This is a genomic window from Massilia sp. GCM10023247, from assembly GCF_042653325.1.
Lineage (GTDB): Bacteria > Pseudomonadota > Gammaproteobacteria > Burkholderiales > Burkholderiaceae_D > Telluria.
Genome location: NZ_JBHSIB010000011.1, coordinates 509,760 through 566,063, shown reverse-complemented (window position 1 = coordinate 566,063; position 56,304 = coordinate 509,760). Strand labels below are relative to the sequence as shown.

The window sequence follows — 56,304 nt, the reverse complement described above, 5'->3', positions numbered from 1 at the left end:
TGTAGAACAGGCCCGTCGAACCGATATACGCGCCCGCCGTCAGCAGCAGGCACACCACGACCGCCATCCATTTGCTCTTGTCCATCAGTTCACCTCGCTCTTGTAGTTGACATTGCGTGCGTTGCCTTGCTCGAGGATGCGGCCCCCGACGATGGGCTTGTAGGCGCGTTCGCCGTCCCACAGCCAGAGCGGCTCGAGCTTCGGTTTCAGGACGGCCACCATCCAGCCGCTGTAGGCCAGCAGCAGCGCGCCGTTCAGGAACAGTTCCTGGGGACCGGTGAACAGCTGGCGCGGGGTGGCGACGATGAAGGTGTTGAGCCAGAAGATGTTGACGGTTGCCGGGAATTCGAGGATCAGGCCCAGCAGCGTGAAGCGATTCGTCAGGATCATGGCCCCGGTGACGATTTCCAGGTACTTGATCGCCTGGTACAGGTAGATGTCGGCATTGGCCTGGACCCAGGCGCCGCCGACGCCGGGAATTTCCGGAACGTAGCCGGTGGCCGCATAGCGGATGCCGGAAAAGAGCAGGTGCGCGCCGAAGTACAGGCGCAACCAGTGGACGATGTAATACCAGGCTGAGTTCTTGGACATTTTTATACTCCCCTCTATTGGACTAGCTTGGAGCGGGCGCCCTGCGGCGCCCGCGCTTGCACTGCGAAATCGCTCGACGCTCAGAAGCGCCAGGTCAGGCCGGTGGTGACGGCGTCGACCGACTCGCCGGCGCCCGGTCGCGGGCTCTGGAACACGCCGTAGCGCGCCGCGCCGTCCTGCGACAGGTGGGTAAAGGCGGCCATCAGCATCAGGCGCGGGTTGACCGCGTAGGTGTAGGCGGCGCCATAGTTGGTGGCGTCGCTGTTGGCCGTGCCGCTCGAGTAGCGGCCATAGGTCATGCGCACCGTGCCGCGTTGCGAGACCGGAATCGCGACCCCGAACAGGCGCACGGTTTCGTCGTTGCCGTTCAGGATGCCGCCGCCCGCGGCCCGGGTCGGGTCGGTCGACTTGCGCCGGATGTAGCTGAAGTAAGGCTGGACCGGGCCGGCCTCGTATTTGGCGCCGAAGGCGATCTCGGAATTGGCCTCGGTCGCGCGGATCGCGCCGGCGCCGTCGGTGGCACCGGCGCGCACGTACAGCACGCCCAGCTGGAGCGGTCCGGCCACGTAGTCGGCCCCCGCTTCGAGCAGGTCCGGCTGGGTCGCCGATCCTTCGGACGGGCTATAGGCGAGCGTGCCCTGGACACCGGCCACGCGCGGCGCGATATAGGCGAGCGTGTTTTCGGTGCGGCCGGTCGGGTTGATCAGGAAGCCGGTCGAGGTGCCGTTGCCGGAGGCGACACCCGGCGCCGGGAAGGCCAGGGTCGTCACCACGCCCCAGGCGTCCATCGCCGGCAGCAGCATCGGGTCGTAGGACGGGAAGAAGTTGTAGGTCGGGCCTTGCTGGCGGCCCAGGCGCAGGGTGCCGAGTTCCCGGTTCGCCAGTTCGACATAGGCCTGGCGGCCGAACACCCGGCTCGGGTTGCCGTTGGTCGAGCTCGACGTGCCGGTATCGAGGTTGATCCCGGCCTCGAGGCGGGCGCCGACCGTCCAGCCGTTACCCAGGCTTTCGCTGGCCAGGAAGCCCAGGCGCGAGCCGGAGCCGCCGGCGTGCAGCGCCGTCTTCGATTCGTTCGGGGTGCGGTAGCGCGCGATCGAGATGTCGGCCACGCCGTAGATCTTGAGGCTGCTCGCCGGTGCTTCAGGGGCTTTTGCCGGAGCCTGGGCCATCGTTGCGGCCGATGCGCACAGGGCGCCCATACCGGCTAAAAACTTCTTCATGCTGTCTCCATTCTTGTCATATGCAGGGCGGGGACGCCCTCCTGCCAGCCTGCGCTGGTACTTCGAACGCCGCCGCCCTTCTTGCGCGGGCTGGCCGGGCGGCTAATTTGTCAACACGTCCACGGCCGTCGATGCGGTTCGGCGCGTGGGTTCAATCTGCGGGGATTCAGTGCGCGCCGCTGCGGTCGGGAATATGCGGGTGGCATGGAACCGGGAAAGCGCGCAGCATGGGCCGGATAAGGCTGGCTGCTCGTTTCCCGCTGCGGCGGGTCGGCGCATGGGGCATGAAGGTCTCCGTTTTCTCTTTACCAGATTTTATACTCTGGAAGTTATGTTCTAGAATTCTCGTCATCTTGCCGGTGCGGTGCAACCCGAAAGCCGGCATTGCTGCTATACGTTTTTTGCATCGCTCGTAGGGTGCTCGGCTCCACCCTTGCGGCGGCGGCGCTGCGTATGCGCCGCGCACGCGTTCAAACCGTGCTTGCATCTTCGCGGCTGTGCACCTGCCGGTTGAACGCGTGGGCGGCGCCGACGCCGGCGTGATGCTTATGTCAGGGTGGAGCCGACCACCCTACCCGGCGCCTGTCAGGCAGCCGCGCGCCCCTTCAGCATGTCGAGCGCGACATCGACGATCATGTCTTCCTGGCCGCCGACCATGCGCCGCTTGCCCAGCTCGACCAGGATGTCGAAGGCGGGGATGCCGTAGCGGGCCGACGCCGCTTCCGCGTGGCGCAGGAAGCTCGAATACACGCCGGCATAGCCGAGCGCCAGGGTTTCGCGGTCGACCCGCACCGGGCGCTCCTGCATCGGCCGGACGATGTCCTCGGCGGCGTCGATCAGGCGCTTGACGTCGCAGCCATGGGCGAGGCCCATGCGGTCGGCGGCGGCGATGAACACCTCGAGCGGCGCATTGCCGGCGCCCGCGCCCATCCCGGTCAGGCTGGCGTCGATGCGGTCGCAGCCGTGTTCGAGGGCGACCAGCGAATTGGCCACGCCCAGGCTCAGGTTGTGGTGGGCGTGCATGCCGGTCTCGGTCTCCGGCTTCAGGACCTCCTTGAAGGCCTTGAAGCGCGCGGCGATGTCGTACATGTTCATCGCCCCGCCCGAATCGACCACGTAGACGCACTGGGCGCCATAGCTTTCCATCAGCCTGGCCTGCTCGGCCAATTTCTCGGGCGTGCTCATGTGGCTCATCATGAGAAAGCCCACCGTGTCCATGCCCAGCTCGCGCGCGTATTCGATGTGCTGGCGCGAGATGTCCGCTTCGGTGCAATGGGTGGCCACGCGCACGATGCGTGCGCCGGCGTCATAGGCGTTCTTCAGGTCGTGGATGGTGCCGATCCCGGGCAGCAGCAGGGTGGCGACCCTGGCATGCTGGATGTTGGCGGCCACGGCTTCGATCCATTCGAGGTCGGTGTGGGCGCCGAAACCGTAGTTGAAGCTCGCGCCGCGCAGGCCGTCGCCGTGCGCCACTTCGATCGAGTCGACCCCGGCGGCGTCGAGCGCGCGCGCGATCGCCACCGCCTGTTCGATCGAGTACTGGTGGCGCACCGCGTGCATGCCGTCGCGCAGGGTGACGTCGGAGATGGTGATTTTCTTGTCGTGCTTGAACATGGCTTGTCTCCGTCGGAACCTTATGCGGCCAGCGCCGCGGCCTGCATGCCGGCCGCGATGCGTTCGGCCGTCGCCAGCGCCGCGCTGGTCATGATGTCGAGATTGCCCGCATACGCAGGCAGGTAATGGGCGGCGCCCTCCACTTCGAGGAACACCGATACCTTCAGGCCGGCCTGGCGCCCGATGCCGGGCACGTTCGGCGCAGCCTCCGGCCCGAAGCGCTCGAACTGCACGTCCTGCTTCAGGCGGTAGCCCGGCACATAGGCCGCCACCTCGGCCGCCATCTCGCGCACCGAGGCGCGGATCGCGTCCTGGTCGGCGTCCAGCGCGGCCAGGCAGTACACGGTATCGCGCATGATCAGCGGCGGCTCGGCCGGATTGAGCACGATGATCGCCTTGCCGTGGCGCGCCCCGCCGACTTCGACGATGGCGCGCGAGGTGGTTTCGGTGAATTCGTCGATGTTGGCGCGGGTGCCGGGGCCGGCCGACTTGCTGGCGATCGAGGCGACGATCTCGGCGTAATAGACCTCGGCCACGCGCGAGACGGCCGCCACCATCGGGATCGTGGCCTGGCCGCCGCAGGTGACCATGTTGACGTTCGGCGCGTCGGCGTGCAGGTCGCCGTTGACCACCGGGATGCAGTAGGGACCGATCGCGGCCGGGGTCAGGTCGACCATCCGCAGCGCCGGCTTCAGGGCGCGCAAATAAGCGTCGTTCCTGACGTGGGCCGCGGCCGAGGTGGCGTCGAACACGATGTCGATCTGGTCGAAGCCGGGCATGCGCGCCAGCCCTTCCACGCCTTCATGGGTGGTGGGCACGCCCATGCGCGCCGCGCGCGCCAGGCCGTCCGAGGCGGCGTCGATGCCGACCATGGCGCCCATCTCGACGTGCCGGCCGTGCCTGAGGATCTTGATCATCAGGTCGGTGCCGATGTTGCCGGAGCCGATGATGGCGACCCGCTGTTTTCGCTGGTTCGTTGCTTGGTTCATGGTGACTCCCTGGTTAGTTGCCGAAGACTGCGCGCACGTCGCCCAGTCCCTCGATGCGGGCGGTGAACTGGTCGCCCGGTGCCACCGCCGCCATCGGCCCCACCGCGCCGCTGAGCAGCACGTCGCCGGCGCGCAGCGGCGTGCCGACGCGCACCATCATGTCGGCCAGCCAGACCGCGGCGTTGAGCGGGTTGCCGAGGCAGGCGGCGCCGCTGCCGCGCGAGACCTCCTCGCCGCGCCGCTCCATCGTCATCGCGCAGTGCACGAGGTCCAGCTTGCCGAGCCGGACCGGGCGCGAGCCGAGCACGAACACGCCGGACGAGGCGTTGTCGGCCACCGTGTCGAGCAGCTTGATGTTCCAGTGTTCGATGCGGCTGCCGACCACTTCGATCGCCGGCAGCGCATACGCCGTGGCCGAGACCAGGTCGGCGAAGGTGTGGCGCTCGTGGGTCAGGTCGCGCTCGAGCACCAGCGCGATCTCCGCCTCGACCTTCGGCTGCAGGGTCCGCGCCAGGGGAATCGGCTCGCCGTCGCCGAAGGCCATGTCGGCGAACAGCACGCCGAAGTCGGGCGAATCGACACCCAGTTGCTGCTGGACGGCGGTCGAGGTCAGGCCGATCTTGCGTCCGACCAGGCGTGCACCGGCCTCGGTGCGGCGGCGGGCATTGTGTTGCTGGATGGCGTAGGCGCAGGCGACCGGATCGCCGCCGGCGGCCGCTTCCAGGATGCGCTCGCGCAGCGGCGCGCAGGGCTGGCGCAGGGTTTCCGCTTCCCAGAGGGCGTCGGCGATTGCGCCGACCAGTTGCTGGTTCATGATGGGACCTCGAATGGTGTTGTTAAGTGGCGGCGCGCGGGGCGAGCCCGAACTCCTGCCGGATGGCGTCGCTGTGCTCGCCCAGGATGGGCGCCGCGCGCGTGAGCGGCCCACGCTCGCCGTCGAGCAGCACCGGGCGCTGGATGCCGACCATGCTGCCGTGCTCCGGATGCTCGAACGCATAAAAGGTGTCCGACTGCCGCACCTGCGGGTCCTGCATTACCTCCGGCACCGTGTAGACCGGCGCCGAGGGCACGTCGTGGGCGGCGAGCCGCTCGCACCAGTAGCCGCGCTCGCGGGTGCGGAAGGTCTTGGCCGCCTCCTCGTACAGCGCGCCGTAATGGCGGGTGCGCAGTTCCGGGCTCGCAAAGCGTTCGTCGGCCAGCAGCTCCGGGCGCCCGATCACGGCAACGAAGGCCTGCCAGAATTTCTCGACCGAGGACAGGTGCACCGTCAACAGGCGCCCGTCCGCGCACGGGAAGGCATACGATTGCGAGATCGCGACCCGGGTTTGCGGCCGCGGCGTCACGCCCAGGCGCGTGTACTGCGCAAATCCCTCGGGCGAAAAGGCGATCGAGGCTTCCAGCATGTTGACTTCGACCCGCGCGCCCGCGCCGCTGCGCTCGCGCCGCATCAGCGCGCCCAGCATGCCGTAGGCGGCGTACATGCCGGTGATGTTGTCCGAAATCGTCGGGCCGTTCATGGACGGCTGCTCCGGGTCGAGCATCAGGCCGGCCAGCCCGGACAGGCCGAGGGCGACGGCGTCGTAGCAGGGCCGGTCGCGGTAAGGGCCTTCGCTGCCGAAGCCGGTGATCGAACACCAGACCAGGCGCGGGTTGAGCGCCTTCAGGCTGGCCTCGGTCAGTCCGAGGCGCGCCATCACGCCGGGCCGGTAGTTTTCCAGCAGCACGTCGGCGCGCGCCAGCAGCGCCAGCAGGTCCGCCTTGCCGGCCGCGTCCTGCAGGTCGAGCTGGATGCTTTCCTTGTTGCGGTTGTAGGAGGCGAAATGCGGGCTGTAGAGCTTGCCGGCATGGCGGCGGAACGGGTCGCCGCCGTTCGGGTGCTCGACCTTGATGACGCGGGCGCCGAGGTCGGCCAGCATCATGCCCGCCAGCGGCGCGGTCAGCACCGTGCCCAGTTCGATGACGAGGATCCCGTCGAGGGCATTCTTCATGTGCGGCTCCATCAGCTGTAGTGTTTCAGGATCTGGCGCGCGAGCGTGGTGCGCAGCACCTCGGTCGGGCCCTCGGTGATGCGGTAGCTGCGCAGGTCGCGCCAGAAGCGCTCGATCGGCGTGTCCTGGGTCAGGCCCATGCCGCCGTGCAGCTGCATGCAGGTGTCGGTGATGCGGAACCCCGCTTCGACCCCGAAGGTCTTGATCATGAAGGTTTCCATTTTCGCGTCGACACCGGCATCGTTCTTGCGCGCCGCGTCGTAGACCAGCAGGCGGGTGCAGTACAGGTCGGTGAAGGCGTCGGCGATCATCCACTGCACGCCCTGGCGGTTGGCGAGCGTGTCGCCGAAGGTGGAGCGCTGGTGCACGTATTCGGCGGTGAGCGCCAGGCAGCGCTCGGCGGCGCCCAGCGCATGCGCGCCCTGGCGCACCCGCCCGTAATTGATATAGCCCTGGGCCAGCGCGAAGCCGCGCCCTTCCTCGCCGACCAGGTTCGCCAGCGGCACCTCGACGTCCTCGAAGCTGATCTCGCAGGGCGCGTCGCCCATCAGGGTCTTTTCGGAGGTGGCCAGCTGCACGCCGGGCGCGTCCATGTCGACGATGAAGCAGGAGACGCCGCCGCGGGTGCCCTTTTCCGGATCGGTGATCGCCATCACGATGGCAAAATCGGCAACCGCGGCGCGCGTGATGTAGCGTTTCACCCCGGTCAGGCGGTAGCCGGTCTCGGTGCGCACGGCCCGCATGCGCATCATCGACGGGTCGGAGCCGGCGTCCGGCTCGGTCTGGGCGAAGCAGGAGCGCTTGGTCCCGTCGAGCACCGGCTGCAGGTAGCGCGCGCGCTGCTCTTCGTTCAGGCCGAGCAGGATCGGGCCGACCATCGGGCCGAACAGGCCGTGGTCGCGCACCCAGGAAGCGACGGTGCTGCGCCCGACCTCTTCCCAGAAGACGGCGAGCGCCAGCAGCGGCAGGCCCTGGCCGCCGAATTCTTCGGGCACGTCCATCAGCCAGAAGCCGGCTTTTTTCGCGCGCTCGCGCACTTCGGCCGCCAGTTCGGCCGGCAGCATGCCGTTCGCGCCGAGCTTGTGTTCGTGGGGGATCAGTTCGCGTTCGACGAATCGGCGGATCGAATCGCGAAACTGCAGCAGCTCCTCGGGGAGCGAATCATAGGGGGTCAGGTCGAGCATGAGAATAGGTCGCGAATGGGTGGGTCGGCTCAGGCCGCGGCTTCCTGGCCCGGCTGCTTGGGCAAGGCGGTGGCTTCGCGCAGCGAGCGCCAGGCCTTGGTCGGCTGGCCGGCCTCGATCAGCTCCAGCTCGCGGAAGAAGAGTTTACGCAGGGTGACGATGCCGAGGTCGGAGCGGCCGAGGATCTCGTCCTCGCGCGCGGTGATGCGCGCCTGGCCGCGAATCGACAGGTAGTCCTGGGCGGCGGTCAGGCCGACGAAGGTGTCTTCCGGATTGTTCCACTCGCGCGAGGCGAACAGTTCGTCGTGGTGCTCGGCCGGGTCGTACTTGCCGTATTTGGCGAAGTAGTCGGTGAAGCGCTGGCGCGCTTCTTCGCTGGCGCCAGGCTGCTGGCCGTAGATCATGAAGCGAGTCGTGTTCTGCTCGTCGTTCGGGATCATCCACACGAAGACGTCGATCCACGGATCGTCCGGGGTCAAGCCGGGCACCGTCACATGGTTATTGTTGGGGAAGGTCCAGTCGCTCACGCGCACGTTGGTCTCCGAGCGCTTCGCGGTCTGGCGGATGCCGGCCGCGGTTTCCTCGTAGGACAGCTCGGGGATGGCGCCGGTCACGGCCGCTCCGAAAGGGCCGACGGTGAGCGCCATGTGGACGAAGCTCACGTGCACGGCGTCGAGCGAGTTTTCGACCTGCTGGAACCAGTTGTTGTCCCAGCGTTCGCGGCCATTCGCGACCAGGGTGCCTTCGCGCTCCAACTGGAGTTTACGCGGCAGGTCGAATTCCGGCGCCTCGCCTTCGCCCATGTAGGCGAAGACCAGGCCCATGTACTCGCGCACCGGATAGGCCGGGATCTGCGTGCGCGGCATGCCGGTGTTGGCTTCGGCCGGACGCTTGACGCAGGCGCCCTTGCCGTCGAACTGCCAGCCGTGATAGATGCAGCGGATCTCTTCGCCGACCACCCATCCCGTATGCAGCAGCGTGCGGCGGTGGGCGCAGCGCCCGCCGACCAGGTGCAGCGCGCCGCTCTCGCCGCGGTACAGGGTCAGTTCCTCGCCCATGATCAAGAGCGGAATCGCGCCGCCGGCCTTGACGCTGTCGGCGAGGGCCACCGGCTGCCAGAATTTGCGCAGCAGGCGTCCCATCGGTTTGCAGCGGCTGCACTCGGTCAGTTGTTTGAATTGCTGGGCGCGCTCTTCGCGCCGCTGGTCCTGGATCGTGTTCATGTTTGTCTCCGTGTTCATGTCAGCTGCGGTCGATCGGTTCGCCGAGCAGCTCGGTCAGCAGTTCCTGCTCTTCGCCATAGCGGGTCACCCTGGTGGCGCGCGCGTAGTCCTTGATGTCGCGCGGATCGTGCTTGCCCGGGGTCCAGGTCGGGTATTTGTGGCGCAGGCCGGCGTCGACCGCGAGGTCGGCACCGGTCATGCAGATCGACTCGTCGGACGCGAGGAAGACCGTGGCCCAGGCCATGTCGGCCGCGCGCGGGAAGCGCCGCAGCGGCAGCTGGTCCAGGTATTCCTGGCGCGAGTAGAAGCCGCGGCGCTCCGGCTGGACCCAGTCCGGATCGAACATCTCGTCCTTCATCGTGGTCCACAGCTGGTGCTCCATCGAGCAGGGCGTGACGGTGTTGACGCGGATGCCGTGGTGCGCTAGGTCCATCGCCGCCGAACGGGCAAAATTGAGCAGGCCGGCCTTCGCCGCGCAGTAGGAAGCGCCGTCGGCCTCGCCGAAATGGGCGGCGGTCGAGAGCAGGTGGATGATGCTGCCGCGCGCGCCGCAGGCGAGCATGGCGCGCGCCCCGTGCTGGGTGGTCAGGAGGCCCGCGGTGGCAAAGCTGGCGACCGAATCGTTCCAGTCCTCGTGCTGCATGCCGAGCACGTCGTCCCAGTGCACGCGGCCGGCCATGTTCACCACGATGTCGAGGCGGCCGTAGTGTTCGACGGTGGCCGCGACGATGCGCGCCACGTCGGCATCGCTGCGGGCGTCGCCCGCCTGGGCCATCGCTTCCCAGCCGCGCTCGCGGATGAAGGCGACGGTCTCGTCGGCGGCGGCTTGCCTGATGTCGCTGACGCAAACCCGGGCGCCTTCGCGGGCCAGGAAATGGGCGATGGTGCCGCCGATGTTCGGCCCCGCGCCGAATACGATCGCTACTTTGTTCTTGAGTCTGTCCATGGTGTTCAGTTCGTCTCCGGTTCTTCGGGCAGCAGTTCCCTGCTGTCAACGTAGAGCATTGTTAGCCCTCGCCTGAAGCGATACAAGACGAATACCTTCAAAGCTAATATGCAAAAACCGCATGAATTGGGTAGACCGCCGGCGGCCGGCGCTACACGCCGAAAGCTGCTTAAAGTTCTTGAATTGTGATTCTAGAGCGGTTAATCTAAACCGCAACAGCCGCCGCCACGAACGCGGCGCGACCCTCTTCATGACGAGACAGTGAGACCTTATGCAAGCCCCTACCCCAGCAAGGCAAATCGACGGCACCCGTTTTCGCGAGGTGCTCGGCAGCTACCCGACCGGCGTCGCCATCGTCACCTGCATCGACGAGCACGGCGTGCCGGCCGCGATGGTGATCGGCTCCTTCACCTCGGTCTCGCTCGAGCCGCCGCTGATCGCCTACCTGCCGATGAAGACCTCGCGCACCTTTGCCCGGATGCGCGGCGCCGCCAGCTTCTGCGTGAACATCCTGGCCGCCGACCAGGAAGCCGTGTGCCAGCACTTCGCCTCCCCGCTCGAGGACAAGTTCGCCGGCCTGGCCTGGCACCCCAGCCCGGCCGGCAACCCGGTGCTCGACGGGGTCGTGGCCTGGATCGACTGCGACTACGCGAGCGTCACCGAGGCGGGCGACCACTACATCGTGCTGGGCGGGGTGCTCGACATGCAGCTCGAGCGCGATACCGCGCCGCTGCTGTTCTTCCAGCGGGGATACGGGCGCTTTTCGCCGGGTTCGCTGGTGGCCGCGGCCGAGCGTGAAACCATCGAGGCGGTACGCCTGGCCGAGATCGGCCGCACCGAGATGGAGGCCGTGGCGCACGAGCTGAACGCCGAGTGCAGCCTGGTGGCGGCGGTCGGTGGCGATGTCGTGTATGTGGCGGTGGAGAACAGCTCGCCGCACTGGCGCCTGCGCAGCCGGCTCGGTTTCCGCGTGCCCTGCGCCCCGCCGCTGGGCCCCCTGTTCGTCGGCCATCCGGGCGCGCCGCCCGAGTCCGAATGGCTCAAGCGCCTCGGCCGCGCCGACCAGGAGACCCTGGACCGCTCGCTGGCCCAGCTCGAACGGGTGCGCCGCCGCGGCTGGTCGATCTCTCTGCGCGGCAAGGACGACGGCGAGGCCATGGACGAGCTGGTCGCCCTGTATTCGAACCCGCACCGCACCCCGGGCCAGGAGCGCCGCCTGCTGGCGGCCGCCAAGGAGCGCGCCGAACTGCACGAGCCGGAGGACCTGCAGGACGACCAGAGCTACGATGTGCTGCATCTGTCGGTCCCGGTGCGCAATGCGGCGGGCGAGGTGCTGCTGGTGCTGCGCCTGAGCGCCCTGCCCTGCGGGACGCGCCTGCCCGAGATCTGCCGCTGGCTGGCGCGCCTGCAGCAGGCCGCGGCCAGCCTGGAAGAACGCTTCGCCGGCCGCCAGCTGCTGCGCGCCTGAGCCCGACGGCATGGCATGGCGGGCGCGGATGTACACTGGCGCCTTTGTGCGTGCCACCAACCACGATTGCTGAACCAGTATGGAAATTAGCCAGATCCGCCATTTCGTGCGCATCGCCGAAACCGGCAGTTATATCAAGGCAGCGGACCTGCTCAACATCGGCCAGTCGACCCTGAGCCGCCAGGTGCGCGCGCTCGAGGTCGAGCTGCGCGCCAGCCTGTTCTACCGCCACGGCCGCGGCGTGCTGCTGACCGAGGCCGGCAAGAAGTTCCTCGAATACGCGCGCGGCGTGCTGCACCTGATGGACGCGGCCGCGATCGCGGTGCGCGATTCCGAGTCGTCCTACTCGGGCCAGCTGGCGATCGGCATGGCGCCGAGCATCGGGCGCGCCTGCATCCCGGTGCTGCTGCCGCAGCTGACCCAACTCTTTCCGCGGGCCGCGATCAGCGTCGTCGAAGGCCTGTCCGGCACCCTGTACGACGCGGTCCTGCTCGGCCAGCTGGACCTGGCCCTGCTGTACAACCCGGCCGCCTCGCCCAACATCAAGATCACCCCGATCGTGTCGGAACCCCTGTACCTGATCGGCCCCGCGCCGGTCGGCCTTGATCCGGACTGCGTCACCCTGGCCGAAGTGGCGGCCCTGCCGCTGATCCTGCCGCACGGGAACCACTCGGTGCGGGTCGCGGTCGAATCGGCCGCCGCCCGCCTCGGCCTGGGCGTCAACGTGCGCCTGCAGGTCGACGCCTCCCACTCGACCATGGAACTGGTGGCCCAGGGCATGGGGTATTCGATCATGCCGCGCCTGGTCGAGCGCGAGGCGCACCTGCCGCCCCTGTGCTGGCAGAAGATCGCATCGCCCGCCCTGGAAACCACGCTCAGCATGGTGCTGCCGGCCCAGCAGCCGAGCAACCCCCTGGTGGTGGCCGCGGCCGAGGTGGTGCGGACCGGCCTGGGCAGCCTGCTGGGCGGCGCCCCGGCGCCGGCGCCGCTCAGCTGACCCGTAACTCGGCCGCCGGCGCCGCCCGGCAGGCCGGCCCCGGAGCGGCGCGCAGCGCGTCCAGGTGCAGGCTCACCACGTGCTCGCCCATGGCAACCAGGTCGAACGAGGCCGGCGCCAGCAGCCAGGCCCGCACCAGCCCGTCGATGATCGCCCACAGGCCGAAAGCGGCGGCGCGCGGCTCGACATCCGGCCGCGCCTGGCCGCCGGCGGCGGCCAGCCTGATGCGGCTCTCGGCGGCGGCCATCCAGCGCTCCGCCACCTGGGCACAGCGCATGCGCACCGAGCTCATTTCGTCGACGAATTCGATTTTCAGGGTCGCGATCTCGAACACGGCGCGCGCTTGCGGGTCGTCCTGGGTCAGCCGGAACACCTGGCCGGCATAGCCGGCCAGGGTGCCGAGCGGGTCGCGCCCGCAGGGTTCTTCCAGCAGGCGCATGGCCGACTCGAGCGGCGTCGCGGCGCGCTGCATCATGGCGTCGAACAGCGCCGCCTTGTCCTCGAAATGCCAGTACACGGCGCCGCGCGTCACCCCTGCGCGTTCGGCGATATGGTAGAGCGTCGTGCGCGACACGCCCTGGCTCAGGAACAGCAGCGCGGCGCTGTCGAGGATGGCGTCGCGCGTCGCCTGCGCTTCAGCCTTGGTGCGGCGCGCCATCGTCCCCTCCACGATCAAGCCGCTCAGCCATGGCGGATCCCCTGGCGCGCCGGCGCCTGCCGTGCCGCTGCCGGGCGGCGCAGGCCCGCGGATCCGGGCCGCGCGCCGACGTCGAGCCAGCAGGCCAGGGCCGGCAGCAGGAACACGGCGCCGAGCAGGTTCACGAGGAACATGAAGGCCAGCAGGATGCCCATGTCGGCCTGGAATTTCAGGGCCGAGAAGGCCCAGGTGCCGACCCCGAGCGACATCGTGATCCCGGTGAACACGGCGGCCGTCCCGCGCTGGCGCATGGCTTCGTAGAAGGCCAGGCGCAACGAGGCGTTGCGGTGCGCGATCTCGTGCTGCATGCGTTCGTACAGGTAGATGCCGTAGTCGACCCCGACGCCGACGCCCAGCGCGATCACAGGCAGCGTCGACACCTTGAGGCCGATCCCGAGCAGCGCCATCAGCGCGTTGCACAAGATCGAGACCAGCATCAGCGGCACGATGATGCAGACCACGGCCTTCCAGGAGCGGAAGCTGAGCCAGCACAGCAAGGCGATGGCGCCGAAGATCGCGCCCAGCATCTGGACTTCGGCGCGCTCGACGGCCTCGTTGGTGGCGATCGCGATGCCGGCATTGCCGCCGGCCAGGCGGAAACGTACCTGCGGGGTGCGGTCGGCGGCGATGAACTTGCGGATTTCGCCGACCACGTGCTTGAGGGTCGCGTCCTGGTGGTCCTTCAGGTAGACCGTCAGGTGGATCGAGCCGCAGCCTTCGGTGTTGAGCCCGAGCTCGGGGTTGGCGACGCGGGCGCCGGTGCGCAGGGCGGCCTCGCTGCGCTGCAGCGTGGCCCAGCGCGGATTGGCCTCGTTGTTGGCGGCAATCGCCAGCTTGGCCAGGCCCGCCACGGTCGTCACCGAGCGCACGCCCTCGATGCCGCGCACGAAGAAGTCGAAGCGGTCGACCGCGTTCATGACCGGCCAGCGCAGGCAGGCCTCCTCCATGCCCTGCGTTTCGAGGTAGACCGAGAGCGTGTCCATCCCGATCGAGTAATTGCGCACGATCTGCTCGTTGTCCCGGTTGTAGCGCGAGTCGGCGCGCAGTTCCGGCACGCCGGCCCCGATGTCGCCGGTCTGCAGGTGGCGCGAATACACGGTGCCGGCGGCGAGCAGCAGCAGCGACCCGGCCAGGGTCCAGAGGGCGACGCGCGGCTCGGCGCAGGCGGAGACCGCCCACCAGCCGCGGTGGCGCGCGCCCTGTGCCGCCTGTGCCGCCGCCGTGGCCAGCCTGGCCGGCGCCGGACGCAGCCAGGACAGCACGATCGGCAGCAGCATCTTGTTGGTGGCGATCATCAGGAGCACGCCCAGGCAGGCGGTAACCCCCAGCTCGTGCACGATCGGGATATCGATCAGCATGATCACCATGAAGCCCAGCGCATTCGTCAGCAGGGCCAACGAGCCCGGGATGGCCAGCTTGCGGAAGGCGTACTCGGCGGCGCGCTCCGGCGCCTGGCCGGCCAGCACTTCCTGCTTCCAGGCGTTGGTCATCTGCACCGCGTGCGAGACGCCGATCGAGAAGATCAGGAAGGGCACCAGGATCGACATCGGGTCGATCCCGAGGCCGATCAGGGGCAACAGGCCGAGCAGCCACACCACCGGCAGCAGCGCCACCAGCAAGGCCACCACGGTGAGGCTCTTCGAGCGGGCGTACAGCCACAGCAGCAAGGCGGTGACGGCAAAGGCGATGGCGAAGAAGGAGACCACCGTCACCAGGCCGTCCATCACGTCGCCGACCACCTTGGAAAAGCCGATGATCTGGATGTCGACCTGCTCGCCCGAATACTTGGCGCGGATCTGCTCGAGCTTGCGCGCCACTTCGCGGTAGTCGAGCTTCTCGCCGGTCTGGGGATCGGTCTCGAGCAGGTCGGCCTGGACCAGCGCCGACTTCAGGTCGTTGGCGACCAGGCGCCCGACCACGCCCGACTTGGCGATGTTCGAGCGCACCTGGCGCAGTCCCTCGGCATCGGCGACGAAATGCGAGGGCACCACGACCTCGCCGACGAAGCCGTCCTCGGTGACCTCGATGTAGCGCACGTTCGCGGTGAACAGCGAGAACACGTGGCCGCGGCTCACGCCGGGCGTGAAGAACACGTCGTCGGTGACGCCCTGCAGGGTCTTGAGGAAGGCCGGGTTATAGATGTCGCCCTGGCCCTTCCAGCGCACGCTCACAAGCACCCGGTTGGCGCCGGAATACACGTTGGCGTACTGCTGGAAGGCGGCCATGTACTCGTGCTTGTGCGGAATCAGCTTGTTGAAGCCGGGGTCGAGATGGGTGCGCGTGGCCGACAGCCCGAGGCCGATCGTGACCAGCACGAACAGGAAGGCCAGCGGCTTGCGCCAGCGGATCAGGGCCGAGGCGATGCGCGCGACCGTGGTATCGAGACGGGAAACGGGGGGCAGCGTGCTCATTTCGACCTTCCTGGAGTGGATTGCGCGACCAGGGCCGCGGTGCCGGCACTGGCCGGCGGATGGCTGCGCATGCCCGCGTCGCTGGCAAGCATCCAGCGTCCGTCGGGCAGCAGGGCGATGTCGGTGAACGTCGCGCGCCCGCCGGACACGGCGACCCGGAAGCTGCGTCCGTCGTCGCGGCTTTCGAGCACGGTCCCGCCCTGCCCTGCCAGCAGCAGGCGGCCGTCCGGCGCCACCGCATGGCCGAAAGTCGAGACCGGCGCCGGGACGCTGGCCTGCGCCCAGGTGCGGCCGTCGTCGGCGCTCCTGAACACGTTGCCGCGCATGCCGTACACGACCCAGGTCGACTGCCCGAGGCGCGCCGCGCCATAGAACGAGCCCTTGTAGAACGGCGCCACGGCCTCCCAGCCGGCGCCGCCGTCGGCCGAGCGCAGCACCAGGCCGCGTTCGCCCACGATCAGCCAGTGGCGGCCGTCGGCGGATCCGGCGATCCGGTTCAGGTGGCGGTCCTCCACGCCCTCGAGGGCCAGGCGGCGCCAGCTCTTGCCGTCGTCGTCCGAGGCGAGCGCGCGGCCGAAGGCGCCGACCGCGATCCAGCGTCCGGGCGCGAGGCTGGCCACGCCCATCAGCGGCTCGCCGTTTTCCTGGTCGAAGGCCTGCTCGCGCCAGCGCTGTCCGCCGTCCTCGCTGCGCAGGATCCAGCCCTCGTGGCCGACCGCGATGCCGGTCGGGCTGCCGGCCGGGTTGCCGCTCGTGCCTGCAGAGAAGGCGATCTGGGTGATCATGGCCTGGCGCTGGGCCGAGAGCGCGGCCGGGCGCCAGTGGCGGCCCCGGTCGGCGCTGAGCATGAGCTGGCCGAACTCGCCGCCGGCGACGTGGCCGGCGCGCGCGGCGGCGATGCTGTTCACGTGCATGCGGTCGATCGGTCTTGCCGTATCGGTGGTGGGGCGCACGGCGCGCGGCGAAAAGGCGTAGGCCGCAGCAGCCATGACGACTGCCGCAACGGCGACCCCAACTGGCGTTCGCATGGTTTGTCTCCTTTTTTATTGCCGCGGCTTCAAATGGCGCGGCTTGATGCGATTCTTGACTTTTGGGGGGAAATAACATCGTCCGAAAGGGTTAAGCGTGCGCCGGCATCGAGCTTCGCTTAATCCTTTTGGACGATGGCGCGGCTTGGCCGGCTGGCAAAATGGAATGGCTGAAAAGGCGATGCGTTCCCGTTTCCGGGGAAATCCACGATACGGACAGTGAAGGAAGCAGATGGGACTCAAAGGACAGGCAGCCGTCGTCGGCGCCGCACAATACAAACCAGAAAAATACGCCACCGCGCCGCGCATGTTCCACCTCGAACAGGTCGCCGACCTGGCCGGACAGGCGCTGCAGGACGCCGGCCTCGAGCTGCAGGACATCGACGGCCTGGTGGTGCAAGGGCCGCAGTTCCACGAGGCCAGCATGTTCGTGCCCGCGATGGTCGGGGAGTACCTCGGGCTCCAGCTCGACTTCGCCGAGGTGATCGACCTGGGCGGCGCCAGCGGCGTCGGCATGCTCTGGCGCGCCGCCGCGGCGATCGAGCTTGGCATGTGCAACACGGTGCTGTGCGTGATTCCGGCGCGCCTGGCGCCGGTCGGCACCCAGGACGACCACGCGCTGCAGGTGATGAAGGCCTCGCGCTTCGGCGGCCACAGCACCCACTTCGGGGCGCCCGAGGCGGAGATGGATCTCCCCTACGGCCACATGGCGCAAAACACCGGCTACGCGATGATCGCCCAGCGCTACGCGGCCGTCCACGGCTATGACGCCGCCGCGCTGGCGCGCATCGCCGTCGACCAGCGCTTCAACGCCTGCCACAACCCGCAAGCCCTGTTCCACGGCCAGCCGATCACGGTCGAGGACGTGCTGGCTTCGCGGATGGTGGCCGAACCGCTGCGCATGCTCGAGATCGTCATGCCGGTGGCCGGCGGCGCCGCCGTCATCGTCACCCGCGACGACATCGCGCGCCGCTGCCGGCACCGTCCGGTGCACATCGTCGGCTGCGGCGAGCACGTGCAGTCGAAATCCCCGACCTATGCGCGCGACATGCTGGCCACACCGATCGGCCCGGCTTCGCGCAAGGCCTTCGCGATGGCCGGCGTGCGCCCGGCGGACGTTCACATGGCCCAGGTCTACGACTGCTACACGATCACCGTGATGCTCACGCTCGAAGACGCCGGCTTCTGCGAAAAGGGCCGCGGCATACAGTTCCTGCGCGAGCACGACTTCACTTTCAAGGGAGACTTCCCAATGAACACCCATGGCGGACAACTCAGCTTCGGCCAGACCGGCACCGCCGGCGGCATGACCCAGGTGATCGAGGCCCTGCACCAGGTGCAGGGCCGCGCGGGCGCGCGCCAATTGGCACGCCACGACCTGGCCTACGTCTCGGGCACCGGCGGCGTGATGAGCGAACAGGGCGCCTTGATCCTGCGCGGAGCGTGAACATGGACTGGAACAAACCCTTGCCCCAGCCGACGCCGATGTCGGCACCCTTCTGGGACGGCCTCAAGGAGCACCAGGTGCGCCTGCAGCAGTGCGGCGCCTGTTCGCACTGGATCTTCTTCCCGCGCGCGCACTGCCCGCGCTGCGCCTCGACCGACTTGAGCTGGCGCCCGATCGACGGCACCGGCGTGGTCTATACCTATACCGTGGCGCGCGTGCCGACCCTGCCCGAGTTCGCCGACGAGATGCCGCAGATCCTGGCCGTCGTCGAGTTCGACGAAGGTCCGCGCCTGAACACCACCCTGGTCGGCGTCGCCGAGACCGAGCTGCGGGTCGGGATGCGCGTACGTCCCGTGTTCGACGAGCGTCCGGGTACGGCAACCCTGCTGCGCTTCACGCCCGAAGGCTCGGCGCACCCGGGCGTGATCGCGGCCGGCGCGGCGAGCCAGGATGCAGAACCCGCGCCGCAGCCGGACGCCACTCCGCGGCGCCAGGTCTCGTGCAAGGACCTCGATGCGATGGCAGCGCTGGTCTCGACCGAGTTCTCGGCGTGGTCGAATACCTTCACCGTCACCCAGGAGCTGATCGACCAGTTCGCGGCACTGTCGGGCGACGACTACTGGATCCACACCGACCCGGTCAAGGCGCGCGCGCAAAGCCCCTTCGGCGGCACCATCGCCCACGGCGCCCTGGTCCAGGTCCTGATCAGCCGCCTGGTGCTGCCGATGGACTTCGAGATCACCGGTTTCAACAACATGGTGAACTATGGGTCCGACCGCCTGCGCTTCGCCACCCCGGTGCCGGCCGGCGCGCGCATCCACGCGCGCTACCGCGTCAAGTCCGTGGAACGGGTCAAGAGCGGGGTCCAGCTGACGATGGAGATCAACATCCACGTGGTCGGCCAGGACCGCCCCTCGGTCGTCAACGACCTCGTCATCCTCTACATGTAAGCAGCCGGCCCGGATCGCCCGCCCAAGGCGATCCTGGCTGACCCCTCGTCCAGCCACCCTCTTTATCGACAGGAACGCGCACCGTGACCCAGCCTACTCCACCCGATGCACCCGACGCACCCGACCACCAACGCCGCCGCCTGCTCGCGGGCGGCACCCTGGCCGCCGGCGCGGCCCTGCTGCCCGCGTTCGCGCGTGCGGCGAAGTCAGCCCCTGGCGGCGCCATCAGCGCCGCCGACTACTTGGCGCTCGACGCCAGCGCCATGGCCGAGGCGGTACGGCGGCGCCAGCTCAGCGCTTCGGAGCTGATGGCGGCCGCGATCGCGCGCTGCGATGCGGTCAACCCCGCCGTGAATGCCGTCGTCATGCGTCACGACGAGCGCGCGCGTGCCCGGCTGGCGGCGGGCGCCGGCAGCAAAGGCGCCCTGGCCGGCGTGCCGATGCTGATCAAGGACCTGCAAACCCACGTGGCCGGCACCGTCACGACGAACGGCAGCCGGCTGTTCCGCGATGCCCCGCCCTCGAAACGCAGCAGCACCATCGTCGAACGCTACGAAGCGGCCGGCTCCGTCGTGTTCGGCAAGACCGCGTCGCCCGAATTCGGCATGACCACCACCACGGAATCGCGCCAGTGGGGCCAGACCCGCAACCCGTGGAACCTGAAATACAGCGTCGGCGGCTCGTCCGGCGGCGCGGCCGCCGCGGTGGCGGCCGGCATCGTTCCGGCCGCCCACGCCACCGACGGCGGCGGCTCGATCCGGATCCCCGCCTCGTACTGCGGCCTGTTCGGCCTGAAGCCGAGCCGTTACCGCACCCCGGCAGGGCCGCATCGCTTCGAGGGCTGGTTCGGCGCCAGCGTCGGCCACGTGGTATCGCGCAGCGTGCGCGATTCGGCGCTGCTGCTCGACGTCAGCCAGGGCCATGAAGCGGGCAGTCCGTACTGGAGCGCGCCGCTCGAACGGCCCTTCGTCGCCGAACTCAAGCGCGCGCCCGGCAAGCTGCGGGTCGCCCTGGTAGACCAGTCGCTGACCGGCACGCCGCTCGATCCGCAGATCCGCCGCACCCTCGACGACACCGTGCGCCTGCTCCTCGGGCTGGGCCACGACATCGAAGCCGAGCGCTTCGGCCTCGATGCCGGCCAGTTGTTCGGCGCGCACGGCGCGGCGGTGAGCGCGGCCCTGGTCACCACCGTCCGCGACCGCGAAAAAGAGCTCGGCCGCGCCTTCGTTGCCGACGAACTGGAGATGGTCACGCAGCACGTGCTGCGCAACGGAACCGGCGTCACCGGCGAAGCGCTGTACCGCGCCCGCCAGGGCTTCGAGAACGTCACGATGGGGATGGAGAGCCTGCTGGCGAAATACGATGTGATCCTGTCGCCGGTCACCGCCACCCTCACCCCGGTCCTGGGCGCACTGTCGCTCGACCAGCCCTACGAAACCTACGCGCGCGCCGCGATGGGCAGCGCGGCCTTCACCATCCCGGCCAATGTCGGCGGCCAGCCGTCGATGTCGGTGCCGCTCGGCTGGAGCGACGAAGGCCTGCCGATCGGCATGATGTTCACCGCACGGCTGGGCGCCGAAGGCCTGTTGTTCCGCCTTGCCGCCCAGCTCGAGCGCGAGCGTCCATGGGAGCGCCGGCGCGCCCCGCTGGCCTGACAGCGCAGTTGCGGCGCTTCCTCCGGAGGCGCCGCGCCTTCCTCGCTTACGTCCCCATCGTCCCCGCCCCGCTTCGCCTGCCGCCCCCTGAAAACGTCCAGGCCCGCCCGATCTGCATCGGGCGGGCCTGGAGTCCTTGCGGGAGGGTGTGCCTCAGAACGCGTACTTCACCACCATCGAAAGCTGGTCGCGGTCCGTCAGCAGGCGGTTGCTGACCAGGTTCAGGTCCGGCTTGCCGAAGAAGCCGAGGTAGGTGAGGTTGACCTGCAGGTTGCTGTTGTAGGTGAAGGTGGCGCCCAGGCTGGCGCGCTTGTCGCCCTCCCCGCCCACGCCGCCGAGCAGGGTGCGGCCCTGGATCTGCTGCGAGTAGCTCACCGGCACCGTCAAGTCCCAGCCGTTGAAGATGCCCGGATAGCCCAGCACCAGCTGGGCCGTCGCGGCCAGGCCGAAACGCGTGAAGCTGAGCGCGTCGGTGGCCGGGAAGGCGGCCGCGGCAGCCCCGAGCGCCTCGACGCCGGGCGCCTTGCGCGGCTCGACGTTCGACACCCGCACCGCGGCCACCTCGCCCAGCAGCTGCATCGAATCGGCGAAGGAGGTGCGGCCGATGTTCGCGAAGCTGCTGATGTTGAGCTGGGTGGTGTCCGAGCGGGTCGGGTTCACCAGGGTCGCGCGCGTGGCCGGGTTGACCACCGTGTTCACCAGCGCCGGCGCGCCACGCTTGTGCGACAGCTCGGCGGCCAGGGTCGCGCTGCCGAAGGTGGTCGACAGGGTCGCGCCGAGCAGCTTGATGTCGTCGAAATAATGGATCCGGTACGAGCTGGTGAAGGGATTGATCTCGGTGATCGGGCTGCGGTCGTGGTAGTTCAGGTAATACAGGCCGACTTCGGTCTGGTCGGTCGCCCGGAAGCGCGAGCCGACGCCCCACTGGCCCCGCTTGTCCGGCAGGATGTCCGGGCCGCGCAGGCCGAAGCTGCAGCGGTCGTTGACGTAGATGCTCAGGCAGGTCGCGCCGGGGCCGACGCCGTCCGAGGTGCTCAGGTAGGAGCCGGTGGCCGGCGCCAGCGTCGGATGGAAGCTGTACTGCGCATGGGCCAGCAGGGTCCAGCGCGGCGTCACCTCGACCGAGGCCGAGACCTGGTCTTCCGGCAGCAGCTGGTCCTTGGTTTCGGTGCCCGGGATCCCGGTCTTGGTGCCGTCGGCCGGCCCCTGGGCCAGCGAAATACTCGGGAAGAACAGGGCTTCGCCCCAGGAGACGACGTGGCGGCCGGCACGCACCGTGGCGCGGCTGCCCTCGCCGAACTCGAAGGCGGTGTAGGCGTAGGCGTCGAGCACCCGGCTGTAGCCGCCGTGGTAGCGCCGGGTGGCCTCGGTGAAGCGGTTGACCGGCCCCGGCTTGTTGACCGGGCCCGTGTTGTCGTTCTCGGTGCGGTAGACGCGGTCATAGAAGGTGCTGCCGGAGAGGACGAAGCCGCTCTCGCCGTACGACAGCGTCGACTCGAGCAGCAGCGCGGCGCGGTTGGCGGTGAGCGCATGCTTCTTGAAGTTGTTGTCGCCGTCGTTGCTGCCGGCGGACGCTGCCAGCACCGGGTCTGGATCGTGGAGCCGGGCCGCCAGCGTGTAGGAGGTGTTGGCGCGCCAGTCCAGCTTGAGGCCATTGGGGAACTGGATCGCCTCGCCGGCGACGGCGGAGCCGCCGGCGCACAGGGCGAGGACCGCGGCCGCGACCGGACCGGGCTGCTTACGGATGTTCATGGGCGTCTCTTTTCTTGTCGTCATGGGATCAGTTGCCGGCCGAGCGCGCCGCTTCCGGCGTGAACATCGACGGTTTCAGGTCGCCGCGGTTCAGGATCGGGCCCAGCTTGGCTTCCTGGAACAGGTTGTAGCCGACATAGCCGCCCGAATTCAGGTCATGGTAGAAGCTGGTGCCGGCATGCCAGGCCTGCATGTCGTAGGCGTAGTAGTAATTGATCAGCGCGTGCTGCCACAGCTTGCCGCGGCCGTCGTAGTAGTCGGCCATGACCGCATGCCAGGTGTCCTCGTCCAGGTACAGGACGCGCTTGGCGTACAGGTGGCGGTAGCCCTGCTTCAGGTTCGCTTCCACCACCCACACCCGGCGCAGCTCGTAGCGCATGTAGTCCGGGTTGGCATGGCCCGGCTTGATCAGGTCTGCATACTTGATGGTATTGCCGTGGATCTTGTAGCTGTTGGCCGGGATGTAGAGCTCCTGCTTGCCGACCAGCTTCCAGTTGTAGCGCTCGGGCGAGCCGTTGAACAGGCGGTCGGAGTCGATCGTCATCTTGCCGCCGCTGCCGTTGAGCGGCTGGTCGAAGCCGTATTCGGGCACCTGGCGCACGCGGCGCGTGCCCGGATCGTAGGACCAGGCCAGGCGCTTGCCCTTGGCGAAATTGACCGGTTCCGACGAGACGCTGATGATGCCTTTCTCGCGCTCCGGCAGCAGGGTCAGCGAGCGCGTCATGGCCTGCACGCCCTCCATCGGCTTGCCGAGCTGGTCGGGCATGTTGACGATGCTCAGGCTGCGGTTCCAGCCCCGGCCCCAGGTAATCTTGCCGTTCGGGTCGACGTTGGCGAAGTCGCGGGTGATGTCCTCGTTGTAGGCGCGGTAGGGATAGGTGTGGTTCATCACGGCTTCGTCGCCGCTCTTGGCGATCGGGAACGGCACCGCCCCCTTCAGGCCGGTGAAGCCGAGGCCGCCGTCGGTCATCTCGGCCTCGGTCGCATTCTTCTTCGCGATCGCGCACACGCCGTCCGGATAGCGGAAATCGCGGTGCCCCGGATAGACCGGGATGCGGAAGCTGGCCGGGTATTTGGCGAACATCGCCTTCTGGCCGTCGCTCAGCCGGGACGCGTATTGGGCCATGTTGGCCGCGGTGATCGTGTACAGCGGCTTCTCGCTCGCGTAGGGATCGACCGGGTGCTGGCCGACATTGGGCTTGTAGGCGATGCCGGGCGGCGTGCCCAGCCACTTGCCGGAAAATTCCGGGATCGAGCCGTCCTTGTTGGCAGCCTTTTCGGCGCCCACGCAAGTGAGGTCCTTGCCCAGCTTCTCGGCCTCGGCGGCCGTGACCTTGGCCGCGGCCAGTCCGGAATACAGCAAGGCGGTCGCCGCAAGGGGCGCGATCAACAACATTTTATTCATGCTTGTCTCCTGTTACCTGCACAATCAATCGGGGGGAAACCGGTAGTGCGTACGCTGCCGCCGTGCCTGTCCTTGGCGGGGTTTCTGGTGGAATCGGCAGGCCCATTGTCAAAGCACATCGGGGCCGGCATCATCGTCTGTTTGAACTACGCTGCTTGTGCGAGGCGGCGCCGCACGCGCTTGCCTTCCGGCGTCGTCCGGATGGACGATTACCGGCGCGCGCGCGCGGGACCATAATCGTGCAGGGGGCCGCGCGGCCCGCATCCAGACAGAACAACAGGAGACAACATGGCAGTCCAGGAATACGCACACCTGCTCTCGGCCGGGCGCATCGGCAAGCTCGCACTGCGCAACCGCATCATCGTCACCGCCATGGGGGTCAACCTGGCCGAACCCGACGGCACCTGCGGCGAACGCATGCGCGCCTACCACGAGGAACAGGCCAGAGGCGGCGCCGCCCTGGTCAACACCGGCACGGCCGGCGTGGCCTGGCCGGTGGGCGGCAACATGCCGAACCAGGTCGCGCTCTCGGACGACCGCTTCATTCCGGGCCTGGCCGCGGTGGTCGACGCGGTGCATGCGCACGGCGCCAAATTCTCGGTGCAGCTGCACCACGCCGGCCCGGTGGCGATGCAGGACATGGTGGACGGGCGCCCGGTCTGGGTGCCCTCGCTGCCGGCGATGCCGACGCGCGACTTCACCCAGGCCTTCCTGCTCGAAGAGCTGGCAGCGGCGCCCTTCAGCAAGATCGGCGCCTTCACCTACCGGGTCATGACGCGCGAGGACATCGCGCTGGTGGTCGGGCAGTTCGCCGCCGCCGCCGTGCGCGCCCAGCGCGCCGGCGCCGACGGCGTCGAAATCCACGGCGGCCACGGCTACCTGCTGTCGGCCTTCGTCTCGCCGAAATCGAACAAGCGCGGGGACGAATACGGCGGCTCGCTGGAAAACCGCACCCGCTTCCTGCTGGAGACCATCCGCGCCGTGCGCGCGGCGGTCGGCCCGGATTTCGCCGTCTGGTGCAAGCTCGACGCCTGCGAGCGCGGCGTCGACAACGGCATCACGGAAGCCGACGCCCAGGCCACCGCGCGCATGGCCCAGGAGGCGGGCGCCGACGCCATCACCGTCACCGCCTACCACGACGCCACCCAGGGCAAGCTGCATTCCGGCTCGCATACGCCGCAGGAGCCGGGCATCAACCTGCCGGCCGCCGCCGCGATCAAGGCCGTGCTCGACATCCCCGTGATCGCCTCGGGCCGGGTCGATCCCGAGGTGGGCGACGCCCATATCGCCGACGGCTCGGTCGACTTCATCGCCATGGGGCGCAAGCTGCTGGCCGACCCGGGACTGCCGAACAAGCTGGCCGCCGGCCGCGCGGCCGACGTCCTGCCCTGCATCTACTGCTATACCTGCATCAGCGCGATCTACACGGGCGACCCGGTGCGCTGCGCCGTCAACCCGCGCACCGGTTTCGAATACGTGGTGGCGCCGCCGCGCAGCAGCGCGCGGCGCCGGGTGGTCGTCGTCGGCGGCGGGCCGGGCGGCATGGAAGCGGCGCGCCGCCTCGCCGAGGCCGGCCAGCAGGTGATCCTGCTCGAACGCGGCAACCGCCTCGGCGGCACCCTGCAGTTCGCCGCCCTCGGCTACGCCCCCAACGAGCGCCTGCTGGCCTGGCTGCGGCGACAGGTCGACCTGCTCGGGATCGAGGTGCGCCTGAATACCGAGGCGACGCCCGCCCTGATCCGCTCGCTCGAGCCGCAGGCGGTGGTGGTGGCCAGCGGCGCCGTGCGCGACCTGCCGTCGCTGCCGGGCGCGGACCGGACCCACGTCCTGAGCGGGGACGACATGCGCGCCCTGATCCTGGGCGAGGACTCGGCCGCCCTCAAGCGCAAGGTCGGCTGGGCCGCGCGCATGGCCACCAAGCTGGGCGCCGCCACCGGCGTCTCGGCCAACCTGGACATGGTGCGCAAGGCCAGCCACCAGTGGATGCCGCTCGGGAAACGGATCGTCATCGTCGGCGGCGAACTGGTCGGGCTGGAGCTGGCCGAATTCCTGGCCGAGCGCGGCCGCAGCGTGAGCGTGGTCGACGATTGCGCGCGCCTCGGCGCCGGCCTGACCGTGGTGCGCCGCATGCGCCTGCTGGAGGAACTCGCCGAGCACGGGGTCGGCCTGCACGCGGCGGCGAGCAGCATCCGCATCGACAGCGATGCGGTGCGCTTCCTCGACAGCAGGAAGGCCGAACGCGCGCTCGAAGCGGACCACGTGATCGTTGCCAAGGGCGCGCGCGGCGAGCTGGGCCTGGCCGAGGCACTGCGGGCCGAGGGGCTCGCGGTGCATACGGTGGGCGACTGCACGGGGGTGGGGTATATCGAGGGCGCGATGCGCGGGGCGGCTAGCGCTGCGTCGGCGATTCTGGAGGGGTAGGCGGCAGATCGACGTTTACGCGTGGAGTCGGGACTCCACCCTACGAACCGAGGTATACCGTAGGGTGGAGTCCCGACTCCACGCGTTTTTTATAGCGACGGATAATCGGTGTAACCCGCCGGACCCGGCGTGTACAGCAGCTTGCGGTCGAATTTGGCCAGCGCCAACCCCTGGCGCGCACGGGTTACGTAATCCGGATTGCCGATGAAGTGGCGCGCAAACGAAACCGCCGCGCCCTGCCCGGCCGCGAGCGCCTGTTCGGCGCTGGCGCTGTCGAAGCCGTCGTTCAGGATCAGGCGCTCGCCGAAGCACTCGCGCGCCATGGCGAAGGCGTCGATGCCTGGCGTCGGCGCGCGCATCACGTGCAGGTAGGCCAGGCCGAGGGGCGCGGCCTGGCGCATCAGTTCGGCGTGGCTGGCGGCGGAATCGGCATCGACGATGTCGTTGTAGCTGTTGCCGGGATTCAGGCGCAGGCCGACCCGTCCCGGGCCGATCGCCTCGGCCATCGCCGCCAGGCATTCGAAGGCGAAACGGGCGCGCGCCGGCGCCGCGCCGCCGTATTCGTCGCTGCGCAGGTTGGTGCCGGTGCTGAGGAACTGCATCGGCAGGTAGCCGCTGGTGCCGTGCAGCTCGACGCCGTCGAAGCCGGCGGCGCGCGCATTGAGCGCGGCCTGGCGGTATTCCTCGACCACGGCCCGTACCTCGGCCGTGCTCAGGGCGCGCGGCAGGTCGTAGGGCTGCATGCCGGCGCTGTCGGTATAGATTTCGCCGGCGGCGCGCACGGCCGACGGCGCCACCGTCTCGACCCCTTCGGGCTTGATGTGGCGGCTGCCGATGCGCCCGCCGTGCATGATCTGCAGCACGATCTGGCCGCCGCGCGCGTGGACGGCGTCGGTGACGCGGCGCCAGGCCGCCACCTGGGAATCGGTGGCGATGCCCGGCTGGCGACAATAGGCCTGGCCGGCCGCGCTCGGCCAGCTGCCCTCGGCGACGATCAGGCCGGCGTCGGCGCGCTCGGCATAGTACTGGACCATGATCTCGGTCGGGTCGCCGTTCGGCGCGGCGCGGTTGCGCGTCATCGGCGCCATCACGATCCGGTTCGCCAGGCGCAGTTCGCCCAGGCTCACCGGCTGAAACAAATATTCGCTCATTGCCATCCTTTCAGCGCACCCGGATGCGCGGCGCGGGCGTGCCGCGGCGCATGGTGTCGAGGAATTGCTCCAGCGGCGCCGGCGGCGCCACCTGCGGCAGGCTGTCCTTGTCGTGCCGCTCGGCCCAGAATTCCTTCCAGGACGGGAACAGATCGTGGAAGGTGCCCGAGTACGGGGCGCGCCCCGGCCAACGCATCTTCATGTCGCCGATCGGCGGCTTGCTCAGGTCGGTCGCATACCAGTAGCACGGCAGGCGCCGGCGGAAATACCAGACACCGTCGATGCGCTCGTAGTCGTCCCAGTAGAGCATCTGCATGATCACCCATTCGGCGCCGCACTCGTGCTCGTTCTTGGAATACACCACGCCGGTGGCATGGTCGCGGTCCTTGAACTCGATGATGTGCTGGCCGAGGTGGTGCGAGGTGCCGGTGAACTGCTCGCGCAGGGTCTGGTCCTGCCAGGCCTTGAAGTGGGCGCGCCCGACCTTGTCCTTGCCGACCCGGATGTCGGGCGCGAACAGGTTGACGTGGGCATCCATGTCGCGCATGTCGAGCGAGAGCGCGTAGCGGGCGGCGAGCTGGCGGATCGCATCGAGCGATTCGAGGCGCTCGATGCGGGCTTCAACTGTGTCTGGATTCATCATCGTCCTATTCGAGTGCCGTGACCAGGACCGCCGAGCGGCCGCCGTCGACCGGGATCGCCGCGCCGGTCACATACGAGGATTCGTCGCTGGCCAGGAACAGGATCGCGTTGGCGACTTCGCCCGGCTGGCCGACCCGTCCCATCGGGATCAGTTTTTCGGTGTTGCGGCGCGCCTTCTCGTCGGTCAGCATGCCGGCGGTGCCCGGGGTTTCGACCACGGCCGGGATGATCACGTTGACCCGGATGTTGTGCGGCGCGCCTTCCACCGCGGCCACCCGCGAGAAGTTGATGACGGCCGCCTTGGCCGCCGAATAGCCGGCCATCCAGGGCGAGCCGAGGGTGCCGCAGATCGAGGACAGGTTGACGATCGAGCCGCCGCCTTCCTTCATCAGCCTCATGGCGGTGCGCGTGCCCCAGAAGGTGCCGTCGACCGAGGTCGTGAAGTTGGCGCGCCAGTCCTCGGTCGAGATCGAATCGATCGCGCCCCAGGTATAGGCCATCGCATTGTTGACCAGGATGTCGAAGCGGCCGTGGCGCGCGCAGGCGCCTTCGATCGCCGCCACATACTGGGCCTCGTCGCCGACGTCGGCCTGTACCGCCTCGGCCTTGCCGCCCGCGTGCGCGATCTGCGCCACCACTTCGTCGAGCGGTCCCTGGCGGCGCCCGCAGATGACCACGGTCGCGCCTTCCTCGGCGAGGCGGATCGCCGTCGCCTTGCCGATGCCGGTGCCGCCGCCCGAGACGAAGGCGACCTTGCCTTCCAGGCGTTTTGCTGCTGTACTTTGCTGTGTCATTCCACGCTCCTCAGATGAATGCCATGCCGCCGTTGACGGCCACGTTCTGGCCGGTCATGAAGCTGCTGTCCTCGCCCGCCAGGAACAGCGCCACGCGCGCGATCTCTTCCGGCTCGCCCATGCGGCCCAGCGGCACCGCCTTGACGATGGCGTCGGCCCACTCGTCCGGGATGCCGGCCATCATCGGGGTGCGCGTCGGGCCCGGCAGGATGGTGTTGACGCGGATGCCGCTCGGAGCGACTTCCTTGGCCGCGCTGCGGGTCAGGCCCATCACGCCGGCTTTTGAAGCGCAGTAGTGCGAAGGGCCTTCGCCGTTGATCGCCGACGAGCTCGAGATGTTGATCACCGAGCCGCGGGTGGAAGTCGCCTGCATGGTGCGCACGGCTTCGCGCACGCAGTAGAAGGTGCCGGTCAGGTTGACCCCGATCACGCGCGCCCAGTTCTCGTCCGGCGTCTCGGCCAGGGTGTCGAGCGAACCGATGCCGGCGCTGTTGACGACCACGTCGATGCGGCCGTATTTCGCCACCGCTTCGTCGAACACGGCGCGCACGGCGGCGCTGTCGGTGACGTTGACGCTGCGCGCCATCGAGGTGCCTTCCGGGTTGTTCGCGCCGATGGTCTCCTCGACCGCTTCCAGGTTCAGGTCGAGCGCGACCACGATCGCGCCCTCTTCCACGAACAGGCGCGCGATCGAGCGTCCCATGCCTTGCCCGGCGCCGGTCACCAGCGCCACTTTGCCCTTGAGTTTCATTGTCCTGTGTCTCCTGTTGGATGGATTGGAAGGCGGACCGCGCCCGGCGATCCGCTCGATTCAGAGTAGCGGCAAGCGCCGCGCCCACCATCGTCCGATGAGACTAAAGTCGAGACTCGGCCAGGCGCGCGCCGGCGATGCGCGCCAGGTCGCGCTTGACGATCTTGTTCGAGGCGTTCAGCGGGAAGGCGTCGAAGGCCAGCACGTAGCGCGGCACCTTGTAGTTGGCCATGTTGCGGCGCGACCAGGCGACCAGTTCGGCGCCGTCGAGGGTGGCGCCCTCGCGCGCGATCACGCAGGCGCAGCCGACCTCGCCCATGCGCTCGTCGGCGACGCCCACCACCGCGACCTGGGCCACCGCAGGGTGCGCGGCCAGGATGCGTTCGATCTCGGCCGGATAGCAGTTGAAGCCGCCGGCGATGAACATGTCCTTCAGGCGGTCGGTGATACGCAGGTAGCCGCGCTCGTCGAGGACGCCGACGTCGCCCGTATGCAGCCAGCCGTCGGCATCGATCGCCTCGCGCGTGGCCGCCTCGTCCTCGAAGTAGCCCTGCATCACGTGGTAGCCGCGCAGCTGCACTTCGCCCGGCTCGCCCGGCGCCACCGGGCGCCCTTCGGAATCGGCGCAGCGCACCTCGGTGCCGGGCAAGGCCTTGCCGCAGGTGGTGGCGATGGTTTCGGCGCTGTCGGACGGATCGCAGACGGTGGCGCAGCCGCCGCATTCGGTCAGCCCGTAGGCGGTCGTGACGCGCGCGATGCCGAGCTCCTCGCGCATGCGGGTGATCAGGATCGGAGGCACCGAGGACGAGCCGGTGCACGCGCCGCGCAGCGAGCCAAGGTCGAAGGAGGCCAGCTCGGGATGGGCCAACATGCTCAGGAACAGGGTCGGCGGCCCGGGCAGGAAGCTGATGCGGTCGCGCGCGATCCGCTGCAGCATCTCGGTGGCGTCGAACACCTGGCAGGGGTAGACGGTGGCGCCGCGCAGGAAGGCCGCGATCCAGCCGGCCTTGTAGCCGAAGGCATGGAAGAAGGGGTTGATGATCAGGTAGCGGTCGCCCGCGCCCAGGCCGGTGATGCCCGACCAGGCGTGGAAGGCGCGGATCGCCGGCCCGTGCGCGGCCAGCACGCCCTTCGGCTGGCCGGTGGTGCCCGAGGTAAACATCAGGTCGGCCGTGCTGTCCGGGCCGAGCGCCGCCTCGCGCGCATGCACGGCCGCCGGCGGCACCTGCCGGGCCAGCGCCAGGAAGTCGGCCCAGGCCAGGTCGCCGGCGCGGGCGGCGCCGCGCAGCACGACCACCTGGCGCAGCGAACCGGGGCGCAGGCCGGCCAGCATGTCGGGATAATACTGGCCGAGGAAGTCGCCGATGCAAAACAGCACGCGGGCACGGCTGCGTTCGAGCACGTGGACCGCTTCCGCGCCCTTCATGCGGGTATTGATCGGCACCAGCACGGCGCCGGCGGCGTGGATGCCGCAGGCGGCAATGATCCATTCGTAGAGGTTCGGGGCCCAGATCGCGACCCGGTCGCCGGCCTCGACGCCGAGGGCAATCAGGGCCGCGGCCGCCTCTTCGGTGCGGCGCGCCAGGTCGCGGTAGTCGATGGTCAGCTCGCCGTCGACGATCGCCGCCTGGGCGCCGAAGCGCGCGGCGGCCTGGCGGATCATCTGCGGCAGGGTGCCGGGCAGCGTGGCGTCGGCGGTTTCTGATGCGAGTTCACTGCTCATGCTTACTCCGGAAATTTGATACGCACATTGCTCGTCAGCGGAATCGCCTGGCAGCTCAGGGTCCAGGCCCGGGCGAGATCCTTCTGGTCCAGCACCTCGTTGTGGCGCAGGTGCACTTCGCCCTCGACCACCTGGCACATGCAGGACGCGCACATCCCGGCCTGGCAGGAATGCGGCGCATTCAAGCCCGCGCGCAGGGCGGCGTCGAGCAGGGTTTCGTTACCCGCGCAGGGGATGCGGTGGGTGGCGCCGTCGAGCTGCACCTCGATCTCGGCCTGCTCCACGCCGCCCACTGGCGCAGGCGGCGGCGCAGCGGCCGCGCTGCCCTCCTCCTCCTCGGGCAGCGACACGAAGCGCTCGACGTGGACCCGCTCGTCCAGCATGCCGGCGCCCTGCAGGGCCGCCACGGCGGCGTCCATGAAGGGTCCGGGGCCGCAAATGAAGGCCTCGGCCCCGGGGCCGGTCCAGCCCTCGGCCAGCGCGGCCAGCTGCGCGGCCGAGGGAACGCCCTGCACCACGTCGAGCCAGTGGATCACCTGCAGGCGCGCCGGGTGGGCGGCGGCCAGGGACTTGAGCTCGTCGCGGAAGATCACCGCGTCCTGGTCGCGGTTGGCGTAGACCAGGCGGATGCGCCCGGCGCCGCGGGCCAGCACGCTGCGCAGGATCGACAGCACCGGGGTGATGCCGCTGCCGCCGGCAAACAGCAGGAAGTCGCCGTCCAGGCTGCGCGGCGTGAACACGCCGGCCGGCGCCATCGCCTCGACCGTGTCACCGGCCTTGACCCGGTCGCAGATCCAGTTCGAGCCGCGCCCGCCGCGCACGCGCTTGACGGTGACCCGCAGCGCGTCGTCGAGGCCGGGCGCGCTCGACATCGAATAGCAGCGCGGCAGGTGGCGCCCGGCCAGCGGCAGGCGCAGGGTCAGGAACTGGCCGCTGCGGTAGCGGAACTGGTCCGCCAGCGCCGGCGGCACCTCGAGCACCAGCGAACGCGCGTCGGCGGTCTCGTCGACCACCGCGCGCACGCGCAGGCCGTGGTAACGGGAAGCGCCGGCCGTCATAAGCCCATTCCGTGGATGGCGTTGTCGACCCGGATCTCGGCGCCGCTGATGGCGCGCGAGGCGTCCGAGGCCAGGAACAGCACGACCTCGGCCACCTGCTGCGGCATGCAGGCGCGCCCGCCGCGGTTGGCCACCGGATCGAACAGCAGGTGCTTCGGATCGACGCCGGGCGCCGAAGCCTGCATCATCGGGGTGTAGACGCCGTCCGGATGCACCGAATTGACGCGCACCCGGTAGCCGCTCTTGCGGCAATGCAGGGCGACGGTGCGGGTCAGCGAGGCGACCGCCGCCTTCGAGGCGCTGTAGGCGGCATAGGTGTCGATCGGCAGCCATGACGACACCGAGGCCATGTTGACGATCGAACCGCCCTCTTCCTTCATCGCCGCCAGCCCGAATTTGCAGCCGAGGAAGCAGGAGTCGGTGTTGACCCGCATGACCCGGCGCCACTCGTCCAGCGTGGCCGTCTCGATCGAGCCGGGAAGCAGGATCGCGGCATTATTCACCAGCACGTCGAGCCGGCCCCAGTGCCGATGCACGGCCGCCATCGCGCGCCGCCAGTCATCCTCGCTGGCCACGTCGTGCTCGACGAACAGCGCGGCCTCGCCGATCTCGCGCGCCAGCGCCTGTCCCGCTTCGCGGTCGACGTCGGCCAGCACCACCCGCGCCCCTTCGCGCGCCAGCAGCAGCGCGTCTTCGCGCCCGATGCCGCTGGCAGCGCCGGTCACCATGACCACCTTGCCCTGAACTTGTCCCGTCATTGTCTTTCCTTGTTTGAATCCGTGCCGCTCAGCGGCCCGCCGCCAGCGCCGGTTCGCGCGTACCTGCCGTGCCCGCCGCTCCGGCCTGCTCCAGCAGGTCGGTGCGCTCGAGCGGGATCGCCTGGCCGCGCATGTGCGCCACCGCGCGGAACGAGAAGGTCATGGCCGGCCCCAGCGTGGCGCCCGCGCCCGGGTAGGCCGGGCCCATCACCGAGGCCGAGTTGTTGCCGGTGCAGTAGAGTCCGGGGATGGGCTGGCCGCCGTCGTCCAGCACGCAGCCGTCGCGGTCGGTCAGCAGGCCGCCCTTGGTGCCGATGTCGCCCGGGTACAGTCGCATCGCGTAGAACGGCCCGGTGTCGATCGGCGCCAGGTTCGGGTTCGGCTTGACGCTCGGGTCGCTGTAGTAGCGGTCGAAGACGTCGCTGCCGCGCCCGAACTCGAGGTCCTGGCCGGTGCGCGCGAACTCGGTCATGCGCCTGGCGCTGGCCGCCATCCCGGCCGGATCGACCCCGATCTGGCGCGCCAGGCCCTCCAGGGTGTCGTCCTTCCAGTACACCGTGCCGAGCCAGCTCTTCTTGAGGCGGTGGTCGGGCTGGGCTTCGCCCGGTCCCAGCGGCCCGAGCGGGTACTTGCGGCGGAAGTTCGCATCGAACACGATCCAGGCGCCGATCTCGCCGCCGATGCGCGCGTGGTCCGCGAACATCGCCTGCTGGAACTCCGGATACGGGCACGACTCGTTCAGGAAGCGCTCGCCGCGCGCATTGACCACCATGCAGCCCGGCAGCGAGCGCTCGACGAACAGCGCGCGGTTGCGGTCCTCGCCCGGCACGCGCAGCGTCGGCGCGCCCCAGGTATGGCCCATCAAGTGCAGGCTGGCGCCGGCGGCGGCGCCGGCGCGGATGGTGTCGCCGGTATTGCCTTCGGGCGGGGTCGCGGTCCAGGTGTGGTCGGTCGGCAGCGGCAGGTATTGTTCGCGCATCTGCTGGTTGCGCTCGAAGCCGCCGGCGGCCAGCACCACGCCCTTGCGCGCGCCGACCACGACTTCCTTGCCCTCGCGCTCGACGACGATGCCGGTGACGCGGCCGTTCTCGATGCGCAGCGAGCGCATCGGGCTGTTCAGCCAGTACGGCACCTGGCGCTGGCGCAGCGCCGCGAAGAGGCCGCCGACCAGGGCCTGGCCGCCGGTCATGCGGCGGTCGCGCGTGGTCTTGCTGCGCCACGGGTAGTCGAGCGCGTAGCGCAGCATCAGCCAGATCAGCTTCGGCTTGGCGAAGCGCTCGCGCGACAGCAGGGTGTGCGCCTCGAAGGCGTTCATCGTCATGCGGCCGAGGATCAGCTGGCCGGGATTGTTGTTGCGCAGCTCGGACAGCGCCTCGACCCCGATCTTCCCGGCGTCGAAGTCGGCCGGGTCCATGGTGCGCCCGCCTGCCATCGCACCGGGCAGGGTCGGATAGTAGTCGGCATACTTCGGCACGCTGCGGTAGCGCACGCCGATCTGCTCGAGGTAGCGCGCCATGCGCGGCGCCGTCTCCAGGTAGGCCAGGATCCGATCGTCGCTGGACATGCCGCGCGCGCAGGTCTTGACATAGGTGAAGGCGGCTTCGAGGCTGTCGCGCAGGCCGGCCCGCGCCATGTCGTGGTTGTTGGGGATCCAGATGCCGCCGCCCGAAGTGGACGAGGTGCCGCCGATCAGGCTTGCCTTCTCCACCACCAGGGCGCTCAGGCCCTCGTCGGCCGCGCGCACCGCCGCGAGCAGCGCGCCCGCGCCCGAACCGACCACCACCACATCGAAATTCTGTTCCACTGTTCCTCCTTGCGTTTGACGGGACCTGCCCACGGATGCGACGCATGCTGGAATCGCATGCAGCATCCTCGCACCGGGGGCCGGCGCAGCCATCGTCTATCCGGACTACCAGCGCGGTCCGGGCAAGGGGTGAGGAAACGGGGTGAAAAAGGAGACGCTCCCCGGCGGCGGGCGCCGGGGACAGCAAACGTGGGACGCGCGCCTCAGGCGGCGCGGTACTCGTCCTTCAGCGCCGACTTGAGCAGCTTGCCGACCGCGTTGCGCGGCAGCGTGCCGGGGCGCAGGTGGACCCGCGCCGGCACCTTGTAGGAGGCCAGGTGGAGGCCGACATGGGCCCGCAGCGCCGCCTCGGTGAGCTCGGCACCGGCGCGCGCGACCACCACCGCCACCACCGCCTCGCCCGCCAGCTCGTCCGGCATCGCCAGCACGGCCGCTTCCAGCACGTCGGGATGGCGCAGCAGGCAGGATTCGACTTCGCTGGCCGCGATCTTCTCGCCCTGGCGGTTGATCACGTCCTTGATCCGGTCGACCACGTGCAGGAAGCCGCGCTCGTCGAGGTAGCCGACGTCGCCGCTGCGGAACCAGCCGTCGGTCCTGGCGCGCCGGGTGGTTTCCGGGTCGCCCCAGTAGCCGTCCATCAGCGTCACCCCGCGCAGCCACAGTTCACCGGGCTGGCCGGGCGGCAGCGGCTGGCCGTCCTCGCCCGCCACGCGCAGCGCCACGATCGGCGACAGCAGGCCCGAGCTGCGCGGCTTGCAGGCGAACAGGTCGCCCGAGGCCGCCGCGCCGGCGCCGTTGGTTTCGGTCAGGCCGAAACCGATCCCGGACATCGAATCGGGGCGCCGCCGCAGCAGGTCGTCGATCACCCGCTGCGGCAGGCCGGCGCCGCCGAAGCCGATCCCGGCCAGGCTGCGGGTGGCCTCGCCGTCGAAGCCCTCTTCGGCCATCAGCTGCATCACCATCGAGGGCGCGCCGTTGAACTGGGTGACGCCCTCCTCCCGGATCAGCTCGATCGCGCGCGCCGGGTCCCAGCGCTGCATGAAGACCAGGCGCCGGCCGTTGCGCAGGGAGGTCAGCAGCTGCGCGTGCAGGCCGCTGACGTGGAACAGCGGCACCGCCATCAGGGTCGTCGGTGCGAAGCCGCGCGCCATCATGGCGGCGATCCGTTCCGGCGAACCGAGGGCCGAGACGGCGCCGATGTAGTCGATGTTGTACAGGGCCTGGCACACGGCGCGCTGGCTCGACAGCACGCCCTTGGCGCGGCTGGTGGCGCCCGAGGTGTACAGGATCAGGGCCGGGTCGCCGGGTGCGGGCTCGGCCGGCCTCGGCGGCGCCGACGGCCGCTCGAGCAGCGCGCGGTAGCCGTGCACCCGGGGCGCCGGCGCCGGCTCGGCGTCGGCCACGATGGTGTCGCAGCCGAGGCCGGCCAGGCCGTCGGCGACGCGCGCCAGGCGGTCGGCGTCGCACACCAGCAGGCGCGGCGCGAGGTCGGTCAGCACGTCCAGCAATTCCTCGCGCAGGCCGAAGGAGTTGATCGGCGCCGGCACCGCGCCGATGCTGGCGGCGGCGGCAAAGGCGATGGCCCACTCGGGCCGGTTGCGCATCATGATCGCGACCCGGTCGCCCGCCTCGATGCCGAACACGGTCTGCATGCGCGCGGCCAGGGCGTCGACCGCCTCGAAGAAGCGCGCGAAGCTCCAGCGCTCCGCACCGAAGACCAGGAAGGGCTTGTCGCCGTGCGCGCGGCCGGCGGCGAGCGCCTCCGGCAGGCTGCGCGGCGCGTTCTTGTAGACCATGGCCGGCATGCCGTCGATCTCTTCCTGGGCCAGCTCGAAGGGCGCGCCGGGCGCCGTCAGCCGGGCGCGGGCCGCGTGGAAGGCCGCGCAGGCGTCGTTCAGCTCGGCCTCGGAAAAACGTAGCAGGTCCATGCTCAGAATCCTTTCAGGCTGGCGTAGCGGTCGCGGTGGAAGACGCCGTCGCCGAAGCTTTGCCCGATGACGCGCCCGCGTTTCAGGAACAGGCCGATATCGAGTTCGTCCGTCACGCCGATGCCGCCATGCAGCTGCACGGCTTCGTTCAGGGCCCGTTCGCAGAGGTCGGCGGCGCGCGCCTTGGCCAGGCTGGCCAGGAGCGCCACGTCCGGGCTGCCGGCATCGATGGCCGCCAGCGCCGCTGCCACGCAGCTGCGCAGCAGTTCGATCTCGACGTACAGGCGCGCCATCCGGTGCTGCAGGGCCTGGAAGGAGCCGATCGGGGCATCGAACTGGATGCGCTCCTTCAGGTAGGCATTGGTGCGCTCGAAGGCCTCGACGATCACGCCCAGCGCCTCGGCGGCCAGGCAGATGCGGGCGCGGTCGAGCACGGCGTCGAGCGGTGCGTAGCCTTCCCCGGCCTCGCCCAGCAGCGCGGACTGCGCCACCCTGACGTTTTCCAGGCGGACCCGGGCCGCGTTGCGGCTGTCGACGATAATCGTGCGCTGCACGCTCACGCCGGCCGCGTTCGGGTCGACCAGGAACAGGCTCAGGCCCGCAAGGTCGCCCGGGGCGCCGGCGCTGCGCGCGACGACCACCAGCAGGTTCGCCACATGGCCGTCGAGCACCATCCATTTTTCGCCGTCGAGCACCCAGCCCTCGCCGTCGCGGCGCGCCGTGGTGGCCACCCGTGCCGGGGCGTGGCGGCCCTCTTCCTCGAGGGCCAGCGCCAGCAGCGTTTCGCCGCCGATGACGGAGGCGATCAGGGCGCGCTGGCGGGCGTCGCCCGCCGCCAGCAGCAGGCCGCCGCCCAGCACCACCGAGGACAGCAGCGGCATCGCCGCCAGCGTGCGCCCGGCCTGCTCGAAGACGGCGCCCAGTCCCTGGTAACCGAAATCGAGCCCGCCTTCGGACTCGGGGAACACCGCCGCGGTCCAGCCCATGTCCGCCACCTCGCGCCACAGGGCGGGGTCGTAGCCGAGCGGATCGCGCCGGTCGCGCAGCGCGCGCAGCGCGGCCACCGGCGCGCGCGCCGCCAGGAATTCGGCTGCGCTGTCGCGCAACTGGCACTGCTCATCGTTCAACAGCATACCCATAAGGTCTCCTCAGCCGGGCAAGCCAAGCACGCGCTTGGCGATAATATTGAGCTGGATCTCGCTCGATCCGCCGGCGATCGTATAACTCTTGGCCAGCATCCAGCTGCGGCAGACCGCGCGTTCGTCCGGCGTGAACTCCTCGCCTTCCCAGGCCAGTCCGCGGTGTCCCATGACCTGTGTCAGCAGCTCGTACTTGGCGGTCTCCTGCTCGGTCATCACCAGCTTCATGATCGAGGCCGGGCCGCTGACGTCGCGCCGCGCCATCGCTTCCTCGGTCACCCGCGCATGGGTCAGCGTGAAGGCCTGGGCGTCCATCAGCAGAGCGGCCAGGCGCGCGCGCAGGGCCGGTTCGCGCAGGGCGCCGTCGGCGTCGAACAGGTAGGGGCGCGCCAGGGCCAGCGCATCGTGCGAGGGCGCCGCGCCTTCGGTGAAGGTCGCCATCGCCGCGCGCTCGTGCTGCAGCAGCTTCTTGGCCAGCGGCCAGCCGCCGTTCAGCTCCCCTACCAGGTTCGCCGCCGGCACCCGCACCTCGTCGAAGAACACCTGGCAAAAGCTCGACTTGCCGCTGATCAGCTCGATCGGCTTGACCGTGACGCCGGGCGCGTGCATGTCGATCAGCAGGAAGCTGATGCCGTCCTGCTTGCGCACGCTGCTGTCGGTGCGCACCAGCGCGTACATGGCGTCGGCCTTGTCGCCGTCCGAGGTCCAGATCTTGGAACCGTTGACGATGAAGACATCGCCTTCGCGGCGCGCCGAGGTCTTGAGGCTGGCCAGGTCGGAGCCGGCGTTCGGCTCGCTGAAGCCCTGGCACCAGCGCACCCGGCCTTCCATCATCGGGGTCAGGTGCTCGCGCTTCTGCTCCTCGGTGCCCACTTCCAGCAGCACCGGACCCAGCATCCAGATGCCGAGGTTGTACTGGGGCTGGCGGCAGCCGAGGCGCGCCATCTCCTGCTCGACGATGCGCGCCTGTTTCGGGTCCAGCCCGCCGCCGCCGTAGGCACGCGGCCAGCCCGGCGCGAACCAGCCGCGCTCGCGCATGCGCTCGAACCAGAGGCGCTGGTCCTCGCTCCTGAACTGCACCTGCGAGCCGCCCCAGACCATCTCGTCGGGGACGATCGGGGTGCGCATGGACGGCGGGCAGTTCTGTTCCAGCCACTGCCTCACTTCCTGGCGAAATGACTCGTTATCACTCATGCTCTCTCCTGGTAGGGCAAGGGCTGCTCAGCGCACGGGGCGCGGCATGTTCAGGCCGAACTGGGCGATCAGCTCGCGCTGCAGTTCGTTGGTGCCGCCGCCGAAGGTGACGACGGTGGCGGCGCGCAGTTCGTATTCGAGTTCGCCCAGCAGCGCGGCGGCGGCCGAGCCGGCGCGCACCAGGCTGCCCGCGCCCATCACCTCGGCCAGGCGGCGCAGGATCTCGATCGCGCCCTCGGAGCCGTAGACCTTGGTGACCGAGGCCAGGGCGACGTCGAGCTTGTCCGCTTCGAGCGCGGCGGCAATCCGGAAGTTAATCAGGCGCATCGCCTCGATCCGCGTATAGCATTCCGCCAGCGCCGTGCGCACCCACGGCTGGTCGACCGCGCGCCGGCCATGCTCGTCCTTCACCCGGGCCCATTGCAGCACGCGGCTGAAGTGGCCGGCCACCTTGTCCGACCAGGAACCGAGGCCGAGCCGCTCGTGGTTCAGCTGCGCCGTCATCAGCTTCCAGCCGCCATGCAGCTCGCCGACCAGCATCGCGGCCGGCACCTCGACCTCGTCATAATACGTCGCCGCCGTCGCGTTGCCCACGGTATCGATGATGGTGTGGGAAAAGCCGCGCGCGCGGGTATCGACGATCAGCAGCGAGATGCCCTTGTGACGCGCCAGCTCGGTGCTGGTGCGCGCCGCCAGCCACACGTAATCGGCCGATTCGACGCCCGACGTCCACAGTTTGTTGCCATTGACGACAAAACGATTCGATTCGACACGCGCCGTGGTGCTCAAGGCGGCCAGGTCGGAACCGGCATTCGGTTCCGAATAGCCGATCGCGAAGATGATCTCGCCGGCGGCGATCCCCGGCAGGAAGGTCTTTTTCTGGTACTCGGTGCCGAAGGCCATCAGGGCCGGGCCGACCGTGCTGATCGTCACGAAGGGCAGCGGCGCCCCGGCGATGTTGGCTTCCTCGAAGAAGATCAGCTGCTCGGTCGCGGCATAGCCCTGGCCGCCGTGCTCCCTGGGCCAGCCGACCGCCAGCCAGCCGTCGCGGCCCATCTGGCGGATCACCTTGCGATACAGCTCGCCGCCCTCGGCGCCGCGCAGCTGCAGGCGCAGCTCGGGCGTCATGAGCTCGTTGAAATAGTCGCGCACGCGCAGCCGCAGGCGCTGCTGTTCCGGACTCAGGTCTACAAACATGCGGTACTCCGTTTCTGTTTAGTCGTCGCTCAGGATCAGGGCGCTGGTGGGCACGCCGGTGCCGGCCGTGACGAGGACGTTGTGCACCCCGGCGACCTGGTTGACGGCGCTGCCGCGCACCTGGCGCACGGCCTCGGCGATCCCGTTCATGCCGTGGATATAGGCTTCGCCGAGCTGGCCGCCGTGGGTATTGATCGGCAGCGAGCCGCCGCGCGCATGCTGGCCGGCGCGGATGAAGTCCTTGGCCTCGCCGCGCTTGACGAACCCGAATTCCTCGAGCTGCGGCAGCACGAAGGGCGTGAAGTGGTCGTAGATGACGGCGGTCTGGATGTCGGCCGGGGTCATCCGGCTCTGCTCCCACAACTGGCGCGCCACCAGCCCCATTTCGGGCAGGCCGCTGATGTCGTCGCGGTAGAACGAGGTCATGCTCTGCTGGCCGCTGCTGATGCCCTGGGCGGCGCCGCGGATGACGACCGGCTTCTGGCGCAGGTCGCGCGCGCGCTCGCTCGAGGTGATGACCATGGCCACCGCGCCGTCCGACTCCTGGCAGCAGTCGAGCAGGCGCAGCGGCTCGCAGATCCAGCGCGAGGCCTGGTGGTCCTCGAGCGTGATCGGTTTGCCGTAGAAGAAGGCCTTCGGGTTGGTGGCGGCGAAATCGCGCACCGCCACCGAGATGCGGCCGAAGTCTTCGCTGGTGGCGCCGTAGAGCTCCATGTAGCGCCGCGCGAACATGCCGACCCAGGCCGCCGGCGTGTGGAAGCCGTGCGGCATGTACCAGCCGTAGTTGACGTTGTCGAAGAACGGGGTCGCGCCGAAGCCGTAGCTGCCGGTGCCGAAGCGGTACCAGGAACGCTCGTTCATGGCGCGGTAGACGACCACGGTCTTGGCGGCGCCGGTGGCGACCGCCATCGCCGCATGCATCACCGGTGCGCAGGCGGCGCCGCCGCCGTGCGGAATCTGAGAAAAGAACTTGATGTCGGGCGCCCCGAGCAGGCGCGCGATCTCGTACTCCGGGACCTTGTCGACCGAGTAGGAGCAGAAACCGTCGACCTCCGACGGGTCGATCCCGGCGTCGCCCAGCGCCTGCAGCGTCGCCTCCATCGCCAGGCGCAATTCGGTGCGCCCGGAGTTCTTCGAAAATTCGGTGGCGCCCAGGCCGACGATGGCGGCGCGCCCCGAAATACTGTTGTTCGACATAGCCTAGCTCCTTGTGCCGTTCAGGGCAGTTGTACGCGCACCGTGCCGGTGACGTGGTTGCCGAGGGAATTCTTGCCCTGCAAGGACAGTTCGACGCTGCGCTCTTCAGGCAGGATGCTGCTCACCTGCCCGGACAGGGTCATGCTGTCGCCCGGATAGTTGGGCGCCCCGAGCTTGATCTTGAGCGTCTTCATGCAGCTCTCCGGACCGGCCCAGGACTCGACGAAACGCTGCACCAGGCCGTTGGTCGTGAGGATGTTCATGAATACGTGGGGCGAGCCGAGGGCGCGCGCCGCCTCCAGGTCGTGGTGGCCGGGGAAGAAATCGCGCGTGGCGATCGCGCCGCCGGCGATCAGGGGCACCGTGATCGGGATCTCCAGCTTCGGCAGCGCATCGCCGAGGCGCACGTCTTCAAACCGCTTGGTCTTCTGGGAGGTCATATTTCCAGCCTAAAGTGTTGTGGTCAGCAAGCCAGTCGCCCAGCTTTGCGAGGTTCTGGGCCGTGCCGCCCAGCGCGAGGCCAAGCGCGCGGCTCCAGAACAGGAAACGGTGGATGTGGAAGGAGGTGTCGACCCCGATCCCGCCGTGCACGTGCTGGGCCGCGTGGCCGACCCGGTGCCCGGCTTCGCAGGCCAGGGTGCGGGTCGACCAGGCCTGGGGCATGACGCCCTGGCCGGCGTCGAGCCGGTAGACCAGCTGGGCCAGCAGGCTGCGCAGCGCCTCGACCGCGATCTGGCCGTCGGCCATCTGCGCGGCCACCAGCTGGAAGGAGCCGATCACGCGCTCGAACTGGCGCCGTTCGGCGACATACTCGACGGTGCGCGCCAGCTGGCGCGTGCTCACGCCCAGCTGCAGCGCGGCCAGGCAGGCGATGGCGCGCGGCTCGAGCCAGCCCAGGGCCGCCTCGGCCAGCAAGCCGTCGACGCCGACCTCGAGCGCGTCGAACACCAGGTCGGCCACCGCCAGGTGGTGCTGGGTGGTGCCGGGCTTGCGTTTGACCGCCGGGTTGTCGAGGTCGACCAGCAGCAGGCGCTGCTTGCCCTCGAGGTCGACCGCCAGCAGCGCCCGCGCGGCCTGGGCGCCGAGCGGCACCGCGGCGGCGCAGCCGCTGATCCGGAAACCGCCGTCGATGCGCAGCGCGCGCAGGGAGGGGCCGCGCGCGGCGTACAGCGAGGCCAGCGAGAGCGCCAGCAGCTCGCGCTCCGGCGCCCCGCCCAGGACTTTCTCGCGCGCTGGCGGCAGGCCGAATTCGAGCACCGCCGCCAGGCCCAGCTGGTATTCCCACAGCGGCACCAGGGCCAGCGCGGCGCCCTGCTGCTCGAGCACGCAGGTGAGTTCTTCCATGCCCAGGCCCAGGCCGCCCTCGGCTTCCGGGACCACGATCGTGTGCAGCCCGGCGGCCACGCACTGGCGCCACAGCGCTTCCATGTAGGGCGCGCCGCCGGCATCGTGGCCGCGCAGCTGCTCGTCGCCGCAATAGTCGGCGAACAGGGCCTGCGCCGTGTCGGCGAACGCGCGCGCGTCCTCGCTCGGTTCGAAGTTCATGCCGGCTCCTTCGCGTCACGCTCGGCCACCGGCCGGAACTGGGGCAGCACCAGTTCGTCGTCGAAGGTGTGGAATTCGACCTGCACGGCCTGGCCGATGCGGATCTCGCCGGGCGCCACGCCGATCAGCTGGGCAACCAGGCGCGTGCCTTCCTCGAGCTCGATCAGGCCGATCGGGTTGGGCGTATCGAAAGGCGGCACTTCCGGGTAATGCATCACCACGAAGGAATACACGGTGCCGCGGCCGGAGGCCTCGAGCGTGTCCCAGTCGAAGGAGTGGCAACTCGGGCAGACCGGTCCCGGCGGGTGGCGCAGGCTCTGGCAGCAGGTGCAGCGCTGGATCAGGAGCTTGCCCTGCTTCACGCCGTCCCAGAAGAAGCGGTTGTCGTCGCTGATGCCCGGCTGCGGGCGCTTCGGTTTCGGCCGCGCGGCGGGTGCGGCCTCCGGTGCGCTGGCGGCCGGCGCGCCGGCCGGCTTGAATTTGAAGACGCGAAACAGCAAGGTGCCGACCCGCTCGTCGCCGCCGTCGGCCGCCGCGCCGCGCGAAAAATACGTCATCACCAGGGTCACGAAAAAGCCCGTGCCCAGGCCGGTCGTCTTCTGTTCGCTGATCGACTCCAGGCGCGTCGTGTAATAGAGCTGCTCGCCCTCGCGCACGGGGCGGTCGAATTCGAGTTCGGAATTGACCGCCACTACCGAGGGGTAGCCCTGCGCCTCGATCAACACCAGCGCTTCGTAGGGGTTTTCCGTGGTCGAGCCGGGCGGGTAGTTATTCAGGTGCATGCCTTCCATGCACCAGACCTGCAGCATCGCAGGCGGCGCCACCAGGGCGCCGTGCGCCGACTCGGCGGCATATCGGCGGTCGGTATAGGCCGGGTTCTCGATCCCCATGACCTCGCACCAGTGGCGCACCATCGGCGCATTGACCGGGTCCCAGCTGTCGACGCGCCCGTACTCCTTGCCCACCAGGGCGCGCACGTCCTTCATCCATTCTTGATCAAGCAAGACTTCCTCCTTAGAACATCGCTTCGCTGATCCGGGCCAGCTGCGCCGGTACCGTGTCTCAGGCTTTCAATGTAAAGAAGGGGCCACGCCCGCACCACGTCCATTAGGACGATATCCGGGCGCCGTCGCGGTCGGGCATATCGTTCAAACGGAGTATGCGCGGCGCGCGCGGCGGGAGAATAATCGTCGAGCGCCGCGCCAGCGGGTCGCGTTCTATTCTGGAGGAATAATGGCAACATCAAAAGATTATCGACTGGGAGACTTCACCTTCCCGCGCGGCTGGTTCATGATCGCGGACGCGGAGGAACTCAACACCCACAAGCCGCTCGCCGTGCGCTTTTTCGGCAAGGACTTCGCGCTCTACCGCGGCCGCGCCACCGGCAAGGTGGTCCTGCTCGATGCCTACTGCCCGCACATGAAGACCCACCTGGCGGCGCCGAACAATACCTCCTACGTCGTGCTCGACGGCGGCGGCAGCAACGTCGAGGGCGACAGCATCCGCTGTCCCTACCACGCGTGGCGCTTCGGCCCCGACGGCAAATGCGACGACATCCCCTACCACCAGGGGCCTATCCCCGCGGCCGCCTGCGTCAAGTCCTGGACCGTGGTCGAGAGCCTGGGCGCGATCTGGGTCTGGCACGATCCGGAAGGCGGCGCCCCGGAATGGGGGCACCCGACGCTGGCCCAGTGGGACGACCCGTCCTGGGTGCGCTGGAAGTACGACCACCTGGGCGTGCTCAACCAGCACCCGCAGGAAGTGATCGACAACATCTGCGACTACAGCCACCTGGGCCCGATCCACGGCTCGACCGTGCAAAAGTACGAGAACGAATTCGCCGGCCACCTGGCCACCCAGCGCCAGTGCGGCCCGCACCGTACCCTGGTCGCGGCCGACGGCGCCAGCCCGATCCTGCACACGGTCACCACCTACCACGGACCGGGGGTGCTGATCTCGGACCTGACCGGCATGTTCGAGGCGATCCTGATGATCACCCACACCCCGATCGACGACGGTTCGATCAAGGTCTGGCACGCGCTGATGGTCAAGTCGCCGGGGAACAATGCCCGCGTGACCCAGCCCGACACGATCGCCGCGCGCCAGTTCCAGGAGTCGAGCCGCCTGGCCTTCATGCAGGACTTCGAGGTCTGGACCAACAAGGGCCCCTGCCTGAACGGCCTGTTCCTGCCGAGCGACGGCCCCTTCATGAAGGCGCGCATCTGGTACAAGCAGTTCTACAACCCGCGCGCGCGCAAGCAGGAGTTCCTCGACCAGTGCGAGGGCATGTACGTGCCGCGCGGGATGGTCGCCTACACCGAAGCGGAGCTGGCCGAAAGCTGAGCCGCAAGGCCGACACGACAACGGCGGCCACTGGCCGCCGTTTTTCATGGAAGCGCTGGAAGTTCAGCGGACCGCCGCGCTGCGCCCGGCCATGCGACCGAAGAAGGTCGAGTCGCCCAGCGACAGGCCCGAGCTGTAGCCTTCGCCCCAGCGCGGCAGGCCGCAGGCGGTGCGCCCGGCCGCGTACAGACCGGCGATCGGCGCGCCGTCGGCGTCGAGCACTTCGCCGCCCGGCAGCGTGGCCAGCCCGCCGAGCGTGAAGGCGTGGGCCGGCATGTCGCCCGGACAATAGCTGAGCGCGGCGAACGGCGCCTCGGTGAGCGGGCGCAGCCACTCGGCGGCCTTGTGGAAATACGGGTCGCGCCCCTCGGCCGCGTGGCGGTTGAATTCCTCGACCGTGTGCACCAGCGCGCCTTCCGGGATGCCGAGTTCCTGTTCCAGCTCGGCCCAGTTGTCGGACACCGCGGCCACCGTCACGTCCGGATGGATCAGCGGCCGCCCGAAGATGGCGTTGTCGACCAGCAGCCAGACCCGCCCTTCCGGCTGGCGCAGCACGTAATGGGCGACCCGGCCGTGGTAGGCATCCTCGTTGATCAGGCGGCTGCCGCGGGCATTCACGAAGATGCCCTTGACCAGCGACTCGGGCGGGAAGAACGGCAGGGTAGCGAAGAACTGGTCCATGTGGATGGCGGCGGCGCCCGCGCCGATCCCGAGGCGGATGCCGGAACCGTCGTCGTTGCCCGCCGTGACCAGTTCGCTGCAGGCCAGGGCCGCCGGCGTATAGCGGGCGACCATCTCGCGGTTGGCGATGAAGCCGCCCGCGCACAGCACCACGCCCCTGCGCGCGCGCACGAAGCGCTCGGCGCCGTCGATGCGCACCACCAGCCCGGCGACCGCCCCGCCGGCGTCCAGCACCAGGGTCAGCGCGCGGCTGTTGTAGTGGGCGCTGGCACCGAGGCGCAGCGCGTTGCCGGCCAGGTGCTCCATCATGATCTTGCCGGCGCCCCAGCCCGGCATTTGCGTGGCGTGGCCGCGCGGCGCCGGCCTGGCGGCCGCCGAGAACGGCCAGGACTGCTCCGAGCCGGACCACAACAAGGTGTCGTCGCCCAGCGGTTCGACCACCTTGCCCGGCACGTAGCTGCCCTTGAAGGGCACGCCCTGTTCCTGCAGCCAGCGGAAATGGGCCTCGGCCCCTTCCGCATAGAGCCGGGTGCGGTCGGCGTCGGCGCCGGGGCCGGCCGCCATCATCAGGTAAGTATATAAATCCTCGGTGGCGTCCTCGAAGCCGGCCGCGCGCTGCACCGAGGTGCCGCCGCTGCCGCCGGCATACACTTCGCCGCCCGAGAGCGCGGCGCTGCCCCCGGCGGCGGCCGCGACTTCGAAGATCGCGACCTCGGCGCCGGCGCGACGCGCCTCGATCGCGGCGCAGCTGCCGGCCGCGCCGAAGCCGACCACGGCGACGTCGGTCTCGATATCCCACTGTGTGACTTCACCGGCGCGCAATGGCCGGGACGGCGAATACGCTGTTCCCATCTGGCTTCCCCTGGTTGTGCGGGCAAGCGGCCGCAGCCGCGGCGCGGACCCGCGGCTGACGAACTACGATTGAAAGAACAAACGGCTGACGGTATCGACCACGCAGCCGGGGCGCTCGCTGCCCTCGATCTGGACCGTGACGCGCACCGTCAGCTGGACCCCGCTGCCCTGGGCCTCGGCGCGCAGCACCTGGCCGTGGCCGCGCACCCGCGCGCCGGCCTTCACCGGGGCGGGAAACCGCACCTTCTCGCAGCCGTAATTGACGCCCATCTCGAGCCGCTCGTAGGCGATCAGCTGGGGCAGGAAGCAGTTGGCCAGCGACAGGGTCAGGTAGCCGTGCGCGATGCAGGCGCCGAACGGGCCTTCCCTGGCGCGCTCGGGATCGACGTGGATCCACTGGTGGTCGCCCGTGGCCTCGGCGAACAGGTCGATGCGCGCCTGGGCTATCGTCATCCAGGGCGTCACGCCCAGGTCCAGGCCCTCGGCGGCCATGACCGCCGCCACGCTGTCGAAACGGTGGGTCATGGCGCGCTCACGCATGCTGGGAGCTGACCGACACCACTTCGCCGGTCATGTAGGAAGCGTAGTCGCTGGCCAGGAACACCATCACGTTGGCCACTTCCCACGGCTCGGCGCCGCGCCCGAACGCTTCCCTGCTGGTGAGTTCCTCGAGCAGGGCCTCGGGCGCGGATTTTTTCAGGAAAGCGTGCAGCGCGATCGAGGGCGCCACCGCATTGATGCGGATACCGAATTCGGCCGCCTCCAGCGCGCTGCAGCGGGTCAGCGCCATCACGCCGGCTTTCGCCGCCGCGTAGTGGGCCTGCTCGGCCTGGGCGCGCCAGCCCAGCACCGAGGCGTTGTTGACGATCACGCCTCGTCCTCTCGGCTGCATCGCCTTGAGCATCGCGCGCGTCATGCGGAAGGTGCCCGTCAGCGTGGTGTCGATCACCCGGTGCCATTCGTCGTCGCTCATCTCGGTCACGAGGCGCGAGCCGCCCAGGCCGGCGTTGTTGATCAGGATGTCGACCCCGCCGAGCTGCTCTTCGGCGGCGGCGACCAGGGCCTGGACCTGGTCTTCGCGGGTGACGTCGCACACCTGGCCGTAGACGGCCTGCAGGCCGGTCGCCTCGCGGATCGTGGCGACCGCGTCGGCCAGGCGCCGTTCGTGCACGTCGGAGACGAACAGGGCACGGCAGCCCTCTTCCGCGCTGCGCCGCGCGACGGCGAGGCCGATGCCGGCGCCGGCGGCGGCCGTGACGAGGACGGATTTGCCGGCCAACAGGCCATGCGGTGCGACATATTCGGGTGCTGGTTTCATGGGAATCGAAAGGGTTGTCGGAAAATTCAATGCTCGGGCAAGCGCCGCGCGCGGGCATCGTCCCGACGGACGATGGCGGCGCCGGCGTCCCCCTCCTCCCAGCCCAGTTCGCGGCGGATCTGCTCGATGCCGGGCGGCGGACCCTTGGCCTGGCGTCGCGCGCGCAGCCAGGCACGCACCGCCTCCTTGCACGGACGCCCGGACTGCTCGACGGCGGGGGTGGTCTTGGGCACGCTCAGGCCGCCGCTGCCGGGGCCAGCGCCCGGCTGCGCACCAGTTCCTGCAGGTCGATCATGCCGGGCCTGGCGGCCAGCGCCGCGCCCTCGGCGCTGGTGGCCAGCCACAGCAGGGCCGCGCCGATCGCAGCCGGCGCCATCGCGCCATGCCGCTGCTCGAGCACGCCGCCGTCGCCGAGCGTGGCCGTCACCGCCTCGGTGCTGACCAGGCCCGGGTTGACGCTGAAGGCGCGCATGCCCTGGGCGCCGTGCTCGAGGTTGATGCAGCCCGACAGGCGCGCCAGCGCCGCCTTCGAGGCGCCGTAGGCGAAGCCCCAGCCGCCGGCGTTCGCCGCCACCGGCGGATCGTAGCGGGCCGCGCCCGAGCAGACGTTGATGACCTGGCCGCCGCCCTGGGCCAGCATGGCCGGCAGCAAGGCCTGCATCAGGTGGAAGGGCGCGACGACGTTGCCCTGCAGGGTGCGTTCCAGGCCGGCCGGGTCGAGTTCGGCCAGCATCGCATTGATCTCGCGGTCCTGGTAGACGGCATTGTTGACCAGCAGGTCGACGCGGCCGTAATGGGCCAGCACGGTGCCGGCGGCGGCATCGATCGAGGCCGGGTCGAGCAGGTCCATCGGCTGGGCGAAGACCTCGGCGCCGGCCGCGCGCACGGCTTGCGCGGTGGTATCGAGGCTGCCGGACAGGGTGGCGCCGTCGGGCCGGCGCAGCTGGTGGGCCAGGGCCTGGCCTTCGGTCACGGTACGGGCGGTGATGGCCACGCGCCAGCCGGCGCGGCCGAAGGCGAGCGCGGTGGCGGCGCCGATGCCGCGGCTGGCGCCGGTGACGAGTACGACGGGAGAGCTTGTATTAGTGGACATGGCCGGCCTTTCAGTTCGGGCTGTAAGCAGGGGCGCTCATCGATTCCAGCGACGAGCGATAGGGACGGATCGCCATCCAGTAGAGGACCACCGAGGCCAGCATCAGGCACATCACGCCGGCCAGCGCATAACGCAGGCCCTCCTGGCCGAAGCGCGGGATCAGCTGGTCGCTCATGAAGCCGGTGACCAGCGGGCCGAGCCCGAGGCCGAACATCGTGAGGAACAGGTTCAGGGTGGCGGCGGCCACGCTGCGCTGGTTGGCGGCGACCATGTGGCTGATCGCGCTGTAGGACAGGGCCGGCCACCAGCTGGCGAAGAAAGCGAAGGCAAAGGCGAAGGCGATCGCATGCGGCACCAGCAGGCTGCCGACCGCCCAGGCGCTGCCTGCCGGCCACATGAAGAAGGCCAGCGCCGCCGGAATGCTGAGCGCCACACCCGTCAGCGGCAGGCCGATCTGCCAGCGCTGGTCGCGCCTGACCAGGCGGTCGCACAGCAGGCCGCTGAACAGCGAGCCGGCCACCGAACCGATGCCGCCGATCACGCCGAAGATCAGGCCCGCATGGGCGATCGACATGCCGTGGGTGCGCACCAGGAAGCTCGGGGTCCAGACCGCGTAGCCGTAACCGGACGCGCCGGCGATGCCGCAGGCCAGGCAGACATAGCGGAAGGCCGGGATCTTCAGGAGCGCCAGCACCTGCGACTTGCTGGTGCCGGCGGCGGCCTTCGACGGCGCCGCCTCGAAGGCGCCGCGTTTCGGTTCGCGCACCACCAGCCACACCAGCAGCGCCAGCAGCACGCCGGGCGCGCCGAACCAGAGGAAGGTGGCGCGCCAGCCGTAGTGCTGGGCGATCCAGCCGCCCAGCGCCAGCCCGACCAGCGCGCCCAGGTTCGGTCCCATCATGAACAGCGAGATCGCGAACGAGCGCCGCTCCTTCGGATACATGTCCGAGACCAGCGCGATCGAGGGCGCCATGCCGCCGGCCTCGCCGACCGCCACCGACATGCGCGCCACCAGCAGCACCCAGAAGCTTTGCGCCATGCCGCACACCATGGTCGCGGCGGACCAGGCGGCGCAGCACACGGCGACGATATTGCGGCGGTTGCCGCGGTCGGCCAGCACCCCGACCGGGATCGCCAGGCCGGCGTACAGCACGGCGAAGGCCAGGCCGGTCAGCAGGCCGACCAGGGTATCGGAGACCCCGAATTCCGCCTTGATCGGCTCGATCAGGACGGCGACCACGGTGCGGTCGACAAAGGAAAAGACGTAGACCAGGGCCAGCAACGCAAGGCTGAGGTGGGTACGGGCAGGGACGGGAGCGACGGTGGGCTTGAGCATGGGCGATCAGGGTTTTACTGGGTTGACCTGCGAAAAAACCATGGACCTATAGTCGCGGCGGCGCCCGGCGCCCACATCGTCCTTTTGGACGACGCTGCGAAATGCGTCTGGCCATACGGTTCGTATCTCGTCACGGCAGAAGAAAAAGGAGACCGCATGTCCACGTACCCCCGCATCCCGCATATCCCACGCTTCGCGCATGAGCCGTGCCATGGACTTTAATCTCGACGCCGACGGCCAGATGATCCGCGAGGCGGCCGAGACCTTCCTCGCCGAAAAAAGCGATTCGCCCGCCGTGCGGCGCGCGATCGACCAGGGCGGCGGCCACGATGCCGCCCTGTGGGAGGTGCTGCGTAGCGAACTGGGCTGGTGCGGCGTCGCGATTCCCGAAAGCGCCGGCGGCATGGGCCTGGGCCAGGTCGAGCGCGCCCTCCTGATGGAGCAGCTCGGGCGGCGCCTGGCCTGCGTGCCCTATCTCGGCAGCGCCTGCCTGGCGACCGACGCCCTGCTGCATGCGGCCGCGCCGGGTGCCGCCGCGCCCTGGCTGGCCCGGCTTGCCGAAGGCAGCTTGGGCGCCGCCCTGGCCCTGCCCGGCCCGGCCGGCTGGGATGCGCAGGCCTGCGCGTTTACCGCCACCCGCACGCCAGAGGGCTGGCTGGTTGCCGGCAGCGCGCCTCAGGTGCTGGGCGCCTGCGAGGCCGGCCTGTTGCTGGTGCCGGCGCGCCTGTCCGGCGACGCCGGCGCCTTCGGCCTGTTCGCGCTCGCCCCGAACGCGCCCGGTGTGCGCGTGAGCGTCCTCGCCACCCTCGACCCGACGCGCCGCATCGCCCGCGTCGAGCTGGCGCAGGTGGCCGTCGGCGAAGACGCCCGCCTCGACGCCTCGCACGATCCCGCCCGTTTCGCCGCCGGCATGGCAACCGTTACCAGCCTGGCCAGCCTGGCGCTGGCGGCCGAGCAGATCGGCGGCGCCTGGCAATGCCTGGACCTGACCACCCGCTATGTCGCCGAGCGCCACCAGTTCGGGCGCAGCATCGCCTCCTTCCAGGCCGTCAAGCACCGCTGCGCGCAAATGATGGTCGCGCTCGAATCGGCCCGCTCGACCGTCTATGGCGCGGTGCGCGCGGCCGCCCTTCCCGGCGCCGACCTGGCCCTGGAAGCGGCCAGCGCCAAGCGCGCCGCGAACGCCGCCTATTTCTTCTGCGCCCAGGAAGCGATCCAGCTGCACGGCGGCGTCGGCTTTACCTGGGAATACGATCCGCAGCTCTACTTCAAGCGCGCCCAGGCCTCGCGCGCCTGGTTCGGCGACGACGCATACTGCGAGACCCTGCTCGGCGCGCGCCTGCTGGACCCGCTTCCGGAGCCGGAGTCGGGTCCGGAAGCGGGTCCGGACGACAGCGCCGACGGGCGCCTGCGCGCCGAAGTCGCCGGCTGGATGGCGGCCCACCTGACCGGGCCGTATGCGCCGCTGCGCCACCGCGGCGCGCCCGGCGACGAGGACGCCTTCCCGGCCGAACGCAAGCAGTGGGAAGCCGAACTGGCGCGCGCAAGCTGGACCTGCGTCGGCTGGCCCGAGAGCGCGGGCGGGCGCGGCCTCTCGCTCGGCCAGCAGGTGATCTTCCACGAGGAATATGCGCGCGCCGGCGGACCGGGGCGCCCCGGCCACATCGGCGAAGGCCTGATCGGCCCTACCCTGATCGCCTACGGCACCGAGGACCAGAAGGCGCGTTTCCTGCCCGGCATCCGCAACGGCACCACCTTCTGGTGCCAGGGCTATTCGGAACCGAACGCGGGCTCCGACCTGGCCAACGTCCAGACCCGCGCGGTGCAGGACCCGGCCAGCGGCGACTGGATCGTGCATGGCCAGAAGGTCTGGACCTCGCTGGCCCACGAGTCGGACTGGATCTTCGTGCTGGCGCGCTGCGAACCCGGCTCGCGCGGCAACCGGGGCCTGATCTTCCTGTTGATGCCGCTGCGCCAGGAAGGGGTCGAGATCCGCCCGATCCGCCAGATCAGCGGCTCGGCCGAATTCAACGAAGTCTTCTTCGACGGCGCGCGCGCCAGGGCTGCCGACGTGGTCGGCGCGCCCGGCGAAGGCTGGAAGATCGCGATGGCCCTGCTCGGCTTCGAGCGCGGCGTCTCCACCCTCGGCCAGCAGATGCACTTCCGCCACGAGCTCGACATGGTGGCCGCGGCCGCGCGCGACAGTGGCAAGGTCGGCGGCAGCCTGGACGATCCGGCCATCCTGCGCCGCCTGGGCGTGGCCTACGGCGGCCTGCGCACGATGCGCTACAACTCGCTGCGCACCCTGTCCGGCGCCGATGATGGCCAACTCGGCCAACTGAGCCATGCAGGCCTGATCTACAAGTACTACTGGTCGAACTGGCACCGCGACCTGGGCGAGCTGGCGGCCGATGTGCTCGGCGCCGAAGGCAACTTGGTCGACCCAGGCGACCTGCGGCGCAGCCAGCTGCAAAGCCTGTTCCTGTTCAGCCGCTCGGACACGATCTATGCCGGCACCAACGAGATCCAGCTCAACATCATCGCCGAGCGCGGGCTCGGCATGCCGCGCGAGCCGCGCGGCGCGTAGTACCGGCGCACACCGGCGCGCCCACGAGGCGCCCTGGCCCGCGCTCTTGTTGCACCGCTTTCGCATCGATCGGCCGCGGCCATCCTCGCAGCGCCCCCTTTAGTCCGCATGGACGATGGTGCGCTGCGCGCGATGCCTAATGATGAGCCGTGTCCGTCTTATTCCGCTCGCATAAAACCAAGGAGACTACATGCAGCAATCCGCCACACCCGAATTCAGGCTCACCCTGCTTGCCGGCGCGCTCTGCGCCGCCTTTGCCGCGCCCGTCCAGGCGCAGGAGACCGACGTCGCCGCCGCTGATCCCACCGCTGCTCCCGCCGCTGCTCCGGCCCCGGCCGCGGCCCGCGGCACGTCCGACGACGGCATGCAGGTCGTCGTCGTCACCGCCCAGAAGCGCAAGGAAAAGCTGCAGGACATCCCGATCGCGGCCACCGCCGTGACCGGCCTGGACCTCGAACGGCGCGGGGTGGCCAATGTGGCCGACCTCGGCTCGATCGCGCCCAACGTCAGCGTCTCGCACGCGCCGGGCAACAGCACCTCGGCCCAGATCGCGATCCGCGGCTCGGTCACCATCAACCCGGCGCTGTACTGGGAGCCGACGGTGGGCATGTATGTCGATGGCGTCTATTCTGGCAAGACCCAGGGCGCGGTGCTCGACCTGGTCGACCTCGAGCGGGTCGAGGTGCTGCGCGGCCCGCAGGGCACGCTGTACGGCCGCAACACGATGGCCGGCGCGATCAACTTCATCACCCGCAAGCCGTCAGGCGAACTGGGCGGATCGGTCTCGCTCGACCTGGGCAACTACAACGCGCGGGTCGGCAAGGCCAGCCTCGACCTGCCCCAGGTCGGCATCTTCAAGGCCAGCATCGGCGCCCGCGTCGACAAGCGCGACGGCTGGGTCAAGACCACGCCGGGCAGCTCGGTGACGGAAATGAATGACCGCGACGGCAAGTCGGCGCGCGTCGCGATCGATGCCCAGGCCACGCCCGATCTGCTGCTGAGCTACCGCTACGACTTCACGCGCGCCAAACAGAACGGCAACTTCTCGCAGATCGTCCAGTCCGATCTGCCGATCCCCGGCGTGATCGTCTCGCCCAAAGGCCGGGTCGACCTCGCCAGCGTCGACGGCCCGCAGATGGAAGAGATGAAAGTCTACGGCAATGCGCTGACGGCCGACTGGAAGATCAACGACAGCAACACCATCAAGTACACCTGGGCCGACCGCAAGCTGGACTGGGACGACACGCTCGACCTGGACGGTTCGCCCATCCAGCTGGTCAACATCGGGCGCTTCTCGACCTACCGCCAGCGCTCGAACGAACTGCAGCTGATCGGCAGCGCGGGCAAGCTGTACTATGTATTCGGCCTGTTCGACTTCGAGGACAGCGGCAATACCAACAATCCGCAATCCTTCTTCTTCGGCAGCTCGGTCTTCGATTCGCGCTACGGCTTCACCACCGACACCCAGTCCGCCTATGGCCAGGTCGACTACCAGCTGACCGAGCGCCTGAAGCTCACCGCCGGCTTCCGCCATACGCGCGAGGAAAAGACCATCGACCGCTTCCTCAACGGCGGCGGCGCCTTGATCCCGGCCGGCACCACCGGCTCGGCCGACTTCAAGTCGAATACCCCTTTGGTGAGCGCCGCCTACAAGATCAGCGAGCGCTTCAACGTCTACGCCAAGTACGCCGAAGGCTTCAAGAGCGGCGGCTTCAACGGCGAGGCCAGCAGCGTGGCCGAGACCCTGACCCCGTTCCGGCCCGAGCAGCTCAAGTCGGTCGAGCTGGGCTTCAAGTCGAGCTTCGACGGCGGCCGCACCACCATCAACGGCGCCGTGTTCCAGAACCGCACCACCGACCTGCAGGAATCGATCTTCACCGCCGAAGGCGCGGCCGGCTCGAACATCCGCAATGCGGGCAAGGCCACCACGCGCGGCCTCGAACTCGAACTGGGCATGCGCCCGACCGAGGACCTGCGCCTGACCGCCAGCTACGGCTACCTGCACGGCAAGTACGACGAGTTCATCGAGCTCGGCGTCGACGTGGCCGACAACCGCGCCATGGTGCACACCCCGAAACACAGCGTCAACCTGATGGCCGACGCCGTCCTGGCGCGCCGCGACTACGGCGTCTGGCGCCTGCTGGCCGACTATTCCTTCATCGATGCGCACTATACCTACCCCTACCAGCTGCGCCAGACCGACCCGACGATGCCCGTCGCCGGCAATACCCTGGTCGCGGGCGCCGGCTTCCTCAACCTGCGCCTGTCGCTGGCCGGCCTGAACCTGGGCAGCACCCGCGCCGAACTGGCGCTGTGGGCGCGCAACGCGCTCGACAAGGAACACATCGGCAACTACATCGACTTCGGCCCCGGCTTCGGCAACCTGCGCCAGGCCTATTACGCGCAGCCGCGCACCTTCGGCGTGTCGCTCAAGGCCACGTTCTGACCGGCGGGCGCCGCCCGAGGCGCCCGTTGTTTGGGCCGCGCCGCTGGCGCGGCCTTTTTTTGGGCCATCGCCTCGATCAAAGGGCTCGCCTGGCGGCGGCCCTGGAGACCTTGCGGCACGCATATGCCCGACCGCGTGGACACGCGTGTCCACCCTGCGCAATCGGCGCCAGACGATCGTTCGCGAACGGCACAAAAAAAGCCGATGCGGAGCATCGGCCTGAAAGGAAGACGACGTAACGCTTACACGAAGGGATCGGCGTTCGGCATGCCCAGCATCACGGCGCCATGCGAGCGCGCGTAGGCGTCGGTATTGTTGGCGATGTGCCCGCGCGACTGGTAGATGTCGCGCAGGATGCGCTCGACCGGATTGGTTTTATAGGTGCCGGAGGCCGCGCTGGCGCGCAGCAGTTCGTCGACGCGCTGGGCGCACTGCTTGGGCACCTGGGCCGCCTGGGCGCGCTGCATCAGGCGCTCTTCGACCGGCATCCGTTCGCCGCTGATCGCGCAGTCGACGATGCGGCCGAAATTGCGCATCAGGACCAGCTTGAGCGCGTCGACCGTCATCATCGCTTCCGACACGGCGATCTGGGCGTTCGGGTCCTCGGCGGTCTTGCCGCCGTGCTTGCCCACGTGGGCAGCGGCGCGGCGCCGGAAGTCGTCGATCGCGCCCTGCAGGGCGCCGATGCAGGCGCTCGACACGGCGCGCTGGAACACCTGGGTGAAGGGAATCCGGTACAGCGGCGCCGTGTTCAGGGCGCGGCCCGGGCAGCCGGCGTCGC

General features: G+C 69.4%; 47 protein-coding genes and 1 pseudogene (2 of these 48 running past the window's edge). 10 read left to right on the top strand and 38 right to left on the bottom strand.

Annotation, left to right across the window (positions count from 1 at the left end; all coding sequences use genetic code 11):
- The 10 genes from ACFPAH_RS12870 to ACFPAH_RS12825 form a co-directional block, all read right to left on the bottom strand.
- Positions 1 to 85, bottom strand: the start of a protein-coding gene (locus ACFPAH_RS12870) for a hypothetical protein (RefSeq protein WP_379745706.1). Its footprint begins 95 nt before the window's first position; only the first 85 of its 180 coding nucleotides appear in the window; it begins with the start codon at positions 83 to 85; its stop codon lies off the left edge, out of view.
- A complete protein-coding gene (locus tag ACFPAH_RS12865; protein ID WP_379745703.1) occupies positions 85 to 591 on the bottom strand; it encodes a hypothetical protein in 507 nt (168 codons plus the stop codon). Before ACFPAH_RS12865 ends, ACFPAH_RS12870 begins: the two co-directional genes overlap by 1 nt.
- 80 nt (positions 592 to 671) lie before the next feature.
- Complete coding sequence (locus ACFPAH_RS12860) at positions 672 to 1,811, bottom strand: porin (protein ID WP_379745700.1); 1,140 nt, start codon at positions 1,809 to 1,811, stop codon at positions 672 to 674.
- A 585-nt stretch (positions 1,812 to 2,396) separates the two neighbouring features.
- The gene (gene dmpG, locus ACFPAH_RS12855; RefSeq protein WP_379745697.1) at positions 2,397 to 3,425 is read right to left on the bottom strand and encodes a 4-hydroxy-2-oxovalerate aldolase; all 1,029 of its coding nucleotides are present in this window, start codon (positions 3,423 to 3,425) and stop codon (positions 2,397 to 2,399) included.
- A 20-nt stretch (positions 3,426 to 3,445) separates the two neighbouring features.
- Positions 3,446 to 4,414 carry an acetaldehyde dehydrogenase (acetylating) gene (locus ACFPAH_RS12850; protein WP_379745694.1) on the bottom strand — a complete coding sequence of 323 codons (969 nt, stop codon included), beginning with the start codon at positions 4,412 to 4,414 and terminating at the stop codon, positions 3,446 to 3,448.
- A 13-nt stretch (positions 4,415 to 4,427) separates the two neighbouring features.
- Positions 4,428 to 5,228 (bottom strand): fumarylacetoacetate hydrolase family protein, encoded by an 801-nt coding sequence (locus ACFPAH_RS12845; RefSeq protein WP_379745691.1) that lies wholly within the window; start codon positions 5,226 to 5,228, stop codon positions 4,428 to 4,430.
- A gap of 22 nt (positions 5,229 to 5,250) precedes the next feature.
- Positions 5,251 to 6,402 carry a CaiB/BaiF CoA transferase family protein gene (locus tag ACFPAH_RS12840; protein WP_379745688.1) on the bottom strand — a complete coding sequence of 384 codons (1,152 nt, stop codon included), beginning with the start codon at positions 6,400 to 6,402 and terminating at the stop codon, positions 5,251 to 5,253.
- 11 nt (positions 6,403 to 6,413) lie between these two features.
- The gene (locus tag ACFPAH_RS12835) at positions 6,414 to 7,586 is read right to left on the bottom strand and encodes an acyl-CoA dehydrogenase family protein (protein WP_379745685.1); all 1,173 of its coding nucleotides are present in this window, start codon (positions 7,584 to 7,586) and stop codon (positions 6,414 to 6,416) included.
- A gap of 29 nt (positions 7,587 to 7,615) precedes the next feature.
- Positions 7,616 to 8,809 (bottom strand): Rieske 2Fe-2S domain-containing protein, encoded by a 1,194-nt coding sequence (locus ACFPAH_RS12830; protein WP_379745682.1) that lies wholly within the window; start codon positions 8,807 to 8,809, stop codon positions 7,616 to 7,618.
- A gap of 19 nt (positions 8,810 to 8,828) precedes the next feature.
- Complete coding sequence (locus tag ACFPAH_RS12825; protein ID WP_379745679.1) at positions 8,829 to 9,755, bottom strand: SDR family NAD(P)-dependent oxidoreductase; 927 nt, start codon at positions 9,753 to 9,755, stop codon at positions 8,829 to 8,831.
- 271 nt (positions 9,756 to 10,026) lie between these two features.
- On the opposite strand from ACFPAH_RS12825, the gene ACFPAH_RS12820 reads away from it, so the two are divergent.
- Entirely contained in the window at positions 10,027 to 11,223 is a 1,197-nt protein-coding gene (locus ACFPAH_RS12820; RefSeq protein ID WP_379745676.1) for a flavin reductase, read from the top strand.
- A 79-nt stretch (positions 11,224 to 11,302) separates the two neighbouring features.
- On the top strand, positions 11,303 to 12,220 hold the full coding sequence (locus tag ACFPAH_RS12815; RefSeq protein ID WP_379745673.1) for a LysR family transcriptional regulator: 918 nt from the start codon (positions 11,303 to 11,305) through the stop codon (positions 12,218 to 12,220).
- Here ACFPAH_RS12815 and ACFPAH_RS12810 read toward each other — a convergent pair.
- From ACFPAH_RS12810 to ACFPAH_RS12800, 3 genes are read right to left on the bottom strand one after another with little or no spacing between them, the layout of a single operon-like run.
- Positions 12,213 to 12,878 carry a TetR family transcriptional regulator gene (locus tag ACFPAH_RS12810; protein ID WP_379745670.1) on the bottom strand — a complete coding sequence of 222 codons (666 nt, stop codon included), beginning with the start codon at positions 12,876 to 12,878 and terminating at the stop codon, positions 12,213 to 12,215. The two genes, ACFPAH_RS12815 and ACFPAH_RS12810, sit on opposite strands and share 8 nt — an antisense overlap.
- Positions 12,879 to 12,901: 23 nt before the next feature.
- Positions 12,902 to 15,328 carry an efflux RND transporter permease subunit gene (locus ACFPAH_RS12805; RefSeq protein ID WP_379745667.1) on the bottom strand — a complete coding sequence of 809 codons (2,427 nt, stop codon included), beginning with the start codon at positions 15,326 to 15,328 and terminating at the stop codon, positions 12,902 to 12,904.
- On the bottom strand, positions 15,325 to 16,356 hold the full coding sequence (locus ACFPAH_RS12800) for a WD40/YVTN/BNR-like repeat-containing protein (RefSeq protein WP_379745664.1): 1,032 nt from the start codon (positions 16,354 to 16,356) through the stop codon (positions 15,325 to 15,327). Before ACFPAH_RS12800 ends, ACFPAH_RS12805 begins: the two co-directional genes overlap by 4 nt.
- Positions 16,357 to 16,588: 232 nt before the next feature.
- On the opposite strand from ACFPAH_RS12800, the gene ACFPAH_RS12795 reads away from it, so the two are divergent.
- From ACFPAH_RS12795 to ACFPAH_RS12785, 3 genes are all read left to right on the top strand, one after another.
- Positions 16,589 to 17,803 (top strand): thiolase family protein, encoded by a 1,215-nt coding sequence (locus ACFPAH_RS12795; RefSeq protein ID WP_379745661.1) that lies wholly within the window; start codon positions 16,589 to 16,591, stop codon positions 17,801 to 17,803.
- Positions 17,804 to 17,805: 2 nt separating this feature from the next.
- On the top strand, positions 17,806 to 18,753 hold the full coding sequence (locus ACFPAH_RS12790) for an OB-fold domain-containing protein (protein ID WP_379745658.1): 948 nt from the start codon (positions 17,806 to 17,808) through the stop codon (positions 18,751 to 18,753).
- Positions 18,754 to 18,836: 83 nt separating this feature from the next.
- Positions 18,837 to 20,408, top strand: a complete 1,572-nt coding sequence (locus ACFPAH_RS12785; RefSeq protein WP_379745655.1) for an amidase — start codon at positions 18,837 to 18,839, stop codon at positions 20,406 to 20,408.
- Positions 20,409 to 20,561: 153 nt separating this feature from the next.
- Here ACFPAH_RS12785 and ACFPAH_RS12780 read toward each other — a convergent pair whose 3' ends face one another.
- Entirely contained in the window at positions 20,562 to 22,160 is a 1,599-nt protein-coding gene (locus tag ACFPAH_RS12780; protein ID WP_379745652.1) for a DUF1302 domain-containing protein, read from the bottom strand.
- Between the two features lie 28 nt (positions 22,161 to 22,188).
- On the bottom strand, positions 22,189 to 23,565 hold the full coding sequence (locus tag ACFPAH_RS12775) for a DUF1329 domain-containing protein (RefSeq protein WP_379745649.1): 1,377 nt from the start codon (positions 23,563 to 23,565) through the stop codon (positions 22,189 to 22,191).
- Positions 23,566 to 23,853: 288 nt separating this feature from the next.
- Here ACFPAH_RS12775 and ACFPAH_RS12770 point away from each other — a divergent pair, with 288 nt between their 5' ends.
- Positions 23,854 to 25,986: an FAD-dependent oxidoreductase gene (locus ACFPAH_RS12770; RefSeq protein ID WP_379745646.1), complete on the top strand. Its 2,133-nt coding sequence runs from the start codon at positions 23,854 to 23,856 to the stop codon at positions 25,984 to 25,986.
- A gap of 89 nt (positions 25,987 to 26,075) precedes the next feature.
- On the opposite strand, the gene ACFPAH_RS12765 is transcribed toward ACFPAH_RS12770, so the two are convergent.
- From ACFPAH_RS12765 to ACFPAH_RS12690, 16 genes are all read right to left on the bottom strand, one after another.
- Positions 26,076 to 27,137 (bottom strand): alkene reductase, encoded by a 1,062-nt coding sequence (locus tag ACFPAH_RS12765; RefSeq protein ID WP_379745643.1) that lies wholly within the window; start codon positions 27,135 to 27,137, stop codon positions 26,076 to 26,078.
- 10 nt (positions 27,138 to 27,147) lie between these two features.
- Complete coding sequence (locus ACFPAH_RS12760; protein WP_379746021.1) at positions 27,148 to 27,777, bottom strand: nuclear transport factor 2 family protein; 630 nt, start codon at positions 27,775 to 27,777, stop codon at positions 27,148 to 27,150.
- A 7-nt stretch (positions 27,778 to 27,784) separates the two neighbouring features.
- A complete protein-coding gene (locus tag ACFPAH_RS12755) occupies positions 27,785 to 28,573 on the bottom strand; it encodes an SDR family NAD(P)-dependent oxidoreductase (protein ID WP_379745639.1) in 789 nt (262 codons plus the stop codon).
- A 10-nt stretch (positions 28,574 to 28,583) separates the two neighbouring features.
- A complete protein-coding gene (locus ACFPAH_RS12750; protein ID WP_379745636.1) occupies positions 28,584 to 29,324 on the bottom strand; it encodes an SDR family NAD(P)-dependent oxidoreductase in 741 nt (246 codons plus the stop codon).
- 103 nt (positions 29,325 to 29,427) lie between these two features.
- Positions 29,428 to 31,047 (bottom strand): FadD3 family acyl-CoA ligase, encoded by a 1,620-nt coding sequence (locus ACFPAH_RS12745; RefSeq protein ID WP_379745633.1) that lies wholly within the window; start codon positions 31,045 to 31,047, stop codon positions 29,428 to 29,430.
- Positions 31,048 to 31,049: 2 nt separating this feature from the next.
- Entirely contained in the window at positions 31,050 to 32,105 is a 1,056-nt protein-coding gene (locus tag ACFPAH_RS12740) for a 2Fe-2S iron-sulfur cluster-binding protein (RefSeq protein WP_379745631.1), read from the bottom strand.
- Positions 32,102 to 32,863, bottom strand: coding sequence for an SDR family oxidoreductase (locus ACFPAH_RS12735; RefSeq protein ID WP_379745630.1), 762 nt, complete (start codon positions 32,861 to 32,863; stop codon positions 32,102 to 32,104). Before ACFPAH_RS12735 ends, ACFPAH_RS12740 begins: the two co-directional genes overlap by 4 nt.
- Before the next feature lie 28 nt (positions 32,864 to 32,891).
- Positions 32,892 to 34,667: an FAD-binding protein gene (locus ACFPAH_RS12730; RefSeq protein ID WP_379745628.1), complete on the bottom strand. Its 1,776-nt coding sequence runs from the start codon at positions 34,665 to 34,667 to the stop codon at positions 32,892 to 32,894.
- A gap of 203 nt (positions 34,668 to 34,870) precedes the next feature.
- On the bottom strand, positions 34,871 to 36,595 hold the full coding sequence (locus tag ACFPAH_RS12725; RefSeq protein ID WP_379745626.1) for a class I adenylate-forming enzyme family protein: 1,725 nt from the start codon (positions 36,593 to 36,595) through the stop codon (positions 34,871 to 34,873).
- A 2-nt stretch (positions 36,596 to 36,597) separates the two neighbouring features.
- Entirely contained in the window at positions 36,598 to 37,734 is a 1,137-nt protein-coding gene (locus ACFPAH_RS12720) for an acyl-CoA dehydrogenase family protein (RefSeq protein WP_379745623.1), read from the bottom strand.
- 9 nt (positions 37,735 to 37,743) lie between these two features.
- A complete protein-coding gene (locus ACFPAH_RS12715) occupies positions 37,744 to 38,928 on the bottom strand; it encodes an acyl-CoA dehydrogenase family protein (protein WP_379745620.1) in 1,185 nt (394 codons plus the stop codon).
- Between the two features lie 27 nt (positions 38,929 to 38,955).
- A complete protein-coding gene (locus ACFPAH_RS12710) occupies positions 38,956 to 40,125 on the bottom strand; it encodes an acyl-CoA dehydrogenase family protein (RefSeq protein WP_379745617.1) in 1,170 nt (389 codons plus the stop codon).
- 18 nt (positions 40,126 to 40,143) lie between these two features.
- Positions 40,144 to 41,322, bottom strand: coding sequence for a lipid-transfer protein (locus ACFPAH_RS12705; protein ID WP_379745614.1), 1,179 nt, complete (start codon positions 41,320 to 41,322; stop codon positions 40,144 to 40,146).
- A gap of 20 nt (positions 41,323 to 41,342) precedes the next feature.
- Positions 41,343 to 41,762, bottom strand: a complete 420-nt coding sequence (locus tag ACFPAH_RS12700; RefSeq protein ID WP_379745611.1) for a MaoC family dehydratase — start codon at positions 41,760 to 41,762, stop codon at positions 41,343 to 41,345.
- Positions 41,734 to 42,867 carry an acyl-CoA dehydrogenase family protein gene (locus ACFPAH_RS12695; protein ID WP_379745607.1) on the bottom strand — a complete coding sequence of 378 codons (1,134 nt, stop codon included), beginning with the start codon at positions 42,865 to 42,867 and terminating at the stop codon, positions 41,734 to 41,736. The genes ACFPAH_RS12700 and ACFPAH_RS12695 overlap by 29 nt, the downstream gene beginning before the upstream one ends.
- A complete protein-coding gene (locus tag ACFPAH_RS12690) occupies positions 42,864 to 43,871 on the bottom strand; it encodes a bifunctional MaoC family dehydratase N-terminal/OB-fold nucleic acid binding domain-containing protein (protein WP_379745603.1) in 1,008 nt (335 codons plus the stop codon). The genes ACFPAH_RS12695 and ACFPAH_RS12690 overlap by 4 nt, the downstream gene beginning before the upstream one ends.
- A 229-nt stretch (positions 43,872 to 44,100) precedes the next feature.
- Between ACFPAH_RS12690 and ACFPAH_RS12685 the strand changes: the two genes are divergently transcribed.
- Positions 44,101 to 45,210: a Rieske 2Fe-2S domain-containing protein gene (locus ACFPAH_RS12685; protein WP_379745599.1), complete on the top strand. Its 1,110-nt coding sequence runs from the start codon at positions 44,101 to 44,103 to the stop codon at positions 45,208 to 45,210.
- Positions 45,211 to 45,273: 63 nt separating this feature from the next.
- Here the strand turns inward: ACFPAH_RS12685 and ACFPAH_RS12680 are convergent, their stop codons facing one another.
- The 6 genes from ACFPAH_RS12680 to ACFPAH_RS12655 form a co-directional block, all read right to left on the bottom strand.
- Positions 45,274 to 46,743, bottom strand: coding sequence for an FAD-dependent oxidoreductase (locus tag ACFPAH_RS12680; protein WP_379745595.1), 1,470 nt, complete (start codon positions 46,741 to 46,743; stop codon positions 45,274 to 45,276).
- Between the two features lie 63 nt (positions 46,744 to 46,806).
- Entirely contained in the window at positions 46,807 to 47,268 is a 462-nt protein-coding gene (locus tag ACFPAH_RS12675) for a MaoC family dehydratase (protein WP_379745592.1), read from the bottom strand.
- Between the two features lie 7 nt (positions 47,269 to 47,275).
- Entirely contained in the window at positions 47,276 to 48,061 is a 786-nt protein-coding gene (locus ACFPAH_RS12670; RefSeq protein ID WP_379745589.1) for an SDR family oxidoreductase, read from the bottom strand.
- A gap of 26 nt (positions 48,062 to 48,087) precedes the next feature.
- The gene (locus ACFPAH_RS12665) at positions 48,088 to 48,294 is read right to left on the bottom strand and encodes a hypothetical protein (RefSeq protein ID WP_379745586.1); all 207 of its coding nucleotides are present in this window, start codon (positions 48,292 to 48,294) and stop codon (positions 48,088 to 48,090) included.
- A 2-nt stretch (positions 48,295 to 48,296) separates the two neighbouring features.
- Positions 48,297 to 49,154, bottom strand: coding sequence for an SDR family NAD(P)-dependent oxidoreductase (locus tag ACFPAH_RS12660; RefSeq protein ID WP_379745583.1), 858 nt, complete (start codon positions 49,152 to 49,154; stop codon positions 48,297 to 48,299).
- A 10-nt stretch (positions 49,155 to 49,164) separates the two neighbouring features.
- On the bottom strand, positions 49,165 to 50,490 hold the full coding sequence (locus ACFPAH_RS12655; RefSeq protein ID WP_379745580.1) for a spinster family MFS transporter: 1,326 nt from the start codon (positions 50,488 to 50,490) through the stop codon (positions 49,165 to 49,167).
- 199 nt (positions 50,491 to 50,689) lie between these two features.
- On the opposite strand from ACFPAH_RS12655, the pseudogene ACFPAH_RS12650 reads away from it, so the two are divergent.
- The 3 genes and pseudogenes from ACFPAH_RS12650 to ACFPAH_RS12640 all read left to right on the top strand — a co-directional run.
- Positions 50,690 to 51,820 (top strand): annotated as a pseudogene (locus ACFPAH_RS12650) (acyl-CoA dehydrogenase family protein); the annotation flags it as partial.
- Positions 51,821 to 51,922: 102 nt separating this feature from the next.
- Positions 51,923 to 53,077, top strand: a complete 1,155-nt coding sequence (locus ACFPAH_RS12645; protein WP_379746018.1) for an acyl-CoA dehydrogenase family protein — start codon at positions 51,923 to 51,925, stop codon at positions 53,075 to 53,077.
- Between the two features lie 190 nt (positions 53,078 to 53,267).
- The gene (locus ACFPAH_RS12640) at positions 53,268 to 55,523 is read left to right on the top strand and encodes a TonB-dependent receptor (protein WP_379745577.1); all 2,256 of its coding nucleotides are present in this window, start codon (positions 53,268 to 53,270) and stop codon (positions 55,521 to 55,523) included.
- A gap of 242 nt (positions 55,524 to 55,765) precedes the next feature.
- Here ACFPAH_RS12640 and ACFPAH_RS12635 read toward each other — a convergent pair whose 3' ends face one another.
- On the bottom strand, positions 55,766 to 56,304 hold the end of the coding sequence (locus ACFPAH_RS12635) for an acyl-CoA dehydrogenase family protein (RefSeq protein ID WP_379745574.1). 649 nt of this gene lie beyond the right edge of the window; 539 of the gene's 1,188 nt are visible here — the last part of the coding sequence; its start codon lies beyond the right edge, outside the window; its stop codon occupies positions 55,766 to 55,768.

What these genes read in the sequence shown, in the direction of transcription:
- ACFPAH_RS12815 (WP_379745673.1), top strand. Translation starts at nt 11,303, where the DNA reads ATGGAAATTAGCCAGATCCGCCATTTCGTGCGCATCGCCGAAACCGGC.
- ACFPAH_RS12670 (WP_379745589.1), bottom strand. Translation starts at nt 48,061, where the DNA reads ATGAAACCAGCACCCGAATATGTCGCACCGCATGGCCTGTTGGCCGGC.
- ACFPAH_RS12735 (WP_379745630.1), bottom strand. Translation starts at nt 32,863, where the DNA reads ATGACGGGACAAGTTCAGGGCAAGGTGGTCATGGTGACCGGCGCTGCC.
- ACFPAH_RS12710 (WP_379745617.1), bottom strand. Translation starts at nt 40,125, where the DNA reads ATGTTTGTAGACCTGAGTCCGGAACAGCAGCGCCTGCGGCTGCGCGTG.
- ACFPAH_RS12770 (WP_379745646.1), top strand. Translation starts at nt 23,854, where the DNA reads ATGGCAGTCCAGGAATACGCACACCTGCTCTCGGCCGGGCGCATCGGC.
- ACFPAH_RS12725 (WP_379745626.1), bottom strand. Translation starts at nt 36,595, where the DNA reads ATGGACCTGCTACGTTTTTCCGAGGCCGAGCTGAACGACGCCTGCGCG.
- ACFPAH_RS12660 (WP_379745583.1), bottom strand. Translation starts at nt 49,154, where the DNA reads ATGTCCACTAATACAAGCTCTCCCGTCGTACTCGTCACCGGCGCCAGC.
- ACFPAH_RS12750 (WP_379745636.1), bottom strand. Translation starts at nt 29,324, where the DNA reads ATGAAACTCAAGGGCAAAGTGGCGCTGGTGACCGGCGCCGGGCAAGGC.
- ACFPAH_RS12800 (WP_379745664.1), bottom strand. Translation starts at nt 16,356, where the DNA reads ATGCGAACGCCAGTTGGGGTCGCCGTTGCGGCAGTCGTCATGGCTGCT.
- ACFPAH_RS12780 (WP_379745652.1), bottom strand. Translation starts at nt 22,160, where the DNA reads ATGAACATCCGTAAGCAGCCCGGTCCGGTCGCGGCCGCGGTCCTCGCC.
- ACFPAH_RS12845 (WP_379745691.1), bottom strand. Translation starts at nt 5,228, where the DNA reads ATGAACCAGCAACTGGTCGGCGCAATCGCCGACGCCCTCTGGGAAGCG.
- ACFPAH_RS12655 (WP_379745580.1), bottom strand. Translation starts at nt 50,490, where the DNA reads ATGCTCAAGCCCACCGTCGCTCCCGTCCCTGCCCGTACCCACCTCAGC.
- ACFPAH_RS12760 (WP_379746021.1), bottom strand. Translation starts at nt 27,777, where the DNA reads ATGAATCCAGACACAGTTGAAGCCCGCATCGAGCGCCTCGAATCGCTC.
- ACFPAH_RS12715 (WP_379745620.1), bottom strand. Translation starts at nt 38,928, where the DNA reads ATGAGTGATAACGAGTCATTTCGCCAGGAAGTGAGGCAGTGGCTGGAA.
- ACFPAH_RS12805 (WP_379745667.1), bottom strand. Translation starts at nt 15,328, where the DNA reads ATGAGCACGCTGCCCCCCGTTTCCCGTCTCGATACCACGGTCGCGCGC.
- ACFPAH_RS12700 (WP_379745611.1), bottom strand. Translation starts at nt 41,762, where the DNA reads ATGACCTCCCAGAAGACCAAGCGGTTTGAAGACGTGCGCCTCGGCGAT.
- ACFPAH_RS12705 (WP_379745614.1), bottom strand. Translation starts at nt 41,322, where the DNA reads ATGTCGAACAACAGTATTTCGGGGCGCGCCGCCATCGTCGGCCTGGGC.
- ACFPAH_RS12865 (WP_379745703.1), bottom strand. Translation starts at nt 591, where the DNA reads ATGTCCAAGAACTCAGCCTGGTATTACATCGTCCACTGGTTGCGCCTG.
- ACFPAH_RS12755 (WP_379745639.1), bottom strand. Translation starts at nt 28,573, where the DNA reads ATGACACAGCAAAGTACAGCAGCAAAACGCCTGGAAGGCAAGGTCGCC.
- ACFPAH_RS12775 (WP_379745649.1), bottom strand. Translation starts at nt 23,565, where the DNA reads ATGAATAAAATGTTGTTGATCGCGCCCCTTGCGGCGACCGCCTTGCTG.
- ACFPAH_RS12680 (WP_379745595.1), bottom strand. Translation starts at nt 46,743, where the DNA reads ATGGGAACAGCGTATTCGCCGTCCCGGCCATTGCGCGCCGGTGAAGTC.
- ACFPAH_RS12850 (WP_379745694.1), bottom strand. Translation starts at nt 4,414, where the DNA reads ATGAACCAAGCAACGAACCAGCGAAAACAGCGGGTCGCCATCATCGGC.
- ACFPAH_RS12790 (WP_379745658.1), top strand. Translation starts at nt 17,806, where the DNA reads ATGGACTGGAACAAACCCTTGCCCCAGCCGACGCCGATGTCGGCACCC.
- ACFPAH_RS12720 (WP_379745623.1), bottom strand. Translation starts at nt 37,734, where the DNA reads ATGGGTATGCTGTTGAACGATGAGCAGTGCCAGTTGCGCGACAGCGCA.
- ACFPAH_RS12830 (WP_379745682.1), bottom strand. Translation starts at nt 8,809, where the DNA reads ATGAACACGATCCAGGACCAGCGGCGCGAAGAGCGCGCCCAGCAATTC.
- ACFPAH_RS12840 (WP_379745688.1), bottom strand. Translation starts at nt 6,402, where the DNA reads ATGAAGAATGCCCTCGACGGGATCCTCGTCATCGAACTGGGCACGGTG.
- ACFPAH_RS12820 (WP_379745676.1), top strand. Translation starts at nt 10,027, where the DNA reads ATGCAAGCCCCTACCCCAGCAAGGCAAATCGACGGCACCCGTTTTCGC.
- ACFPAH_RS12740 (WP_379745631.1), bottom strand. Translation starts at nt 32,105, where the DNA reads ATGACGGCCGGCGCTTCCCGTTACCACGGCCTGCGCGTGCGCGCGGTG.
- ACFPAH_RS12640 (WP_379745577.1), top strand. Translation starts at nt 53,268, where the DNA reads ATGCAGCAATCCGCCACACCCGAATTCAGGCTCACCCTGCTTGCCGGC.
- ACFPAH_RS12645 (WP_379746018.1), top strand. Translation starts at nt 51,923, where the DNA reads ATGGCGGCCCACCTGACCGGGCCGTATGCGCCGCTGCGCCACCGCGGC.
- ACFPAH_RS12825 (WP_379745679.1), bottom strand. Translation starts at nt 9,755, where the DNA reads ATGGACAGACTCAAGAACAAAGTAGCGATCGTATTCGGCGCGGGGCCG.
- ACFPAH_RS12685 (WP_379745599.1), top strand. Translation starts at nt 44,101, where the DNA reads ATGGCAACATCAAAAGATTATCGACTGGGAGACTTCACCTTCCCGCGC.
- ACFPAH_RS12835 (WP_379745685.1), bottom strand. Translation starts at nt 7,586, where the DNA reads ATGCTCGACCTGACCCCCTATGATTCGCTCCCCGAGGAGCTGCTGCAG.
- ACFPAH_RS12810 (WP_379745670.1), bottom strand. Translation starts at nt 12,878, where the DNA reads ATGGCGCGCCGCACCAAGGCTGAAGCGCAGGCGACGCGCGACGCCATC.
- ACFPAH_RS12745 (WP_379745633.1), bottom strand. Translation starts at nt 31,047, where the DNA reads ATGAGCAGTGAACTCGCATCAGAAACCGCCGACGCCACGCTGCCCGGC.
- dmpG (WP_379745697.1), bottom strand. Translation starts at nt 3,425, where the DNA reads ATGTTCAAGCACGACAAGAAAATCACCATCTCCGACGTCACCCTGCGC.
- ACFPAH_RS12675 (WP_379745592.1), bottom strand. Translation starts at nt 47,268, where the DNA reads ATGACCCACCGTTTCGACAGCGTGGCGGCGGTCATGGCCGCCGAGGGC.
- ACFPAH_RS12860 (WP_379745700.1), bottom strand. Translation starts at nt 1,811, where the DNA reads ATGAAGAAGTTTTTAGCCGGTATGGGCGCCCTGTGCGCATCGGCCGCA.
- ACFPAH_RS12765 (WP_379745643.1), bottom strand. Translation starts at nt 27,137, where the DNA reads ATGAGCGAATATTTGTTTCAGCCGGTGAGCCTGGGCGAACTGCGCCTG.
- ACFPAH_RS12695 (WP_379745607.1), bottom strand. Translation starts at nt 42,867, where the DNA reads ATGAACTTCGAACCGAGCGAGGACGCGCGCGCGTTCGCCGACACGGCG.
- ACFPAH_RS12795 (WP_379745661.1), top strand. Translation starts at nt 16,589, where the DNA reads ATGGGACTCAAAGGACAGGCAGCCGTCGTCGGCGCCGCACAATACAAA.